The organism is Edaphobacter aggregans DSM 19364 (genome assembly GCF_000745965.1).
In the GTDB taxonomy this organism is placed as follows: domain Bacteria; phylum Acidobacteriota; class Terriglobia; order Terriglobales; family Acidobacteriaceae; genus Edaphobacter; species Edaphobacter aggregans.
In genome coordinates this window covers 170,639-227,773 of the sequence record NZ_JQKI01000001.1, presented here as the reverse complement: position 1 = coordinate 227,773, position 57,135 = coordinate 170,639, and the positions used below count along the sequence as shown (strand labels likewise).

Sequence of the window (57,135 nt, the reverse complement as noted above, 5' to 3'; positions counted from 1 at the left end):
AAGCTGGCGCCGCCGCTGGAGATTCCGATCCTGAACCAGCATGAGACGAGCGCGTGCACCGGGTTTGCGCTGGCCAGCGTGATCTTTCATCTGCAGTACAAGGCGAAGCGCGAGCAGATGGAGCAGGTCTCGCCGTACATGCTGTACTCGATGGCTCGGCGGTATGACGAGTTTCCGGGCGACCCGTCGGCGGATACGGGATCGAGCCTGCGCGGCGCGATGAAGGGCTGGTACAAGTACGGCGCGTGCGCGGCACGGCTGTGGGAGACGGAGACGATGCCGCCTCCGAATCCCGACCCCGAGCAGGACTGGTGGCAGGATGCGGTGAAGCGGCCGGTGGGTGCGTACTACCGGGTGGATACGCGCTCGGTGACGGACATGCAGGTGGCGCTGAACGAGATTGGCGCGCTGTATGCGAGCGCGGTGTCCCACTCGGGCTGGATGGAGGGCGTGGACGCGAAGGCGAAGGGAGAGTACTGGGTTATTCCGGCGAACAAACCTGGTCCATCGGACGGCGCGCACGCGTTCGCGATTGTGGGGTACACGAGCGAGGGGTTCATCATCCACAACTCGTGGGACACGAACTGGGGCACAGGCGGCCGCGCGATTTTGACGTACGAAGACTGGATCGAGAACGCGATGGACTGTTGGGTGGCGCAGCTTGGCGTGCGTTCGGAGCTGCACAGCGAGATCGCGCGCTCGTCGACGCTGCGCGTGAAGCAGGGACGAGTAAAGCTGGCCAGCGATGAGACGCTGCGCAATCGCGAGCTTGATCCGTTCATCATCGACATGGAGAACAACGGCAGGCTGAGCAACACGGGCGACTTCCGCACGCAGGACGATGACGTGGACGCTCTGCTCGACCAGCACCTGGGCGAGGCGCGGACGCGATGGGGGCTGGGCGATAACGATCCGGTGGACATTGCGATCTACGCGCACGGCGGGCTGACGTCGGAGGACGGCGCGTCGAACACCGCGGCGCAGTGGATTCCGGCGCTCTACAACAAGAAGATCTTTCCCATCTTTCTAATGTGGGAGACGGACCTGTGGTCGACTCTGAAAGACATGTGGCTCGATATTGCCGCGAAGCAGCCGCGCGTGACCGGCGGGGTGCTGGACAAGATCAAGAACCTGTGGAACCAGCGGCTGGAGAAGCTGCTCGCAGTGCCAGGCACGTCGGTGTGGGGGGAGATGAAGCAGAACGCGGACGCGATCTCGGGCGCGCCGGAGTGCGGCGGAATGAAGCTGTATGGGTCGAGCCTGAAGTCGCCGTACTTCAAGGACCCGTCGAAGGTGCGGCTGCACCTGATCGGACACTCGGCGGGAGCGATTGCGCACAGCTACATCATCCGCCGGCTGAACTGGACGTTTGAGACGGTGAACTTCATGGCTCCGGCGGTGCGCGCGGATGTGTTCAGGCAACTCGTGGTGCCGGCGATCCAGAGCGGCAAGGTGAAACAGTACAACCAGTTCGAGCTTTCGGACGATGTGGAGCAAAAGGACCCGACGTGCGAGCCGATTCTGGGGTACAGCCGTTCGCTGCTGTACCTGGTGTCGCAGTCGTTCGAGAAGGGGACGGTGACGCCGATCCTGGGAATGGAGAAGTACTTCAACTCGGAGATCGCGCTGCTGAACCTGCCGAATGTTTCGGTCTTCAAGGCTCCGGGGCCGTACTCGAAGAGCACGACGCACGGCGGATTTGACGACGATCAGACGACGCGGGACAAGATCATCTCGCTGATCTGAGCGAGGAGACAAATAGCTGTGAGCGACGACGCGGAGATTCTTTCGATCGATGGACGCGAGGTGCGGGTGACGCATCCGGAGAAGCTGTACTTCTCGAAGCAGGTGAAGGTGACGAAGCTCGATCTCGTGCGCTACTACCTGAGCGTTGCGCCGGGAGCGTTGCAGGGGATTCGCGAACGGCCGATTGTACTGAAGCGCTTTGTGAACGGTGCGGAGGCGGAGCCGTTTTATCAGAAGCGCGCGCCCAGCGATACGCCGGCGTGGATGCGGACGGTGACGCTCTCGTTTCCTTCAGGACGGACAGCGGAGGAGATCGTGGTGGACGATGCGCCGGGGCTGGCGTGGATTGTGAACCTGGGCTGCATGGAGCTGCATCCGCATCCGGTGCGCACGGCGGACCTCGATCATCCCGATGAGCTGCGCGTGGACCTTGATCCGATTCCCGGCGTTGCGTGGGACGATGTGCGCCGCGTGGCGATGGAGGTGAAGGCGCAGCTGGAAGAGGTGGGGCTGCGCGGCTGGCCGAAGACGAGCGGCTCGCGCGGCATGCACGTGAATGTGCGGATTGAGCCGCGGTGGACGTTCACGGAGGTGCGGCGCGCGGCAATTGCGCTGTCGCGGGCCGTGGAGCGCAGGGTGCCTCAGCTGGCGAGTTCGAAGTGGTGGAAGGAGGAGCGTCACGGCGTCTTTCTGGACTACAACCAGAACGCGAAGGACAGGACGACGTGCTCGGCGTACTCGGTGCGTCCGCTGCCGGATGCGCGGGTCTCGACTCCGCTCGAGTGGGACGAGGTGATGGAGTGCGATCCGGCGGAGTTCACTGTGTTCACCGTGCCGGAGCGGTTTGCGAAGAGGGGCAATCCGCACGCGGAGATGGACGGCGCTGCAGGGTCGCTGGAGGCGCTGCTGGAGCTTGCCGCGCGTGATGAGGCGGCGGGGCTGGGGGATGCTCCGTGGCCACCGCACTTTCGCAAGATGGAGGGTGAGGCTCCGCGTGTTGCGCCTTCGCGCGCGAAGAAGAGTGTGGCGAAGAAGAGCGATGACGGAGAGGCGAAGAGTGATGCGCCGAAGCGTCGGCAGTCGAAGATGCCGCTGATCGTGATTGCGAACTCGACGAAGAAGGACGAGGCGCTTGCAGGGCTGGAGCGATGGAAGGCGCGTCACGCTGAGGCTGCAGCGCTGCTGGCCGTGGACGATGTGCTAGTGGATTCGATGCGCGGCAGCTCGTCGACGTGGACGCGGATTCGCGTGAACCTGCGGCACGTTCCGGAGGAGATGCGGCCCGCGCAGGAGACGCCCGATCCGGACAACGACCCCACGCGGAAGTGGCGTGAGTGGCGCGCTGCGGGTGGTGAGATGCCGGAGCGGCCGAAGCGTTCGCGAAAGAAGAACGAGTCAGCGGCCGGTGGCGAAGATGTCGGTTAGCTCGTGCGGGGGGACGACCTCGAGCTGTGCGTAGGTGCAGTCCTTGGGAGCCTTGTCGGTGCGCCAGCGGCGGAACTGTGCCATGTGGCGGAAACGCGTTCCCTGCATGTGCTCGTAGGCGATCTCGACGACGAGCTCGGGACGTAGCGGTTGCCAGGAGAGGTCCTTGCCCTGGCTCCAGCGCGACTGGCCGCCGGGCATGCGCTGGTTCACGGCGTCGGCACCGGCCTCGGCCCACGATCGCCAAGGATGATTGTCGAGCGCGTTCGTGCGATAGGATTCGAGGAACTTCACCAGCTCGCGGCGCTTCGGCTGCGTGAAACTGGCGCAGACGCCGACGTGCTGCAGCGCACCGGAGGCATCGTAGAGGCCGAGCAGCAGCGAGCCGATGGCCTCGTCCTCGGCGTCCTTGTGCCAGCGGAAGCCGGCGACCACGCAGTCGCAGTCGCGCTCGTGCTTGATCTTGAGCATCGATCGCTTATCGGGCTGATAGGTTCCGGTGATGGGCTTGGCGATGACGCCGTCGAGGCCCGCGCCCTCGAAGCGCTGGAACCAGTCCTTCGCGGTGGCGCGATCGCGCGTTGCGGGCGTGATGTGGATCGGTGGCGCGGCGTCTGCAAGTGCGGATTCGAGTTCGGCGCGGCGCTGCTCGAAGGGTTCGGAGCAGAGGTCGCGATCGTCGAGGGTGAGCAGGTCGAAGAAGACGATCGATGCGGGGATCTGCTGCGCGAGGAGCTTGACGCGTGAGGCCGCGGGATGGATGCGGAGCTGGAGGGCGTCGAAATCGAGTCCGCTGCTCGTTGCGATGACGATCTCGCCGTCGAGTGCGCAGCGTTGCGGGAGCTGGCGGAGAAGGACTTCGACCAGCTCGGGGAAGTAGCGGTTGAGTGATTTCTGGTCACGGCTTTGAATCATGATCTCGTCGCCGTCGCGAAAGACGATGGCGCGGAAGCCGTCCCACTTGGGCTCGAAGATCCACGTGTCGCCTTCAGGAACTTCGTCGACTCGCTTGGCGAGCATCGGCGCAACAGGTGGGCGCACGGGAAGATTCATGCGACCGATGTTATACCCAAGCGCTGACGATGCGGCCTGCGGAGCCGAGGAGCTTCAGGTTGTCGTTGCGGTTGGCGAAGTAGCGCGTGTTGAGCTCGGTGGTGCCGAGGTCTTCGGAGCTGCGGAAGGCGGCGAGCTCGCGGGCCATCTCGGGCGGCGTGAAGAAGAGTTGGAAGGGTTCGCCGGCGAGCTGGACCCGTGAGGCCAGGGAGTCGTAGGCGAGCTGCTCGAAGAACGGGAGCGCGGAGCGGGGCTGGCCGTAGTCCATCACGAGGCCCGAGCCTGTGGGGGAGGAGGCGATGAGCGCGAGCGTGGAGCGGAAGGCTGGCTGCGTGAGGTACGGGACGACGCCGAGCCAGGCGAAGAAGGTCGGCTTCGCGGCGTCGTGGCCTGCGGCGGCGAGTTGTGCGGCGAGTTGCTGGTGCTCGAAGTCAACGGGCACGTAGGTGAGGCTAGTGGGTGTTGCGATGTTGTTGGCGGTGAGGAGGTCACGCTTCCACTGCTGGGTGGCGGGGTGGTCGACCTCGAAGACGTGCAGGTGCGGGTACGGGTTGCGGTGCGCGAAAGTGTCGAGTCCGGCGCCGAGCAGGACGTATTGGGTGACGCCGTCGGCGACTGCGCGGGCGAGGAGGTCTTCGGCGTAGCGGCTGCGCGCGACGAGGAAGGCGCGGAGGGCGACGGAGTGCGGCTTGTGGAGCTTGAACTGCGTGCGCTCGACCTCGGGGAGGTACTCGGGGCCGAGGATGGGGACGGCGATGGGGTCTTCGAGAACGAGCGGTGGTGCGTCGTAGAGCTGGTGTGCGGCGCGGCGCATGGCGACGCGGAGGGCGGTGCGTGAGGGGCTGGCTTCTTCCATGCTTGGTTTAGTTTAGTGCCGGTGTGAAGGCGTCGCTTCACATGGATTTACGTCGCTGCGAGCGAAATGCGGGGGTTCCTCGCTTCGCTCGGAATGACACATCAACATATGTTGCGTGCTGCGGCCGGAATAACAGTTCGTTACATTGATAGCGCGGCCTGGCGCTGCTGGAGGAAGCGGCGCACGGAGGGGTCGCGCTCGAGTCCAATGGCTAGCTCGTAGGCTTCATGCGCCTTTCGGCAGGCGCCGATGCGGGCGAGGAGGTCGGCGCGGGCGGCCCAGAAGGGCTGGTACTGGTTGAGGCGCGCGTCGTCCGTTGGCTTCGGCATTGCGTCGAGCGCGGCGCGGGGGCCTTCGGTCTCGGCGAGGGCGAGGGCGCGGTTGATCTCGACGACGGGCGAGGGGGCGAGGGCTGCGAGGGCGTCGTAGAGCTGGACGACTTGCGGCCAGTTGTGGCGGCCGGTGCGGCAGCGGGTGACGTGGGCGGACTGCAGCGCGGCCTCGAGCTGGTAGCGGCCGATGAGGTTGAGTGTCGCGGCGCGCTTGAGGAGATCTTCGGCTTCTTCGATCATCGCTGTGTTCCAGAGCACGGGGTTCTGTTGCGCGAGCGGAACGTAGTCTCCGGTTTCGGTGCGGCGGGTGGGGCGGCGGGCCTCGGCGTGGAGCATGAGGGCGAGGAGGCCGAGGGGCTCGGGCTCGGAGGGCAGCAGCTCGACGAGGAGGCGGGCGAGGAAGAAGGCCTCCTCGGTGAGGTTGCGGCGGGCGACGTCGGTCCCGGCGGGGTCGGCCCAGCCCTCGGCGAAGGCGGCGTAGGTGGCGTCGAGGACGGTGTCGAGGCGCTCGGCGAGCTCGTCGCGGCCCGGGATCCGGAACGGGATGCCGGCCTGCTGGATCTTGGTCTTGGCGCGGACGAGTCGCTTGGACATCGCCGCCGGGGAGACGAGGAAGGCGGAGGCGATGGTGCGGGCGTCGAGGCCGACGACGACCTGGAGGATGAGCGGGGCGCGAACCTCGGCGTCGATGGCTGGGTGCGCGCAGGCGAACATGAGGGCGAGTCGGCGGTCGGGGATCTCTCGCTCGGCGGACGCGGCTTCGAGTTCGGCTTCGAGCTCCTCGTAGAGGAGTTGCAGTTGCGGGACGGCGGCGTCGGAGGTCTGGCGGCGGCGTGCGGCGTCGATGAGTCGGCGGCGGGCGGCGGTGAGGAGCCAGGCCTCGGGGTTATCAGGGCAGCCGTTGCGGGGCCAGTCGCGGAGCGCGGCGGCGAAGGCGTCGGAGAGGGCGTCCTCGGCGGCAGCGACGTCGCGGGTTCGCGCGGCGAGGAAGGCTACGAGCTTGCCGTAGCTTCGCCGCGCGACCGCGTCGGCTGTAAGTTGTGCCTGCTCTTCGATGATGGCTTCCATTGCTGCCTCGTGCGCTGAGTGAGTGCTCGGACCGCAGATCCTTCGACTTCGGCTGCGCCTCCGCTCAGGATGACACTTCTATTTTTGGTTTGACTCTCTTGGACATCATGATGACTGCGGTTTGTATATGAGGAGTACTTTGCCGTTCTGGAAGGTACGGGTGGAGACGTGGGCGAGTTCGATCTTCTTTGCGAGGCCTTCGAAGAGGGTGCGGCCGGCGCCGAGGGCGACCGGGGTGATGAGGAGCTGGAACTCGTTGACGAGGCCGGCTTCGCCGAGCTGGCGGACGAGGGAGCCGGAGCCGAGGATGACGAGGTCGGGGCCGGGCTGCTGCTTGAGGGTGCGCATCTCGTCGATGGCGTTGTCCTTCACGAGCATGGTGTTGTTCCAGGTCGCCTCGGGGAGCGAGCGGGAGAAGACGACCTTGGTGGCTGCGTTCATGCGCGGGGCCATGACGGGTTCGCGCTCGAGGGCCAGGGGGGAGGGCCACCAGGAGGCCATCATCTGGTAGGTGAAGCGGCCGAAGACGAGGACGCTGTCGCGGCGGGCGTTCTCGTCGGCGAACTGCTTGTACTCGGGGTCCTGCTCGTGGCGGGTCCAGCTGAGGTCTCCGTCCCGGCCGGCGAAGTAACCGTCGGCCGAGACGTGGAGGAAGGCGAGGAGCTTGCGCATCGGTTTTCTCCTGAGTGCGATTTCGTGAATGGCGGAGCGTGAAACCGCAGATCCTTCGACTCCGGCTGCGCCTACGCTCAGGATGACACTATTTTTGTCCAACCAGTCTTGCCTCATGTGAGGGCATGGCTCCGGTCTGGCTGGCTTCCATGGACCAGATGGGGCGGACCTCGACGGTGCCGTGGGAGGCTCCGGGGCAGCGGGCGGCCCAGGCGAGGGCAGAGTCGAGGTCGGGGGCCTCGATGAGGAAGAAGCCTCCGAGCTGCTCCTTGGACTCGACGTAGGGGCCGTCGAGGACCTGGGACTTGCCGTCGGCGACGCGAACGGTGGTCGCGGCGGCGACGGGCTGGAGGCGCTGGCTTGCCTTGTAGGCTCCGGACTTCTTGAGGGCTTCAGTGTAGGCCATGTAGGCGGCGTAGCCCTGGTGCTGTTGTTCGGGGGTCATCTGCTTCCAGCCGTTTTCGTTTGAGTAGAGCAGTAGCAAGTATTCCATCGTGTGTCTCCTGGATCGTCTGTAGTCAGGAATTATCTCCTGCTGGCTTGATGACGGCTGGAGGATGGCGGTTTGGACAGGGGCTCGAAAGATTCTTTGGGTGGTACCCCTCCCCCCCGCACTTATTTGTGCAAAGTCTTCGAAAGAGAGACTTTAGGTTGGTACTTCTGGTTTTGTCTGAGCTAAATGCGAAGGCCCCGTGTGGTCGGGGCCTTGTTTTGATCTCTTTTAATTGTAGAGGGTGGAGGGGAATTAATCGGCCACTTGTGGGGAGAGATAGGCCTTTTGATGTGTGTGATTTACAGGGATTCTGTTCGTTTGAGGGGGTTGACACGTGACTCGGCGGTTCGAGTGGGAGGAAGGCATACCCCAGGGGGCTGAAAGCCCCTTTTATTTGGAGACCTGAGAGAGGGCCAAGCCTGAAGGCTTGGCGTACCCAGAGGCGTTCGCGCTTGCGCGCGAATGTCCCACTCATGCCGCGATGAGACTGCGTCATGAATGGGCACCCGGCAGCCAGACGTCGGCGGAGCAGACGGCGGATGAGAGCGGGTGGACGGCGCTGATGTATGCGGCAGAGCTGACCTACGACGATAAGGAGATCGGGATGCTTTTGGATGCGCAGGCGAACGCGAACCGGGCTTCGCTGCACGGGGATACGGCCCTGATGATGGCGGCGTACAACGGCAGGTTGAGCGAGCGGCTGCTGAAGAGCGGGGCCGATATCAATGCGAGGAATGCAGATGGTGTGACGACGCTGATGCTGCTGGCGCAGCGCACGGAAACGGATGAGTTAAAAGAGGCTATTGAGGCCGGAGCGGATGCCAGGGCAAAAGACCGCGAGGGCAGAACCGCGCTGGATTATCTGCGGGCGGCGTCGTGTGAGAAGGCGATTGTCCCGTTGCCACCGCCGTGGGCGCAGATCGGATATAAGGAACCGCCGCCGTGCCCTTCGAATAGTGAGGAGTACAGGAAGAGTGAGGCGGTGCTGAAGGCGGCGATGACGAGGGCGCAGTAGTCGGTGCTGCCGACACACGCTTCGCGTGTGTCGGGCACCCACTTGGGTGGTCAGCGGGCTTCGTGACCAACGGTTGGTTGTGGCTCAGCGAGCGGTGGGAAATGCGGGGGTTCTTCGCCTTCGGCTCAGAATGACGGACATTGGGGCGACTGCAGGTGGGGCGGCACAGACAGCCAGCTTGGGCGAGCGAAAACTTAGGCAGGTTGCTCGGCTTGCTCTTTCTGGCCGGTGGTCATCCAGACCAGGGCCTGGTGGAGGTATTGCTTCATCTCTTTGCGGGGGACGATGGCGTCGAGGAAGCCGTGTTCGAGGAGGAACTCGGAGCGCTGGAAGCCTTCGGGGAGTTTCTGGCGGATGGTCTGTTCGATGACGCGGGGGCCGGCGAAGCCGATGAGGGCTCCGGGTTCGGCGATGTTGAGGTCGCCGAGCATGGCGAAGCTGGCGGTGACGCCTCCGGTAGTGGGGTCGGTCATGACGGAGAGGTAGGGGATGTCTTCGTCGTCCATGCGGGCGAGGCCGGCGGAGATCTTGGCGAGCTGCATGAGGGAGGCGATGCCCTCCATCATGCGGGCTCCTCCGGAGGCGGAGATGATGATGAGGGGATGGCGGGTCTCGAGGGAGCGGTCGACGGCGCGGGCGATGGTTTCGCCAACGACGGAGCCCATGGAGCCTCCGATGAAGCTGTACTCCATGACGGAGAGGACGACAGGCATGGGACCGATGTTGCCGAGGGCGTTGACGATGGCGTCGTTGAGGCCGGTCTTGTCCTGGGCCTCGGTGAGGCGGCGCTTGTAGGGCTTGAGGTCGGTGAACTCGAGGGGGTCGGTGGAGCGGAGATCGAGGTCGACGAGTTCGTAGCCGGGATTGAGGAGGCTTGTGATGCGCTCGCGGGCTCCGATGCGGAAGTGGTAGCCGCACTTGGGGCAGACGCGGAGGTTGGTCTCGAGGTCGGCCTTGAAGATGACCTGGCGGCAGGTGGGGCAGCGGACCCAGAGGCCTTCGGTACGAACGGTACGCTCGGCGTCGTTGACGATCTCGTTGTCTTCGCGTTTGAACCAGCTCATGCCTTGTACGTGCCCTTCCGGTGTGACTGGACTATTGTAGCCGGTTGGTCCAGGTTTGCTGGGGGGGCGAAGCGGCTGTTGATGTTGGGTTGTTTCGCAGGGCAGGAACGTGTTCGAGCTTCGCTCGAATGACCCACTCATGCCGCAATAAGGCCGCGTCATGAGTGGGGCGCCCGGCACCCGGCCAGCAACTAAGCACCAACCACTAACCACTAACCACTGTCTTAGCTGGTGATGATGCCCAGGGAGACGATAGTTGCGCCGATGGCGAAGATGTCTTCGGCGAGGGTGACGTGCCAGGAGGTGAGTCCGGGGTGGCGGATGGCCTCCTGGTGGAGGAGGTGGGTGCAGAGCGCGCCGACGATGGCTCCGAGGACGCCGAGGATGACGCCTTCGACTCCGGAGGCGTTGAGGGCGGAGGCGACGATGGCTCCGGCGAGGCCTGCGAAGAACAAGCGGGTGATGAGGACGGCGGGATGGGTGAGGCGGGGGATCCAGGAGCGCCAGTCGGCGGCGTACTCGAGGAGGGCGAGGAGGGTGAAGGCGATGGCGACGGGGAGGCGGGCGCACCACCAGGCCCAGGAGCCAGCGAGGGGTAGCTGGCCGGCAAAGGCGAACCAGCACATGGCGGCCATGGCGGTCATGGCGCGCATGCCGGCGATGAAGCCGAGCAGGGGGATGGCCATGAGCCAGGTGAGTACTTCATCGAGCATCGCCGAATCCTCGTGAACACGTTACAACGGCCGGGAGGATGGGGAAGTGCTCCGGACGTGGAATAACCGACAAGGAGATGGACGCGGGGGCGGGGTTGGAAGTCTCGCCTGGGGGTGTGGGGCGGGACCCGGCAAACACTTTCTTGAGGCGATGAATAGGTCCTGGGTAGCTGCGCGTTGCAGCAACCGCAGATCCTTCGACTGCGTATGACGCGTCCAAGGACGCGTCATACTTCGCTCAGGATGACACTTTTTTAGGGAGGTTCAGAGGTATTGTGCACACCGGTCAGGCGACAGGCTGGGGGTGGCGGAGCCAGTTGTAGAGGGGGAAGTGGTCGGCCAGCTCGGTGACCTCGGCGCGGATGCGGCGTAGGGCGGCGGGTTCGTTGCGCTGGTCGAGGGCGCGGGCGATCCAGGTGGCGATCTGGCGCATCTCGGGTTCTTTCATGCCGCGGGTGGTGAGGGCGGGAGTTCCGACGCGGATGCCGGAGGGCTTCATGGGCGGGTTGGTGTCGTAGGGGATGGCGTTCTTGTTGACGGTGATGCCGGCCTCGCCGAGGGCGTTTTCCGCCTCGGAGCCGAGGATTCCCTTCTGGAAGACGTCGACGAGCATGAGGTGGGTGTCGGTGCCTCCGGAGATGATGCGGAAGCCCTGGGCGGCGAGGGCCTCGGCGAGGGCCTTCGCGTTGGAGACGACCTGGTGGGCGTAGGTCGAGAAGGCGGGGTCGAGGGCTTCCTTGAAAGCTACGGCCTTGGCGGCGACGATGTGCATGAGGGGGCCGCCCTGCTGGCCGGGGAAGACGGAGCGGTCGATGGCGGCGGCGTGTTCCTGGGTGCAGAGGATGAGGCCGGCGCGGGGGCCGCGGAGGGTCTTGTGGGTGGTGGTGGTGGTGACGTGCGCGTGCGGGACGGGCGAGGGGTGGGCTCCTCCGGCGACGAGGCCGGCGAAGTGGGCCATGTCGATCATCAGGAAGGCGCCGGCCTTGTCGGCGATCTGGCGCATGCGGGGGAAGTCGATCTGGCGGGGGTAGGCGGAGCCTCCTCCGATGATCATTTTGGGCTTCTCGCGCAGGGCGATGGTCTCGAGCTCGTCGTAGTCGATGGTCTCGGTGTCCTTGCGGACCTGGTAGCCGACGATGCGGTAGAGCTTGCCGGAGAAGTTGAGCTTGTGGCCGTGAGTGAGGTGGCCGCCGTGGGCGAGGTCGAGGCCGAGGACGGTCTCGCCGGGAGCGACGAGGGCCATGTAGGCGGCGGCGTTGGCCTGGGAGCCGGAGTGAGGCTGCACGTTGGCGTGCTCGGCGTTGAAGAGCTTTTTGACGCGGTCGCGGGCGATGTTCTCGACGACGTCGGCGAACTCGCAGCCGCCGTAGTAGCGCTTGCCGGGGTAGCCTTCGGCGTACTTGTTGGTGAAGACGGTTCCGGCGGCCTCGAGCACGGCGCGAGAGACGAAGTTCTCCGAGGCGATCATCTCGAGACCTTCGTGCTGGCGGAGGACCTCGTTTTCGATCTGGGCGGCGATCTCGGGGTCAGCGACGGCGAGGGGGGCGGTTGAGTCGATGGGCATGTGGGTATTTTATGCCCGAGGTGGCGGTGGGGGCTTAGGTGGAATGGCCCATGGGGAGTTGCAGGTTGCAGGTTGTCAGTTGGGGAGGCGGTTCGAGCTTCGCTCGAATGAACCCACATCTCAAAAGCGAGATGTGGGGCACCCAGGCTTGCTGATGGCTCAGGCCATGCGCTGGAACGGCCGCGGGGCCTGTGGCTTGATGCGGGTGGCGTGGATGAAGCCCTTCTCGGCGGGCCGGAGGGCGTCCTTGGGCCTGGCGGGACCGGCCCATGAGTCGGCCTCGATGAACGCTGCGGTCTCACGGTCGTAGCCCATGCGCTCGAGGAGAGGACGTTCGTCGTCGCTGTCGCGCGTGTCGGCCTGCTCCGGCCCGGCGGTCTGGTGCGCGGTCTGGGGGGCGGTCTTGGGGGCGGGCTCCTTTGCGACCTTCCCTGCCTGCTGACCGGCCTTGAGGGATGCGGTGAAGTTGTCCATCATGCGCTGGACGCACTTCTGTCCGCAGAGGTGCCTGACGTTCTTGCCGGATTTTTTTGGCGACTCCCAGCCGCGCAGTCTTATCTCTCCTCCGAGTTCGTCGGCTACAAACCAGAAGCTGGTGGACTCCACCCTCTCTGCACCGCACATATCGCAATTGATCGCCTGCCGGATCATCCCTGTCTCCCCTTTGATTGCTTCAGAACTGCCCAGTGCTTTCATCGGCAGCGATGCGGACAGGATGAGCGGCGATTTTGGAGAGCTTCTGCCGGGTCAGAAGGCGCTGACGCCTTCTTCGGTGACGAGCTGGTCGACGTGGATGTTCATGACTTCGCCGAGGCGACGGAAGTCTTCGATCCACTGTTCGGTCCAGTAGGTTTTGTCGGAGCGGCGGAGGAGGTCATTCCAGATGTTCTGGGCCTGCCAGAGGTTGATCTCGAAGGGGAGTTGGATGAGGGTCTCGGCGATGATGACGGCGTTGGTGAGTGCGATGGAGGCGGAGTCGTCGCCGGAGACGGCGGCTTCGAGCTGAACCATGGCTCGCTTCATGCGCTGGCCGGCGAGGTAGTTGAACTGCTGCGCGTCGAGGGTGATGTGTTCGGAGCCGGCGCGCTGGATGAGGCTGAGGACCGGCTCGGCGTCGAAGGGGTCGGCCTCGATGGCGCGGCGGAGCGAGGAGTTGATGGCGTAGTTGGCGGCGACCGCGAGTGCGGGGGGCGGGGGCATGCCGGTGTCGGTGAGGAAGTCGAGCAGCGAGGCGTGGTCCTCGTAGATCTTGCGGAGGGAGTCCTCCATCTCGTTGAGGGTGCGGGTGAGGATGGTCTGGAGGATGCGGTGCTGCTCGTCGGCGAAGAGGGAGAGGAGGGAGTAGCCCATGCTGCCGAAGAGGTGATCGATGAGCCGGATGACCTCGGGGAGGTTGGCGCGGCGCATGGCGATGGCGACGTCGGTGGAGAACTTCTCGAAGGTTTCGACCTGCTCGGGGTCGGAGGAGTCGTAGCGGCGGACGGCGGCGGATAGGTTCTGGTCGCCGAGGTGGAGGACGGCGAAGCAGATCTCTTCGGACTCTTCGGTGATGCGGGACTCGATGCAGGCTCGGCCGAGTGCGACGCGTCCGCGGCCTGAGGTGAAGACCTGGTGGGAGAGGCGGCGGACGTTGTAGCAGAAGAGCTCGCCCTGCTCGGGATAGGAGCGGAAGATAGAGCTGATGGCGTAGTGGGCGCCGACCTGCTCGAGTTCGATCTTCATGGGGGTGACGTAACGGCGGTAGGCCTCGGCTCCGTTGCTGATCTCGGGGATGTTGCTCTGTGCGGCGGCGAGGGTTCTGAGGAAGTCGGCCTCGAGCGCGGCGCCGAGGCTTCCGAAGAGGCGGCCGGCGAGCTGGAGGACGCGGGCGGCGTAGGCGATGACCTGGACGGTCTCGATTCCGGAGACCTCATCGAAGAACCAGCCGCAGGAGGTGTACATGAGCTGGGCGTGGCGCTGGAGCTCCATGAGCTCGAGTGCGGTGACGCGCTCGGAGGCAGAGAGGACGTGGGTGGCGTGCTGGGCGAAGAAGGCGTCGGTGCTGGGGCGCGAGCGATCGAGGATGACGCGGATGTAGGCGTCGCGCGCGGCCCAGAGATCCTTGAAGATGGACTGGGAGAGCTTCTCGGCGAGGGGGGCGATGGCGTCGCGGAGGGTATCGAGGGCCTGGCGGAGGGGAGCTCGCCACTGCTGCTCCCAGCCGGGGTGGCCGCCGGAGTTGCAGCCGCAGTTGGAGCGCCAGCGCTCGACGCCGTGGGCGCAGCTCCAGGAGGTGTCTTCGACGATCTCGGCCTCCCAGCGCGGGGGAAAGCGGGAGAGGAAGGCGGCGTAGTTGGTGACCTTGAGGTGCTGTTTGTCCTCGAGCCAGTGCATGGTGTAGGAGAGAGCCATCTCGCCGTGGCGGTGGTGGTGGCCGTAGCTCTCGCCGTCGGTGGCGACGTGGGAGAGCCATGCGGGCTCGGAGTTCGGTTCGAGGGGGAAACCGGAGAGGAGGCGGCGGCCGAACTCTTCACCGCTGTTGAGCAGGCCTTCGAAGGCGATGGCCCGGGAGTTGGGGCCGTTGTAGAAGAAGACGGCGATGGAGCGGCCCTGGTCGAGGCGGACGAGGTAGGGGTGGGTGGTGTCGACGGAGGCGTCGGGGGTGTCGGTCCACGCTCCAGAGGCAGAAACGGGTCCAGAGCCAGGAGCGGGAGCGCTCGGGGCTATGGATGTCTCCGGGGCGGGAGCAAGGTCGCCGGGGTTCTGGGGGATGGGGCGAACGCGGGCGCACTGGTGAGGGGCGAGGATGGTGAACTTGATGCCCTCCTGGGCCATGAGGTCAAGGACCCAGCGGGAGGCGGCGGTCTCGGCGAGCCACATGCCTTCGGGCTTGCGGCCGAAGCGGTGCTCGAAGTCGGCGATGCCCCAGCGGATCTGGGTGCGTGCGTCGCGCTCGTTGGCGAGCGGCATGATGATGTGGTTGTAGTTCTGGGCGATGGCGGAGCCGTGGCCGGCGTGACGCAGGCGGCTGGAGCGGTCGGCGTCGAGGATCATGCGGTAGGTGCGGGGGGCGAAGTCGGAGAGCCAGGAGAGCAGGGTGGCGCCGAAGTTGAAGCTCATCCGGGCGTAGTTGTTCATGATGCGGATGATCTTGTTCTCGCGGTCGGTGATGCGTGAGGCGCCGTTGGGCGCGTAACACTCGGCGGTGATGCGGTCGTTCCAGTCGTGATAGGGGGCGGCGGAGTCCTGGACCTCGACGGTCTCGAGCCAGGGATTCTCGCGTGGGGGCTGGTAGAAGTGGCCGTGGACGCAGACGAAGCGCTCGGGCTGGGCGGCTGGAGGAGTGGGCGGGGCGACTGCGGTCTTTGGCGATGTCCGGGTCTTGGCCATGTCTCTGGGTTAGAGGGTAACGCGGGTGCCGGGGTTGGTGCCGCAACGTTCGTGGCATGGCCGTGAAGAAATGGGGATGAAAGGGAGGTTACGGAAAGCTGATGAGGTCGTCGATGCGCTCGTTGTCGATCAGGAGACTTCCAGGCTGCTTTGACTCAAGCAAGGGAGTTTAAGCCGTTTCGTGTTCCGGATGGGTCTTTCGTCTCTGAGGACGTGTTCGATTCCCCGGAGCACCATTGTCTTGATGGTGGTTCCCTGAGAGCTCGCTCTACGCTTCAGCAGGCGATGGGTTGTCCGGGAGTTCGATGGTGATCTTCATGAGTGCAAGTTATTCCAGAGAGTATCGAACCGCAGATCCCGTTCGGCTCCGCTCAGGGCAGGCTCTTCGACACCGTTTGACGCGAAGAACGCGTCAAACTCCGCTCAGGATGACACATCTTGCAGTGACACGTCTTCCGAAGGCTCAGGATGACACATCTTCCAGAAGACGGGCTTCCAAGAGTCAGTTGCCGCCGGGCAAGACCATCTTGCCGTTGGCGAGGTCGCAGGCTCGCCAGAGGTACCAGCTGGCGACGGAGCGCCAGGGGGACCATTTGTTGCCGCGTTTGTGCATGACGTCGGGGGTGGGGAGGTCGGCGGGGGTGACCTTGTCGGTTGGCTTGAGTTTGCCGAAGGTGAGGGCGAAGCCTTTGCGGACGCCGTAGTCGGCTACGGGAAAGACGTCGGGGCGGGCGAGGCGGAAGATGAGGAGCATCTCGACGGTCCAGCGGCCGATGCCGCGGACCTGGGTGAGGTGATCGATGATGTCGTCGTCGGACATGCGGCGGATTTGAGTGAGAGTGGGGACGGTGCCGTCGAGGGTCTTGGCGGCGAGGTCGCGGAGCGCGAGGGCCTTGTTGTGGGAGAGGCCGGCGGCGCGGAGCTGCTCGTTGGGGCAGTCGAGGAGCTGCTGGGCGGAGAAGTGGGCGGTGTTGTTGGTGGGGGTGCCGGCGGGGGCGAAGCTCTCGAGGAGGCGGCGGTGGATGGTGGCGGCGGCCTTGCCGTGAAGCTGCTGGTAGACGATGGACTCGACGAGGGCCTCGAAGGGGGACTGGGTGCTGGCGATCCGGAGGGTGAAGGGGCCTGCGCGGGAGATGAGCTTGCCTAGTTTGGGGTCGGCGGCGGAGAGGTGGGCGAGGGCGGCGGGGATGTCGTAGCGCGGGGGGCGGGGTGTGGCGATGGTGCGCGGCATGGTGTTGACGGTATCAGACCGGCGGAGGGTGGTGCGCGCTCAAAAGCGAGTCAGCGAGTCAGCGAGTCAGCGAGTCAGCGGGTCAGCGAGGCGGCAAGGCTGGGAGGCGGTGGAGGCGGCGAGGCGGGAGGCGCGGGATCCCGTAACCGCTGATAGTAGCAACCAGTAACTAATAGCTAGCAACCTAGTAACTAATAAATTGCAACTAACAACTAGCAACAGTCTCGCGATCTCGGAGTGAAAATCGGACTGAAACGGTTCGGTTTACAAGGGTGATACCTGTCGAGCGGGGTACATGTTGTGGTGCGCCGAGCCGTATGCGGGTGGACGCACGAGATGTTGTGCACGCCTGATTCAGGAGGCACGTCCGAGCGTTTCGATAATCGGATGGAGAGATGAAATTTTACGATGCGAGTATCGGTCATCGGGTTGGTAACCTCTTTTTCCACTGCTATACTCGGTCTTTCGAGAAAGAAGAAAAATCGGGCGCGGTGTAAAGCTGTCGCCTGAGCCGATTGTGGAAACTGATCGGCAACGAGCAGCCAGGAATTACAACCCCTTGAACCCCCTTCTCGGCCTGAGGACAGGCGAAGTGGAGAGGAAGCAGGAAAGCACTCATGGCGCAAGTTTTTGACCGCAGTTCGAACGCGCTGGCTCGTATGAGCCTGGTTTTGACAGGCCTGATCGTCATCGCGCTCGGCGTTGCTCTGAACCAGCTGCAGCGATCCCCGTGGGTTACCAAGCAGGGCCAGCGGCCGGACCAGCCGGTTCCGTTCAGCCACAAGCACCACGTCGAGGGCCTGGGCCTGCAGTGCCAGTACTGCCACACGCAGGTGGAGAAGGCGGCGTACGCGGGCATTCCTCCGACGAAGACGTGCATCAACTGCCACGCGCAGATCTGGACCAACGCCGAGTATCTGGAGCCGGTGCGGCAGAGTTGGGCGACGGGCGCCTCGATCCAGTGGATTCGCGTGCACGATCTTCCGGACTTCGTTTATTTCAGCCACGACATTCACGTGAACAAGGGCATCGGCTGCGCGAGCTGTCACGGCCGCGTGGACGAGATGCCTCTGATGTACCAGCAGAACACGCTGCAGATGGAGTGGTGCCTGAACTGCCACCGCAATCCTGCGGTGAACCTGCGGCCGACGAGCGAGATCTACAACATGGCGTGGCAGGGCCCGTCGACGGACAAGCCGGTGTGGTGCGCGACGACCGGAGCTGCGGGACCGACGGCCGGCGCGGTGAGCTGCACGACGGTCGATCCTAGCGGCAAGGGGCCTGAGATGGCCGCGCTGCAGGCGCCGGGAGCGGCCTCGGGCACGGTGAGCGATGCTCCGGCGGCTAGCGGCGTGGTGATCCCGGCGAGCTACCAGAAGTTCACCGGCCAGATGGAGCTGGGCAAATACCTGACGGCGCAGTACCACATTCGTACGCCGAACGAGCTTTCGAGCTGCGAGACGTGCCACCGATGAAGACGACAGGAATAGGAACCGAAGAGACGATGGCTGAGACAAAGTCACAGACAGAGACCGGAGCCCAGGTGGTCACGGAGATTAAGCCGGCTGCGCCTGCAAAGATGACGCTGGCTGAGGTGCGGGCGAAGCTCGACGGCAAGACGGGCAAGCGCTTCTGGAAGAACCTGGACGAGCTGGCGGAGACGCCGGCGTTCCACGAGTTGATGCGCGAGGAGTTTCCGCGGCAGGCGGGCGCGGGCGAGTGGGTCGATGCAGTGTCGCGGCGCGGCTTCATGAAGGTGATGGGAGCGTCGTTTGCGCTGGCCGGACTGGCCGGATGCACCAAGCAGCCCGACGAGCCGATCTACCCGTACGTGAAGCAGCCCGAGGACCTGATCCTGGGCAAGCCGATGTACTTTGCGACGGCGTTTCCCTTCCCGACGGGCGCGATTCCGGTGCTGATCAAGTCGGACTCATTCCGGCCGATCAAGGTGGACGGCAACCCCGAACACCCGATGTCGAAGGGCAAGACGGACGCGTTTACGCAGGCGACGCTGCTGGACCTGTACGATCCGGACCGCTCGCAGCATCCGCGGTTCCGCGGACAGAATGCAAGCTTCGGCGAGTTTCAGAAGGCGCTGCAGACTGCACTGAACAAGAGCGGCAACGGCCAGGGGATCTACTTCCTGAGCGAGACAATCACCTCGCCGACGCTGGCGGCGCAGTGGAAGCAGGTGCAGACAAAGTTCCCGCAGGCGAAGCTGGTCCAGTGGGAGCCGGTGAATCAGGACTCCTCGCGGGCGGCCTCGAAGGCTGCGTTTGGCAGCTACGCGGACGCGCAGTACAGGCTGGAGGATGCTGACGTCATCCTCTCGCTGGACGCTGACTTCCTCGGCGGCATCGCGCATCCGGGCTTCCTTCCGCTGGCCGCGGCTTATGCCGAGCGGCATCGCTACGAAGAGCACAAGACGATGAACCGGCTGTACGCGGTCGAGTCGATGCCCACGGTGACCGGGCTTCGCGCCGAGCACAGGCTGGCGCTGAAGCCGAGCATGATCGCGGCCTTTGCCGACGCTCTGGTGCTGGGCACGGCGCCGCAGGGCCTGAACGCGGAACAGACGAAGTTCTTCAACACGCTGCTGGCGGATCTGAGGAAGAGCCCGGGCAAGGCGGTGGTGATCCCCGGCGAGCAGGCTCCTCCGTCGGTTCACGCGGCGGCGTATGCGGTCAACACGCTGATCGGCGCAGTGGGCAAGACGGTGGTCTACACCGAGACGGTGAACCCTCTGCCGAGCGAGCAGCTGGCGGAGTTCAAGTCGCTGGTGGCAGACATGAACGCCGGCAAGGTGCAGTGGCTGGTGATGCTGGGGGTCAACCCGATCTACTCGGCGCCGGCGGACCTGAACTTCGCGGAGGCGTTCAACAAGGTTCCGAATACGGCGCACCTGGGGACGCATCTGGACGAGACGGGTGCGATCTCGACCTGGCACGTGAACAAGGCGCACTATCTTGAGAGCTGGTCGGACGCGCGCGCGTACGACGGCACGATCTCGATCATCCAGCCGATGATCGACCCGATGTACGGCGGCAAGAGCGCGCACGACGTCTTCCAGACGCTGCTCGCGGACCCTGCGGTCTCGGCGTATGACGCTGTGGTTGCGAACGCGAAGACTTACATCTCGGGCGACTTCGCGAAGGGCTGGCGCAAGGCGCTGCACGACGGCTGGGTTGCGGGCACGGCGTTTGCGCCGAAGGCAGGGGTTCCGGCGCGGGTGACGGCGTTCCCGGCGGTTGCGGCGTCGGGCTCGGGCTACGAGCTGGCGTTCCGGCCCGATCCGTCGCTCTACGACGGGCGGTTTGCGAACGTTGGCTGGTTGCAGGAGCTGCCGAAGCAGGTGACGAACCTGAGCTGGGATAACGCTGCTCTGGTGAGCATGGCGACGATGGCGGACCTGAAGGCCGAGGAGACCGACCTGATCGAGCTGGAGCTGGGCGGCCGCAAGGTGACGACTCCGATCCTGATGGCTCCGGGTCATCCGGACGGCGTGATTACGGTTCATCTTGGCCTGGGGCGCAGCGCGGAGGCGGGCCGCGTCGGCGCGGGCGTCGGCTTCAACGCGTACAAGCTGCGCACGTCGGCGGCTCCCCTGGTTGCGAGCGGAGCGACGGCGAAGACGATCAGTGGAAGCTACTACAACCTGTGCGTCACCAAGGTGCACAGCACGGAGCACCGCGGAAGCTTCGCGCAGCACGACCTGGAGCGTCCGCAGTACGACACGCAGGGCACGTTCTCGCTGGCCGGACACGAGGCGATGGAGCGGTCGATCATCCGCTACGCCACGGTGGAGGAGGCGGAGAAGAATCCGAAGTTCGCCGAAGAGGGCGCCAGCGGCACGCTGGTGAATAAGGTCGGGTACGGTCCGCAGGGCGAGAACCCTGCACATGGCAATCCTGGCTGGCAGTCGCAGAAAGAGGTCAACCTCAGCATGTTCCCGGATGCCTGGGACTACAAGAAGACCGATCCGTCTTCCTTGAAGATCCAGAACGCATGGGGCATGGCGATCGACCTGAACAGCTGCATCGGGTGCAATGCCTGCGTGGTGAGCTGCTATGCGGAGAACAACATTCCGGTGGTGGGCCGCGAGCAGGTAAAGATCGGCCGCAACATGCAGTGGCTGCGCATCGATACGTACTTCGAGGGCGACCTGCATGCTCCGAAGGCGCACTTCCAGCCGATGGCCTGCCAGCACTGCGAGAACGCGGGCTGCGAGCAGGTGTGCCCGGTGGGCGCGACGGTCCACTCGCCCGAGGGCTTGAATCTGATGGTTTACAACCGGTGTGTGGGCACAAGGTACTGCTCGAACAACTGCCCGTACAAGGTTCGCCGGTTCAACTTCCTACTGTACTCGGAGTACGACAAGGAAAGCCTCAAGTTCATGAACAACCCAGACGTCACTGTCCGTTCGCGCGGTGTGATGGAGAAGTGCACGTACTGCGTGCAGCGCATCGAGGCGGCCAAGATTACGGCCGATAAGGAGAACCGCGAGATTCGCGATGGCGAGATCGTGACGGCGTGCCAGCAGGCGTGCCCGACCGACGCCATCGTCTTCGGCAACATCAACGATACCCACAGCAGGGTTGCCAAGCGCAAGGCCGCCGAGCGTGATTACCCGGTGCTTGGCGATCTGAACTATCGTCCACGCACAACCTACACGGCTGGCGTCATCAACCCGAATCCGGAGCTGGCATAATGGCGACCAAAGTTCCTATCAACGACCCGATGATCGACCCGCGGACCGGCGAGTTCGCGGTGATCGCGCCGGGCCACACCTTCAAGTCGGTGACGCAGAAGCTCGCCGGCATGGTGCTGACGTCGAACACCCCGCTGGGATGGTTCTTCGGCATGATCGTGGCAGGCGGCGTCGCTTCGCTGGTCATCGTCGCGCTGACCTGGCTGTTCCTGAAGGGCGTCGGCATCTGGGGCGTGACGATGCCTGGGGCCTGGGGCTTCGCGATCATCAACTTCGTGTGGTGGATCGGTATCGGCCACGCGGGAACGCTGATCTCGGCCATCCTCTTGCTGTTCAAGCAGACGTGGCGTAACTCGATCAACCGCTTCGCCGAGGCGATGACGATCTTCGCCGTGGTCTGCGCCGGCATGTTCCCGCTGATCCACGTGGGCCGTCCGTGGGTGAGCTACTGGCTGTTTCCGTATCCGAACACGATGAACGTCTGGCCGCAGTGGCGCTCGCCTCTGGCCTGGGACGTCTTCGCGGTCTCGACGTACGCGACGATCTCGATCGTCTTCTGGTACATCGGCATGATTCCGGACTTCGGCACGCTGCGCGACCGCGCACAGCTTCCGCTGGCCAAGTACTTCTACGGCTTTCTGTCGCTGGGCTGGAGAGGATCGACGCGGCACTGGATCCGCTATGAGACGGCCTCGCTGCTTCTGGCCGGGCTTTCAACGCCGCTGGTGCTCTCGGTGCACACGGTCATCAGCTTCGACTTCGCGGTGGCGGCTCTGGCGGGATGGCACACGACGATCTTCCCGCCTTACTTCGTCGCCGGCGCCGTGTACTCGGGATTCGCGATGGTGCTGACTCTGGCGATTCCGATCCGCAAGTTCTACCACGTGGAAGACCTGGTGACGCTGCGCCACCTGGACAACATGGCGAAGGTGATGTTGGCGACGGGCTCGATCGTGGCCTACGGGTACGGCATGGAGGTCTTCATGAGCTGGTACTCGGCCAGCCACTGGGAGTTCTTCATGATGTGGAACCGCATGTTCGGGCCGATGTGGTGGGCCTACTGGATGCTGATCCTGACGAATATAGCGATTCCGCTGACCACGCTGTGGTCGCGCAAGCTGAGGGTCAGCGCAGGCTACCTGTTTCTGCTGTCGTTCATTGTGAACATCGGTATGTGGTTTGAGCGCTTCGTCATCGTCGTCACCTCGCTCTATCGCGAGTATCTGCCGTCGAGCTGGGGAACGTACAAGGCGACGAAGTGGGACTACATGACCTTCATCGGAACGTGGGGACTGTTCACCTTCCTGTTCCTTCTGTTCGTGCGCTTCCTTCCGATGATTCCGATGTCGGAGATCCGGATGATGCTGCCGCAGACCAAGATCACCCGCAGGGGAGCGACCGCTGATACGGTCAGCGAGGAGATGACCTAATGCCGCGCAGAGAAGGAATCTACGGGCTGCTGGCGGAGTTCAACACTCCCAGCGAGCTGGTGTTTGCTACCGAAGAGGCGCGGCGCGCCGGCTACCGCCGCATGGAGTGCTACACGCCGTATCCAGTGGAGGAGGCGGCCGAGGCGCTGCACTTCCACAAGAACCGCGTTCCGCTGTTGTGCCTGCTGGGCGGGCTGATGGGCGTGACGACGGCCTTCGGGATGGAGACGTGGATCTCGGTGTGGGCGTACCCGCTGAACATCGCCGGGCGTCCGCTGTTCAGCTGGCCGGCGTTCATCATCCCGGCGTACGAGTGGACGATTCTGTTCGCCGGCCTGTCGGCGGGGTTCGGGATGATCGCGCTGAACGGGTTGCCGCAGCTCTATCATCCGCTGTTCAACGCGCCGAACTTCCGCAACGGCGCGACGACGGACAAGTTCTTCCTGTGCCTGGAGGCGACGGACCCGAAGTTCTCGCCGACCGAGACGAGGGCGTTCCTTGAGCGGTTTCACGCGGTCTCCGTGGTGGAGGTGGACCATTAATACGCAACGCACACACGCGAGACTGGCGACCGTGGCCGCGGCGACGATCGCTCTTGCAGCGACGATCGGCTGCCGGCAGGACATGCAGGACCAGCCGAAGTTCTTCCCGCAGCGCGGGACGACGTTTTACACCGACGGCCGCTCGGTGCGTCCGCAGGCGGCCAACACTGTGGCGCGGAATCAGCTGCACGTGGACACCTACTACACGACCGGGCTGGTGGACGGCAAAGAGGGCGATGGTCTTCCCTTCCCGGTCTCGGCGCAGGTTCTGGAGCGCGGCCAGGAGCGGTACAACGTCTACTGCACGCCATGCCACTCGCGCACGGGCAACGGCGAAGGCATGATCGTGCAGCGCGGCTACACGAAGGCCGGCAACCTGCACACGGCGCGGCTGGAGTCGGCCCCGCTTGGACATTTCTTCCACGTCATCACAAACGGCTATGGCGCGATGCCGGACTACGCCTCGCAGGTTTCGCCGGCGGACCGCTGGGCGATCGTGGCCTACATCCGCGCGCTGCAGTTGAGCCAGCATGCGACCCAGGCCGATGTTCCGGCCGGAGCGCGGGTGGAGCCGCTTGAGAGCATCGCCGAGCGCGAGGGCATGCCGGCCTCGTTTGCCAAGGAGTGGAAGCTGCCTCCGACGGCGGTGACGGGAACGACCGATGGCGGCCTGATGATTCTTCCGACGCCCGGGTCGGCCGCGCCGCCCAACACGCCGGCGGCGGCAAAACCGGCGACCAAGCCGGCCCCTCAAAACCCTGGAGCAGCACCACAGCAGCAGTAACCTCGGAAGCTTCCGAATGAAGGCTTGAAACGCATGTCACCCGGATACGAACAACACGGACACGAACATCACGGAGAAGCTGGACAACACGACCACTACGCGCCGCGTCCGCTCCCTCGATCGCTCGCAGCGCCCGCGGAGGCTATCTCGGCCTGGCGGACGCGCCTGCTGATGGTCGCCGCTGCGGCCGTCATCGTCTCGCTGGTCTTCCTCTTTGTTCCCGGCGGCCGCGGCCATCTGCTGCGCGCCTACCTTATGGGATACATGGTCTGCTTCGGCTTCGCCGGCGGCGGTCTGTGCATGCTGATGCTGCAGTATGTCTCGGGCGGCAAGTGGGGCCTGCTGCTGCGCCGGCCTCTGGAGGCGATGAGCCGCACGCTGCCGCTGGTCGCGCTGCTGCTGGTCCCGATCCTCTTCTTCATGAAGCACCTGTACCAGTGGGCGGCCTTCCCGAACGCGAAGGAGACGGCCGAGGCCTACGCCCGCGGACTGATGACGCAGGAGCAGATGCTGACCGCCAACTCCAAGCACGCCATGCTGAACCCGACGGCCGCTGTGGTCCTGTCGGCGATCATCTTCCTGGTCTTTCTGACCATTATGGCGCTGCTGAACAAGTGGTCGCTCGAGCGCGATCAGGACCCCGAGGCGGGAACGCAGGAGAGCTACGATCGCTGGCGCATCAAGTTCGAGAACCTCTCCGGCATCGGCATTTTGATCTACGTGATCCTGATGACCGCCGGCGCGATCCTCTGGATCAAGTCGCTGGACGTGACCTGGTACTCGTCGATCTACGGCCTGCAGTTCCTGGTGGGTCAGGGCTATCAGGTGCTCGCGCTGAGCATTCTGAGCGTGATTCTGCTGTCGCGCTTCGAGCCGATGAAGACGCTGCTGCGCACGACCGAACAGCACGACCTGGGCAAGTTCGCCTTCGCGTTCACGATGCTGAACATCTACCTGTGCTTTGCGGAGTTCCTGATCATCTGGTCGGGCAACGTTCCGGACGAGATTCCCTGGTACCTGGCGCGCATTCAGGGCGGCTGGTGGGTGATCTGCTCGCTGGACTTCATCTGCCACTGGCTGATCCCATTCGTCCTGCTGCTGTCGCGCGACCTGAAGCGGAACAAGACCAAGATGGTCTGGCTGGCGGGATGGATGATCTTCGCGCGCTGCCTGGATATGTTCTGGCTGATCGAGCCGAACTTCAAGGACGCGGCCGGCAACCTGCACCTCACCAACAATCTCGGAATCCTTGCGTACATCACGGTTCCCGTCGCTGTGCTTTCGGTGTGGGGAGCGTACTACCTGACCGAGTTGATGAAGCGTCCGCTGATGAACGTGAACGATCCACATCTGGAAGAGATCCTGGAGCCCGAACATGCCCACTAACGACCACGATCTGAATCCTCACGCCAAGCACGATCCGCACGCGCACACGCCGGACGCGCCGGGCTATGAGACCACGGACGTCAACATCAACGGCATCGTCGTCTTCCTCTCTGGCCTGGTCGGATTTCTGCTGATCTTCTTCGTCTTCTGCTGGGTGATGGGCAAGGCGATCAACGGAGCCTATGCCAAGATGGACGGCCCTGCGGACAAGTGGCACCAGGAGGAGAAGGGCGGCACGAACCTGACCAACCTGACGAGCAATCCGGAGTTCCAGCAGCGCAAGCTCCAGCAGCTGACCGAGGCCTTCCCGGAGCCGAGGGTCGATCTGGACGACGGCAACCAGCAGATCGCGGACATTCACGCCCGCGAGGACCTGCTGCTGGAGCACTACTCGAGCATTCCCGGCGGGAGCAACATCCGCATTCCGATCGGGCGGGCGATGGAGCTGATTGCACAGCGTGGACTTCCGGTCCACTCCGCTCCCGCGGGCGAGGTGAAGATGGCGGGCGACGTCGAGCCGCAGATCCAGACGCCGCTGACCAACGGATTCGCACGCACGTCCTATGAGCAGAGCGTGATTGAAGCTCGCGAGCAGAAGATGAACTTCGGCCGCGCCGAGGCCGCGGCACACGCGGAGCTTACCCCCGCAAAATAGCGGCCGGATTTAAAATAGATGCGCGACAAATAGAAGCAGGACGAATAAAAGCAGGACGAGCACACAGCGGCGATGAAGGCGATGAGCGAGAGACGGACAGGACGGGGATGGTGGCGGGCGGCGGCAGTCGCGCTCGGCTGCGCCCTCGTGTGCGCTCCGCTCACGGCGCAGGTCGCGAGCTACGGGGATAAGCAGACCGGCGAGAACTCGGGCGACCAGCTTCCGACGGTTCTAAAGAGGGTCGCGGTCGAGCAGCACCTGAACCAGCCGCTTCCGCTGGACGCGCAGTTTGTAGACGATACGGGCAAGACGGTTCGGCTGGGCGATTATTTCGGCAAGCACCCGGCGATTGTGACGCTGGTGTACTACAACTGCCCGATGCTGTGCTCGGAGGAGATGGACGGCCTGACGGCTGCGCTCACGATGGTGAAGCTGACGCCGGGCAAGGACTTCGAGATTGTTGTTATCTCGATCGACCCGGCGGAGACGCCGCAGCAGGCGGCCGAGAAGAAGGCCTTCTACCTGAAGCGCTACGGCAAGCCGGAGACGGCTGCGGGCTGGCACTTTCTGACCGGGCAGAAGCCGGCGATCGACGCGGTGACCAACGCGGTCGGCTTTGGTTATGTGCGGGTTCCGGGGCCGGACGGCAGGCTGACGCAGTTCGCGCACGCCAGCTCGATTGAGATTGCGACGACGGACGGCAAGCTGGCGCAGTACTACCTTGGCGTGGAGTACTCGCCGAAGGACATTCTGCTGGGCCTGATTGAGGCTTCGGACAACAAGATTGGCTCGCCTGTAGCGAACATCCTCACCTACTGCTACCACTACGATCCCAAGGTGAACAAGCACTCGCTGGTGGTCGCGCGCATTGTGCAGCTGGGAGGCATGGTGACGATGGCGGCTCTGGGAGGCTTCATGTTCCTGATGTTCCGCAAGGACGCGAAGCTGGGCCGCCACCACGATTTGACGAAGAAAGAGAATGGATAAAGGGTAACGATGCATATCAGTCCCGTACTGTGGCAATTTCTGATGAAGTGGCTGACGAACTCGGCGCTGTTTCCTGTCGAGGCGTCCACGATCGCGCCGTATGCCGACGCGCTTTACTTCTTCCTTTTGCTGATCACCGTTGTCGGACTCACGCTGGTGGGCATCCTTGTCTTCGGCTTCGCCATTCGCTACCGCAAGGAGCGCAACCCGGTCGCCACGCAGATCGAGGGCTCGACGCTGCTCGAGGCCACCTGGACGATTATTCCGCTCGCTCTGTTCCTCATCTGCTTCGTGTGGGGCGCGCTGCTCTACTTCCGCATCTACACTCCTCCGCCGAACTCGATGAACATCTATGTGGTGGGCAAGCAGTGGATGTGGAAGGCCGAGCATCCGGGCGGACAGCATGAGATCAATGCTTTGCACGTTCCCACGGGCCAGCCGATTCAGCTGACGATGATCTCGCAGGACGTCTTCCACAGCTTCTCGATTCCGGACTTCCGGGTGAAGCGCGAGGTGATTCCGGGCCGCTACTCGACGGTGTGGTTTCAGGCAACCACGCCGGGCACGTACCATATCTTCTGCACGCAGTACTGCGGCACGAAGCACTCGGGCATGATCGGCGAGGTGACGGTGCTGACGCCTGAGGACTACAAGAAGTGGACGGAGGGCTCGACCAGCGGCATGTCGCTGGCGCAGAACGGCGAGCGGCTGTTTGCGAGCATGGGCTGCAACGCGTGCCACTCGGGCGAGGCGGCGGCGCGTGGGCCGAGCCTTGCGGGCGTCTACGGCTCGAAGCTGACGCTGGCGAACGGATCGCAGGTGCTGGTGAACGAGGCGTATCTGCGCGACGCGATCCTGAATCCTTCGCAGCACCTTACGGCGGGCTATGCGCCGATCATGCCCACCTACCAGGGGCAGATCAGTGAAGAGGGGCTGATCGATCTGGTGGAGTACCTGAAGTCCCTCAAGACCAACTATCGTGTTCAGCAGACGCTGACGACATCGGAGTCGAACAACCAGGCGGCTCCCGCAACCCCAGAGGTGGTCAAGCCATGAGCGCAACCAGTTCAACGATCGTCAATCTGCCCGACCAGAAGACGGCCACGATTCCGAAGAAGAACTATATCAACGCCGAGGACGGCCTGCTGAGCTGGCTGACCACGGGCGACCACAAGCGGATCGCGATGCTGTACCTGATCTCGATTACGTTATTCTTCTTCATCGGAGGCATCTTCGCCGGCCTGATCCGTCTGGAGCTGCTGACGCCGCAGCCTGACCTGGTAGCCTCGGACACGTACAACAAGCTCTTCTCGATGCACGGCATCGTGATGGTCTTTCTGTTCCTGGTGCCTTCGGTTCCGGCGACGCTCGGAAACTTCCTGATCCCGATCATGATCGGGGCCAAGGACCTGGCGTTTCCGAAGATCAACCTGCTGAGCTGGTACCTCTACTGGTTCGGCGGGATCTTTATCCTCGCGGCCATGATCCTCGGCGGAGTCGACACGGGATGGACCTTCACCACGCCGCTCTCGACGCACTACGTGAACACGCACGTGGTCACGGCGGGCCTGGGAGTCTTCATCATCGGCTTCTCGTCGATCTTCACCGGACTGAACTTTATCGTCACGATCCACCGCATGCGTGCGCCGGGAATGACCTGGTTCCGCATGCCGCTGTTTGTGTGGTCGAACTACGCTGCTTCGATCCTGATGGTGCTGGGCACGCCGGTATTGGCGATCACGCTGGTCCTGGTGGTGCTTGAGCGCACGATTCACATCGGCGTCTTCGACCCGACGTTGGGCGGCGATCCGCTGCTCTTCCAGCACCTGTTCTGGTTCTACTCGCACCCGGCCGTGTACATCATGATTCTTCCGGGCATGGGTGTGATCTCCGAGGTGATGTCGACGTTCAGCCGCAAGCGCGTCTTCGGCTACACGGCGGTTGCGTTCTCGTCGGTGGCGATTGCGCTGTTCGGGTTCTTCGTCTGGGCGCACCACATGTTCATCATGGGCGTCTCGAACTACTCGGCGCTGGTCTTCTCGCTGCTGACGATGCTGGTTGCGGTGCCCTCGGCGATCAAGGTCTTCAACTGGGCGTTCACGATGCAGAAGGGTTCGATCACCTTTGAGACCCCGATGCTCTACGCGCTGGCCTTCATCGGCCTGTTTACGATTGGCGGCCTGACGGGCGTCTTCCTGGGCTCGCTGGGTATGGACATTCACCTCACCGAGACGTACTTCATCGTCGCGCACTTCCACTATGTGATGGTGGGGGGCATGTTGATGGCGTTCCTCGGCGGCGTCCACTTCTGGTGGCCGAAGATGGTGGGCCGGATGTATCCGGAGTCGCTGTCGAAGCTCTCGGCGGTGACGAGCTTCATCGGATTCAACCTGACCTTTATGCCGCAGTTCATCCTGGGCTATCTGGGCATGCCGCGCCGGTATCACTCGTACCCAGCGGAGTTCCAGGTGCTCAACGTGCTTTCGACCGCGGGTGCCACGGTGCTTGGCGTTGGCTTCCTGCTGCCGCTGATCTACCTGGCGTGGTCGCTGAAGTACGGCGAGATCGCGGGCAACAATCCCTGGCAGGCGACCGGCCTTGAGTGGCAGATTCAGTCTCCGCCGCTCACTGAGAACTTTCTTGAGACGCCGGTTGTGGACCACGAGGCCTACGACTACGAGTGGCTCGCCAACAAGACGGAACAAGAGGTGACGACCGTTGGATAACACGATCGTAGCGACGACACAGGAAACGCACGTGGAAGAGCATCCTCACGTCTCTCTGCCGCAACACCGCCATCACTTCGAGACGGCGGAGCAGCAGCGCGAGGCCGGAACCTTCGGGATGTGGCTCTTCCTGCTGACCGAAATCATGTTCTTCGGCGGGCTGTTCTTCGCCTACCTGCTGTATCGCAACTGGTACAACCCGGCCTTCGTGGCCGCGTCGAATCAGCTCTCGATTCCGCTGGGCACGGCGAACACGGCGGTGCTGATTGCTTCTGGCTTCTTCATGGCGCTCGCCGTGTGGGCCGCCGAGGTTCGCAAGAAGAGCCTGCTGGTGCTGATGTTGATTCTCACCACGCTTTTCGGCCTCGCCTTTCTTGGCGTGAAGTACTTCGAGTACAAGGAGAAGTGGGAGAAGCACCACATTCCCGGCACGAGCTTCGACATCTCGGAGTTCGTCAATCCTCCGCTGAACCCGAAGACCGGCAAACCGATGGAAGAGCCGCTGGCTCCGGACATGGCGCAGAAGACGCAGGTCTTCTTCTCGCTCTACTTCGCGATGACGGGAATGCACGCGCTGCACATGATCATCGGCATCGGGCTGCTGTTCTGGCTGATCCCGCGGGCGCAGCGGGGCGACTTCAGTGCAGGATACGTGGCGCCGATAGAAAATTTCGCATTGTACTGGCACTTCGTCGATATTGTGTGGATCTTCCTGTTCCCGCTGCTGTACCTCATCAACCGGCACCCCGTGTAGCCGCAGAAGGAGAAGAGTATGTCTCAGTACCACGACCCGGCCAACGTGACCAACCCGGAGCACGCGGAACACCACATCGTCACGCCGAGGACGTACATCATCGTCTTCGCCACGCTGCTTGCCTTTACTGCCATCACCGTGGCCGCGGCGTTCGTCAATCTCGGCATCTTCAACCCCATCGTCGCGCTGGCCATTGCCTGTACCAAGGCGGTGATCGTCATCCTGTTCTTCATGCACGTCTTCTTCCAGTCCAAGCTGATCAAGATGACGGTTGCGGCGGGCTTCTTCACCTTCCTGATCCTGATCACGATGACGCTGAGCGATTACATCAGCCGCGCGTGGGGTCTCTGGTAGGCGCACGGCTCAACGCAAAGTTTGTTTCAAACGATAATGCGGCCCTCGGGGCCGCATCTTTTTTCTGACAGGTGCTAGGTACAGGGTGCTAGGTACAAGCTGATTGACCGATCGTTCTACCTTGTACCGTGTACCTTCTACCCTTGTACCTTGCACTAGTACGGGTTGGGCTGGTTGCTGAGGATCTCTTTGCCTCCGTTCTGCATCAGCAGGTAGGTCTTGCCGGGGAGTTTGGGGAGCGGCTGGCTTACGTCCTGCCAGAGGAAGACGCGCTCGACTCCGCTCCACTTCAGGCTGAGTGAGGTTGGGTCCTCGAAGATCGGCGGGGCGTCGGGGAAGAAGCTGCCGTACCAGAGGTTGGAGCTGCGGCCCTCGAGGATGTGGATGTCGTTGCGGTGGAGGTAGAAGCCGAGCGTGCTGCCGGCCTCGTACTCGCCGTGGATGACGATGATGTCGGCCGGCTTGAGCTCGGGAGCGATGGCGTCGGCGAGCTGCTTCGAGGTAAGTACGGGCGAGAAGATCTGCAGGCCGAGGTGCGCGGCGAGAAGGAAGCCGAAGGCCGCGGCGGTGAGCCACAGGTTTGCGGCGTGCGGGCGGTAGTCGCGGCGCTGGAGCCATGCGGGGAGCGTGCCGCCGAAGAGCGCGATGGCCGTGATGATCAGGGGGCGGCGGAAGGCTCCCATGGCCTGCGCGTTGAGGTCGAGGAAGTGGCCGAAGGAGAGCGCGTATTCGCCGGGGTTCTGCTGCAGCAGTGTGGCGAGATCGGTGTTCGGGCCGGGCGGTTGGGAGTGCAGCACGAAGAAGAGCGAGGCGAGGGCGGCGAGCGTCCCCAGGGCCAGCAGCACGGTTGCGATGCGTAGTCCTGCGGTGGCGAGCGGGTTGGGCACGGTGAAGGACTCGGCTTCGGTGGCCTCGCAGGTGAGCCAGGCGGCGATGAGCAGGATGAGCGCGGGGAGTGCGGGGAGAACGTAGTACTCCTGCCGCGTGGAGAGGGAGAAGAAGAGGAGCGGCAGCGCGGCCCAGATTCCGAGGAGGAGCAGCGTGCGGTCTTCGGGCGAGAGAGAGATGGGCTGATGCTCGGGGTTGATGCGGGTCTGCAGCCAGCTCCAGCGGGCGAAGAGAGGAGAGGCTGCGAGTGCGGCGCGCGCTCGAACCTGTGCGACGGCGTGGAAGAGGAAGGCGCTCCAGGGCATCAACCAGACGAGGATGAGCGACCAGAAGAGGGCGAGCGGGACGGTGTCGTAGTCGCGTGGGACGCGGAGGTTGAGGTAGCGGAGCAGGTGCTCGTTGACGAAGTAGAACCAGGTCCAGCCGTGGACGTTGCCGTCGGTTGGCTGCGGGACGATCCAGTGTCCGTGGGTGAAGGCGATGCTGCCGGGATTGCCCTGCGTGGGATTGGCGAGGGCGATAAGTATGTGCCAGGGCGCGGCGATGGCGAGGAAGACTGCGGTGCTGGTGAACGGATGGCAGTGCAGGATGCGCGCGATGGCTCCGCGCCAGCCGCGAGTGAGGATGAGGTGCGCGGCGACGATGCCGATGGGAAAGACGAGGCCGATGAGGCCCTTGGTGAGGACTCCGAGGGCGCAGCACGCGGCGAAGCCGAAGCAGGGCAGGCGCCGCGGTGGATTATTGGTTGGAGAAGCAGATCCCTCCGCTGCGGCGGCGAAGTGCGCCGCCTTCGGTCGGGATGACACTATCTTGGTTTGGGGCGACGGATTTTGTGCGTGTTCTGGTTGCTGCTCGGTGAGCCAGAAGCAGTAGATGGCAAGGGTGAGCCAGACGCAGACCATCGCGTCGGGGATGGTGATGCGGGTGAAGATGAAGATTCCGAAGCTGGAGAGAGTGATGAGTCCGGCGTAGAGGCCAGCTCGTGTGCCGGCGTCGTGTTGCTCGGTGCCTGACTCTTCGCGGCTGAGGTTGCGGAAGGCTCTTCGGGCGAAGGCCTCCATCGTGAGGGCGAGGGCGAGGACGGTTAGCGCGAGGGGCAGGCGCGCGGCGGCGGTGCCGACGCCGAAGGCCTTCATGCTCGCGGCCATCGACCAGTAGAGGAGCGGGGCTTTTTCGAGGTAGCGGATTCCGTTGGCGTAGAGCGTGGTCCAGTCGTCGCGGAGGAGCATCTCGCGGGCGACCTCGGAGTGGACGGAGTCGGCGTCGTCGAGCAGCGGTGGCGCGAGGAGCGTGAAGCTGGCGTAGAAGAAGAGCCAGAGAAGCGTCAGTGTGAGGCGAGTGCGTCTTAGCGGTGTGAGTTCGACGGGCACGTCCACAGTGTATGGGTTGTTTGTTTCTCCATTGGGTTGTTGTGGTGGTTCGGGCGGTGGTGAAATGCGGGGGTTCTTCGCCCATTCGACTTCGCTCAGGGCAGGCTCTTCGGCTCAGAATGACGATTCAAAAAGGATCGGTCCGAATGTCGTAGACTCAGGCTGGGTTCTGATGCGTGATCTTGTTCAACTTTCTTCGACTCCGGGGCCTCCGGCAGAGCTGATCTTCGGTGACTGGTATCCGGCGCTGCGCTCCGGGGAGCTGCGCGTGGGGAAGATGACGATGGCGCTGCTGCTCGGCGTTCCGCTGGTGCTGGGGCGGAAGCGCGATGGGCGTTTGTTTGCGATGAGGGACCTTTGTCCGCATCGCGGGATTCCGCTTTCGGCGGGGTGGTTCGACGGCGAGAACGTGCAGTGCAAGTATCACGGCTGGAAGTTCGAGCCCTGTTCGGGGCAGTGTCAGGAGATTCCTTCGCTGACCTCGCATGACTCGCTGGAGCCGGGGAAGATCTATGCGGGCGCATATCCGTGCGAGGAGCGCGACGGATATGCGTGGGTTTATCTTCCGGAGGTGGGAACGGGCAGGGCTTCTTATTTATCTGGCGCAGGTTCATCTGGCGCAGGCGCTGGCGAGCTGCCTCCGGTTCCGGAGCTTCCGAAGTTCTCGGAGCGGTTTCGTTCGGCGCATCTTGTGGCTGATCTTCCGTGCAATGTGGATCACGGGATCATCGGTCTGATGGATCCGGCGCACGGGCCGTTTGTTCACCAGGCTTGGTGGTGGCGAAGCCGCGCGAGCATCCATGAGAAGGCGAAGCACTTTGAGCCGATTCCGCAGGGCTTCAGGATGTCTTCTCATGCTCCGAGTGCGAACTCGGCTCCTTATAAGCTGCTGGGTGTTTATGGCGAGCCGATTACGACGACGATCGACTTTGTTCTGCCGAACCGGCGGTATGAGACGATTCGCGCGGGGGCAAAGTGGTTTGCTAGTTTGACGACTGTTACACCGGTGACTCCTTCGACCTGCAGGATCGATGTGCTGGCGGCTTGGAATGTGTTTTACAACGTTCCGTTTGTGACTACGATTGCGAGGTTCTTTGGGGCGAAGTTCGTCGGGCAGGACCAGCAGACGATGATCGAGCAGGCTGCAGGGCTGAGGTTTCATCCCGGGCTGATGCTGATCGACGATGCGGACAAGCCGGCGAAGTGGTACTTCGCGCTGAAGCAGGCTCGGCTGAAGGGGACGGGTGAGCATCCTCTGGCCGGGCCGGTTACGCTGCACTGGCGGAGCTAGGGCCCCCTCCCCCCCCATGTTGCGGTAAGTCTTTATGAATCATGATTATGAGCGATTTCCACAGCGTAAACTCTTGATTCTTTGTGGGTTATGGGTCAAAATCTTGATTCTTTTGGGGTTAGGGGAGGGCTTCGGGTTTTCCGAAGCTCTTTTGTTTTCAGCTTTGATTTAAGTGTATCGAAGTGCCGATAATAAATCGGCACTTTTCGGCACTTTGCCTGATGAAATAACGCTTTTGTTTCTAGGTTCTTACAAGGCTTATTGCGAATTTGGGGCTTGACAGATTTCAGTGGGGGATCGGGCAGTAGGCATACCCCAGGGGCTGAAGTCCCTATTTCTTGTTGGCTAAAAGAGAGGGCCAAGGCTGAAAGCCCTGGCGTACCTAGAAGCGGTTCGCGTTCTGCGCGAATGAACCCACTCATGTCGCGATGAGACCGCGCCATGAATGGGGCACCTGGCAACCGGGTGGTTAAGTTTTCCTGAGGGGTGTCGGCGCGACGGTCGAAAAGCGGGGGTTCTTCGCCCATTCGACGTTGCTCAGGGCAGGCTTCGGCTCAGAATGACGGCAGGGGTGAGCAGGCGACATACGTTGTGGGGATACCGTGATCGAATCTTTCTTTGTTCGGAAGCGGACGGTAGTTTTCGGCGGTGGACAGTCCGAGCGTGCGGGATGTGGGGGTGCTGTTGATGGGGCAGGGGTTCGGTGGGTGATCCGTTGGCGAATGGATTGCGTATTGGTCTGGTACGCGATGGAGGTGCTCCTTGCCGGCCCTGATACAGAATCTTCGGTTTGCACTTCGGCAGTTGCGGAAGAGTCCTGGGTTTGCTTTGACGGCGGCGGTGATCATGGCGCTGGGGATTGGGGCGAATACGGCGATCTTCAGCGTGGTTCATGCGGTTCTGCTGGAACCTCTGCCGTTTCGGGACGTGGATCGCGTGGTGCAGGTGTGGCACACGCCTCCGCAGAAGAGCTTTCCGGGGATGACGCGGTTTGCGGTTTCGGCGGCGAACTTTCTGGACTGGCAGAGGCAGAACCATGTGTTTGAGGGGATGACGCTATTTTCAGGCGGGCGGTTCGATGTGACGGGAGCGGGCAAGCCGGAGGCGGTGCGCGCGAGCAGGGTGAGTCCGGAGTTCTTTTCAGTGCTTGGGGTGGAGCCGCTGTATGGGCGGGTGCTGTTGCAGGATGAGAGCAACGCCGGCAAGGTGCGCGAGGTGGTGCTGAGCTATCGGTACTGGAAGATGCACTATGGTGGCGATCCGGGAGTGGTGGGAAAGACGATCCGGCTGGATGGCGAGCCTTACACGATTGTGGGGGTGATGGGGCCGGCGATGACGAAGCCGGGGTTTGCGGAGATGTGGGTTCCGGAGGTGCTGACTCCGGAGGAGAAGGCGGTGCGGGGGGAGCACCACTTTATGGTGGTGGGTAGGCTGAAGCCGGGGGTGACGCTGGAGGAGGCGCAGGCGGAGATGAACACGATCTCGCGGCGGCTGGAGGAGGCTTATCCGGAGGATGACAAGGGGTGGGGCGCGTTGGTGAATCCGATACGCGAGGAGACGGTGGGGGAGATTCGTCCGGCTCTGCTGATGATGCTGGGAGCGGTGGCGTTTGTGCTGCTGATTGCGTGCGCGAATGTGGCGAACCTGGTGCTGGCGCGGACGTATGCGCGCAGGAAGGAGATTGCGATTCGCGCGGCGATGGGGGCGACGCGGGGGCGCATCGTTGGGCAGTTGCTGGCGGAGACGGTGGTGCTCGCGCTTTGCGGAGGCGCGCTGGGATTGATTGCGGCGCACTTCGGGATTCAGATGCTGTTGAAGTTCTTTGCGGATAAGCTGCCGCGGATGGGCGAGATCGGGCTGAGCGCTCCGGTACTGTGGTTTGCGCTTGCGCTGTCGGTGCTGACGGGCGTGCTTGCGGGACTGATTCCGGCGCTACGGATGAGCCGTGGCAACGTGAACGACGCGCTGAAGCAGGGGATGGGGAGGACGGATGCGGACTCGGGTGGCGGGAGGACGAGGTCGGCGCTTGTGGTGGTGGAGGTGGCGCTGTCGCTGGTGCTGCTGACGGGGGCGGGGCTGATGATTCGGAGTCTCTGGAATCTGCAGAGGATCGATCCGGGGTTTGATGCCCAGAATGTGCTGACGATGAATGTGCAGGTGAATCGGAGGCAGTTCGGGAGCGCGACGGAGGAGGCGCAGTTCTTCGCGCAGGTGATGGATCGGGTGAGGGCGCTGCCGGGGGTTTCGTCGGTGGGCGCGGTGGATGATCTGCCGCTGATGGGAGGATCGAACCAGCCGGTGGCGGTGGAGGGACGGCCGGTGGTGGCGATGTCGGAGCAGCCGGAGGTTTCGGTGCGGGTGACGACGGCGGGGTACTTCAAGACGATGCGGATTCCGGTGCTGGAGGGAAGGGATATCAGCGAGGATGACAGGGCGGAGTCGGCGCCGGTTGTGGTGATTAGCGAGTCGATGGCGAAGCAGTTCTGGCCGGAGGGAGGTGCGGTGGGGCATCACCTGAAGCTGTCGTTTTATCCGGAGAAGGAGCGGACGATTGTGGGGGTGGTGGGGGATGTGAAGCAGACGGGTCTGGACAGCTCGGCGGGGATCGCGACGCTGTACTGGCCGCTGGGGCAGGTGGGAGGGGCGCCGAAGGGAGAGTGGATCGCGCGGTCGCTGACACTGGTGGTGCGGACGACGGTTCCTCCGGGGACGCTGGCGACGGCGGTGACGGACGCGGTGCACCAGGTGAATGGGGATATTCCGGTGGACGATGTGATGACGCTCGAGGAGTTTGTGGGGGAGACGCTGACGCAGCACAGCTTCAACATGCAGCTGTTGGCGATCTTCGGTGGACTGGCGCTGGTGCTTTGCATGGTGGGGATCTATAGCGTGCTGGCGTATTCGGTGCGGAGGGGGATGAAGGAGATCGGGCTGCGGATGGCGTTTGGAGCGACGAGGCGCGACGTGCTGCAGGTGGTGGTGGCGCAGGGAATGAAGCCTACGGCGCTGGGGATCGCGGCGGGCTTTGTGGCGGCGATGGCGCTGGGCCGCGTGGTGACGAGCATGGTGTATGGGGTGAGCTCGCGGGATATGTCGACGCTGGTGTCGGTGATGGCGCTGATGGTGGTGGTGTCGCTGGCGGCGAGTCTGATTCCGGCGGTGCGGGCGACAAGGGTGAGTCCGCTGGCGGTGCTGCGGGAGGAGTGAGGGGAGCCGCGGGGAGAGTTACTGCGTGGGGGCGGGTCGGTCGGGGAAGTAGCGCTTGAGGCGGAGGAAGGGCTGCTCGTAGAAGCGGTAGCTGAGCCACGCGAGAGGAAGGGTGACGGCGAGGTTCGAGAGCGGAAGCGCGAGGTGCAGCAGGACTCTGGAGTGAATGTGGGTGAGCAGGAAGGATTGATACGCCATGAAGGTCATCTGGTGAATGACGTAGATGCCGTAGCTGTACTTTCCCAGCCAGCGGAGGGGTGAGATGCTCATGAGCTTCGCGGTCGAGCCTGCGCGCAGGCAGAGTGCGATGAGCGATGTTCCGGCGACGGCGAGGAGGCTGTAGCCGATGGTGTTGACGGCGAAGTTGTCTCCCCAGAAGAAGGAGCCGGTCTTCCAGGCGAGGAGCGCGCAGGCGAGGATGGCGAGCCAGAAGAGAGGAGCGGCGGCGCGAAGGATGGCTGCGCGGCGGGGTCCGCGGATGGCGAGGGCGAGGGCCGCACCGGCGAGGAGAGAGTCGGCGCGGCAGAGGGTGGTCTTGTAGGTCGCCTGGATGGAGCCGCCGTGGGTGAGCAGAAGCGTGCGCAGGACGGGAGCAATCAGGACGACGGCGAGCGCGATCCAGAGGAGCTTGCGGCGGTCGCGGATGCAGAAGACGACGAGGGGCCAGACGAGATAGAACTGCTCCTCGACGGCGAGAGACCACAGGTGACCGGTGAGGCTCTTGATGATGCCGGAGTCGGGAGCGTTCCACCAGAGGGACGTGTTCTGGAGGTAGACGGGAAGAAGGTAGAACTGGCGGCCCTGGCGCCAGTCGGGACGGACGAGGAGAAAGAGGACGAGAAGCACGCCGTAGTAGAGCGGGAAGATACGCAGGGCGCGGCGGATGTAGAAGTTTCGGAAGTAGTGCTGGCTGGCGAGTGTGTCGAAGAGGATTCCGGTGATGAGGAATCCGGAGAGCGCGAAGAAGAGATCGACGCCGATCCATCCTGTGTCACGGAGCTTGAGGATGACGCCGATCAGCGGGGAGCCGCTGGGCGCATGGTTGGATGAGAGGAGATGGAAGAGGAAGACCAGCAGAATGGCGAGGCCGCGAACGCCGTCGAGTGCGCGGATGTGCTTCAGGCTCTCAGTGGGAGCTGCCGTCGTCGTGGAACGTCCGGTAGCTGCAGCGACGGAGGTACTGGCCATTTACGAACGAGCCTTTCCTTAGGCAGGGTTCCTGGATGGATGGTAGTGGGAGAGAGGCAGGCTCGAGGGCTTCTTGTTGTTTGTTCTTATTTGGCGATCGGGTAATGGGAGGGCTGGGAATGACGAGACCGCGCGTGGTGCGCGCGGTCTCTGGAGCAAAGGGAGAGTGTGTTAGCGGGCTGCGGCGGGCTCGGAGAGCTCGGCGAGGCGCTTGGCGAGGATCTTTTCGAGATCCTCGAGCGCCTTGGAGAAGCCCTCGATGCCTTCCTTCAGCTTGTCGTGTGCCATGCGGTCGGCGGCGTGCATCTTGTCGAAGGTCGCCTTGTCCATGGGGATCTTCTCGATGCTCATAGACTTTGCCTTTTCGGGGTCGAGCTTGCGCTCGAGGGTTCCGCTCTTGGCCTGAAGCTCGCCGAGGAGCTTGGGGGCGATGGTGAGCAGGTCGGAGCCTGCGAGCTCCTCGATCTCACCGATGTTGCGGAAGCTGGCTCCCATGACCTGGGTCTTGTAGCCAAATTTCTTGTAGTAGTTGTAAATCGTGGTGACGGACTTGACGCCGGGGTCATCGGCTCCAACGTAGTCCTTGCCGGTGTCCTTCTTGTACCAGTCGAGGATGCGGCCGACGAATGGGGAGATCAGAGTGACCTTCGCTTCGGCGCAGGCGATGGCCTGGTGCAGGCCGAAGAGGAGGGTCAGGTTGCAGTGGATGCCTTCCTTTTCGAGCTGCTCGGCGGCCTTGATGCCCTCCCAGGTGGAGGCGATCTTGATGAGGATGCGCTCGCGGGAGATGCCGGCGCTCTCGTATTGCCCGATGATGTCGTGCGCGGCGGCGATGGTCTTCTCGGTGTCGTAGGAGAGGCGTGCGTCGACCTCGGTGGAGACGCGGCCGGGGACGATCTCGAGGATCTTCTTGCCGAAGGCTACAGCGAGGGTCTTGAAGGCCTGTTTGGCGACCTCTTCGTCGGAGGCGGCGGGGCCTTCGTCCTTGCGGGCCTGGGTGAGGACTCCGTCCACGATGGGCTGGTACTCGGGCATGCCGGCGGCGGCCTGGATGAGGGACGGATTGGTGGTGGAGTCCGTCGGCTTGTACTGCTTGATGGAGTTGATATCTCCGGTGTCGGCCACGACGGTGGTCATGCTACGGAGTTGTTCGAGAATTGTCGCCATTTTTCGCTCCCTTCGCTGCTTATTTGATTTTACCAAGGGTGTGGGCGTTGCGCTTTGAGAGGCAGTTGTTAGTGGTTGGTGGTTAGTTGAAAAGACCGTGAATGGTTGGAGATGACGTTTTGGGTTGGGCTTCGCGGCGGGAGAGAGGCATACCCCAGGAGGGGCTTTACAAGTGACTCTTTGCAGTAGTGGAATCCAAGCGTCGACCGGGCCCGGACAGATGTTGCAAAAGAGGAGAAACTAAATGAGAAACTCAAGGGCGGTTTCCGGAATAGACTTGCTGTCAGTGTTCGCGCTGGCGGTCATGCTTTTTCTAACATCGGGGCTGAATGCTCAAGAGGGCAACTCGGAATCGCGGGCGGGCCGGCTTGAGGGGATGTGGCGCGTACAGCTCACGGTTCGCGACTGTCAGACGGGCGCAGCGCAGAGGACCTTCCCGGCGCTATTTGCCTTCGCCAAAGGGGGGATTCTGACCTTTACGACCGCAGGCCAGCCGCCGGCGGTAGCCACTCCCGGCTATGGAGTCTGGGCGCATACGGGCGGCCATAATTACAGTGCGGTCACGGAGGTCTTCATCTTTAACCCTGCCGGAGTCTGGATACAGACACACAGACTCACGCGGGCAATTGAGCTGGATAAGGATGCCGACGAGTTCACCGATACAACCAAGCTTGAAATACTCGATACCAGCGGCAACTTGATTGCGACGGGGTGCGCCACAAGTGTTGGGCGGCGCTTCGAAACGACGGGGTAGATGGATCGGCGGAAGTGACAACCTAAGGTGATGAAGTGGAACTGGCCTGTGGTCTGGCGGCGTTCCAGGCCTATGGGCATGGTGGGATTCTTAGCGCGTACGGGAGGAGAGCGGTTCGCGCTTCGCGCGAATGTCCCCTTCATGCCGGCGATGAAGCTGCGTCATGAATGGGGCATCCGGCCGTGATTTATGGTGCGCAAGGCGAAATACTGAGATTCTTCGCCTGCGGCTCAGAATGACGACGCGGGAGGAATGACTCGGTGAGGAGAGATTACTCGGGGGCGAAGGTGTTGCGGAGGATGCCCAGGTTGGTGATCTCGACTTCTACGGTGTCGCCGGGTTGGACGGGGCCTACTCCGGAGGGGGTTCCGGTGGGGATGATGTCGCCGGGTTCGAGTGTGATGGATGCGGTGATGTAGCGGAGGAGAAAGTCGAGGGGGAAGATGAGGTCGGCGGTGGAGCCTTGCTGTTTAACCTGGCCGTTGAGGCGGGTGGTGACGGTGACGGGGTCGCCGTCTAGCGGGTCGATCTCGTCGGAGACGATGGGGCCTACGGGGCAGAAGGTGTCCCAGCCTTTGCCGCGGGTCCACTGGCCGTCGGACTTCTGAATGTCGCGGGCGGTGACGTCGTTGACGATGGTGTAGCCGCGGATGTAGTCGAGGGGGTCTTCGGCGGGGCTGAGCTTTGTGCAGCGCTTGCCGATGACGATGGCGAGTTCGCCCTCGTAGTCGACGCGCTTGGAGAGGGCGGGCATCTTGATGACTCCGCCGGGCGCAAGGAGGGAGGATGGGGGCTTGAGGAAGAGGAGAGGCTCGGCGGGGACCTCGTTGCCTAGCTCGGCGGCGTGCTCTTTGTAGTTGCGGCCGATGCAGAGGATCTTGGAGGGCGTGACGGGTGGGAGGAGTTGGAGGGAGGCGAGGGGCGCGGGGGTGAAGGGTTCGGGGGAGTTGAGGATGGCGAGTTGGGCGGCGAGGTCTTCGACGGGGGGCTCCATGAGTGCGGTGGCCCAGAGGGTGCCGTTGCGCTCTTCGACGAGGGCATAGCGGGGTGAGCCGGAGAGGGTGAGGAGTCTGCAGTACTTCATGGTGGTGATCAGTCCTTTGAAGTGTACTTGCGTTTGCGATGGTTGGTTGCGGCGGGTCTTAACCGCAGATCCTTCGACTCCGCTGCGCTGCGCTCAGGATGACACAATCGCGAGTGGGTTGCGGTGAAGTTTTGCCAGGGCGAGCCGCTCGGGTTGGATGACGGTTTCTTAGGGGTTTTGGATGGGGCGTGCGGTCTCGGTGACCTCGGCGGAGGGTGCGGATTCGTTGCGGGTGTTGTCGACGGCGGTGACGCGGTAGGTGTAGGGGATTCCGGGGGTGACGGCGGTGTCGGAGAAGGCGGGGCCGAGGGTGGGATGCTGGGTCAGGCGTTGGAAGGTGCCTGATTCGGTGCGGCGGTAGACGTGGTAGCCGGCGAGGTCGGGGTCGGTGGTGGGCTGCCAGGAGAGGTCGATGGTGGGGGCAGCGCCGGTGTTGGAGGGGATGGCGGCGAGGCCCGTGGGGGTGAGGGGCGGGAAGGTGTCGGAGAGGTTGACGGTGATGGGGGAGGAGGGTTCGGAGCGGAGTTCGTAGAGGCGGCCGTCGAGGGTGACGGTGCGGAGGCGCGTGGCGCGGTAGGTGTAGGTCTGGCTGCGGAGGGCGGTGCGGTCGAGGGTTCCGCCGGGATCAGTGGGGCGGGGTGCTTCGTCGCCGGTGCGGAGGTGGATCTCGGTGGGCTCGGCGGAGGGAGCCAGAGGTGAAGAGGATTTTTCAGGCTGGGGTTTGGAGGGGGACGAGAGGGTGCGGTCGAGTTCGACGAGCGAAGGTGCGGCGAGAGGCTGCCACTCGAGGAGGATGCCATTGCGGGTGGCGATGGAGTGAAGGCCGGCGACGGGAGGTGGTGCTGCGCCGGCGGCGGCGAGTGCGGGTTTGGAGAGGCCGGCGGAGCGGTGTTCGGGGTTGACGATGCGGATGCGGTAGGCGATGGGCGCGGCGGGATCGGAGGTGAGTGGGGCGGGGAGCGGGTCGGCGGCGGTGGAGGGGCCGGGGGTGACGGCGAGGCGGAGGACGATGGGGCAGGCTTTGTCGGAGGGCTGTTTGGTGGAGTCGGTGGCGGGGTTGGGCTCGCGGCAGATCTCGGCGGTGAGGGGCGAGGGGATGGCGGTGCCGTCGGTGGTGCGGGAGGGCGTGGTCCAGTGGAGGAGGACGCTGGGGCCGACGCGCTGTGCGGTGAGGTCGGTGGGGATATGGACGAGGTGGAGGGATGGGGGGCGCGGGGGGCCGGGGCTGGCGCAGGCGGTGAGGAGGAGGGTGAGGGTGAGGAGACATTCTGCGAACCCATGTCTCAGAATCGAGACCCGTTCGACTTCGCTCAGGGCAGGCTCGGGCACCCGGTTGTTCGGCGAAGCGATGGTTTGAGGCGGTTTGGGCAGTGCAGATGCAGGTCCCTTCGGCAAGCTCAGGGCAGGCTCTTCGACTTCGCGCTGCGGCCCTTCGACAGGCCCAGGATGACAGACTACTGGTGAGTTGGGCATCTTGCTCTTGTCTTCAGCCTAGCATTGTGTGGGGAGGGTTTGCGCTTCGCGTGAATGTCCCAATCATGCGATGGGACGCGCGCTGTAAATTGGAGAGTATGGCTGATGTTGATGTGCGGGATGCATCGCCGGAGGATGCTGCGGCGATTGCGGCAATCTACCGGCCTTATGTGCTGACGAGTGCGGCTACGATGGAGGTGGAGCCTCCGGACGAGGCGGAGATGGCGCGGCGGTTGAGCGATGTTCGCGGGCGCGGGCTGCCCTATGTGGTGGCGGAGATGGCGGGTGAGGTGATCGGGTACGGGTATGCTGCGCCGTTTCGTCCGCGAGCGGGGTATTGCTACACGGTGGAGGACTCGATCTATCTGCGCGGGGATGCGGCGGGCCGGGGCGTGGGACGGCGGCTGCTGGAGGCGGTGATTGCAGGGAGCCGCGAGGCGGGGTCGAGGCAGATGGTGGCGGTGATCGGCGGGGGAAATTCTGCGTCGATGGCGATGCATCGCGCGATGGGGTTTGCGGAGGTTGGTGTGCTGCGCGAGGCGGGGTGGAAGTTCGACCGGGCGCAGGACATCACACTTATGCAGCTGGCGCTACTCTGATGCAGCTGGCGCTACTCTGATGCAATTGAAACTGTAAGTGAAGGAAGACTTTGCGCTCGGGGGGCGTTCTGGGGCACAATGCCAGCGTTACAAGTTCTGGTAAGCAAGGTCTGGTGAAAGGACGTGTGCAATGGCCTTCCCGGTTCTTCTGCTTTGCTTTTTGATTGGCTTGGTGGCGGGGCTGCGATCGATGATGGCCCCGGCGATCGTTTGCGCGGCGGCGTATCTGCAGTGGGTTCACCTGGAGGGGACGCCGCTGGCGTTCATGACGAACCGGGTGACGCTGTGGATCTTTACGTTTCTGGCGATCTCGGAGCTGATTGCGGACAAGCTTCCACAGACTCCGAACCGGACGTCGGCGGTGGGGCTGGTGGCGCGCGCGGTGATGGGAGGGCTTGCGGGCGCGGCGCTGGCGGCGAGTGGCGGCCAGGCGCTGCTGGCCGGAGCTCTGCTGGGCGCGGCGGGCGGCGTGGCGGGAGCGTTTGCGGGATTCGAGATTCGCAAGGGTCTGGTGACGCAGATGAACCTGCCGGACTTTGTGGTGGCGGTGGTGGAGGATCTGCTGACGATCTCGGGCGGGCTGTTTGTGGTGTCGCGGATGTAGAGGCAGTGGTTAGTTGTTAGTGATTAGTGATTAGTTGCACATACTAATCACTAATCACTGTCTTACTCGCTGCGGAGGGCGTCGACGGGGTCGAGGCGTGCGGCTCGGAGTGCGGGGAGGAAGCTGGCGAGAGCGGCTACGGCGGCGAGAGAGGCCAGGGCGAAGGCGAGGGTGGCGGGGTCCCAGGACTTGAGGCCGAAGAGGATGGAGCTGGCGCTGCGGGCGGCGACGAGGGAGATGAGTGCTCCGACGAAGGAGCCGAGGAGGAGCATGCGTCCGGCCTCGCGCATGACGAGGGCGATGATGCGGGCGCGGGTGGAGCCGAGGGCGATGCGGATGCCGAGCTCGTTGCGGCGGCGGGTGACGAGGTAGGAGACGACTCCGTAGAGCCCGACCATGACGAGGACAGCGGCGAGGATACCGAAGAATCCGGAGAGGGTGGCGAGGAGACGCTCGCGGAGGAGATTGTCGCGGATGGACTGTTGCAGTTCGAAGGAGGAGGTTCGGGTCTCAGGGTGCGCGGCGGAGATGGCGCGCTTGATGTCTTCGGCTGCGACAGCGGGGGGAAGCGAGGATGCTATGACCATGCCGGCGAACGGACTTTCGGCTTCGAGAGGGTACTGCATGGCGGGGACGAAGGCGATGGGCTCGGGGTTACCGCGGAGGTCGTTGTACTTGGTGTCGGGGATGACGCCGACGATTTCAAGGAGGGTTGAGGGATAGCGTGGCTCGGCCTTGGTGCGGACGGTCTTGCCGAGGGGATTTTGTCCATTGAGGTAGTTGCGGACGAAGGTCTGGTTGACGATGGCGACGCGCGGGGAGGATTGGGTGTCGTTGTCGCTGAAGCCGCGTCCGGAGAGGACGGGGATCTGCATGGTCTCGAAGTAGGAGGGGCTGACCCAGGTGAAGCGGCTGGAGCCTTCGATGGGGCCGACATCGACGCCGTGGGTCCAGCTTCCGCCGGCCAGGGGGATCATGCTTGTTGTGGCTGCGTTGGTGACGCCGGGTACAGCGCGCACCTCGGCGAGGAGTTGGCGCTTGAAGTCCTCGATGCGTGCGGGGTCGATTTTGGAATCGTGAAAGTTGATGTAAGCGACGGTGATTCCCTCTTCGCGCATGCCGGGATCGACGGTCATGAGGTTGCGGAAGGTGCGCACGAAGAGCAGCGCGGTAACGAGCAGCACCGTGGAGATGGCGACCTGAACGACAACCATGATGCGCTGGATGGAGAAGCGCTCGCGGCGAGCGCTGGCGTGGCCGTCGCCGCTCTTAAGGGCATGGATGGGATCGGACCTGGAGGTGCGGAAGGCGGGGAGGGTTCCGAAGACGGCGCAGGTGAGGATGGCGACGGCGGCGGCGAAGAGGAGGACACGCCAGTCGGTGTGGACGGTGAGTACGGGCGGATTATTTCCAACGGAGAGCGCGCGGATGAGCAGGAGGCTGAAGAGCTGCGCGAGGCCGATGCCGAGGAGGGCACCGGTGACGGCGAGGAGTGAGGATTCGATGAGGAGCTGGCGGAGGAGGCGGGCGCGTGTGGCTCCGAGGGCCATGCGGACGGCGACCTCGCGCTGGCGTGCACTGGCGCGGGCGAGCATCAAGTTGGCGAGGTTGGCGCAGGCGATGAGAAGGACGAGGCCGGTGATGCCGAGAAGGATCCAGAGGGAGGAGTCGTAGGCGTCGCGCAGATTGCTGACGCCTGTGGCAGCGGAGTAGGCGCCGAGTTTGAAGTTTCGGAACAGCTCGGTGGTTTTGGTGCTGTAGCCCTGTGGTAGCGCGGCTTCAAAGAAGCCTTTGCTGGCGGAGGTGAACCACTGTGTGGCGCGGTCGGGTGTCCAGCCTGGGGCGAGGCGGCCCATAACGCCGACGTCGAAGTGCTCGCGCTGCACGTTGGGCGGGATGCAGAGGGGGGTGAGGAAGTCGAAGCTCTCGCCGACCGCGAGACCGAAGAAGCGCGGAGGCGTGACCCCGACGATGTGGTATTGCACTCCGTCAAGGACGACGGACTCGGCCGCTGTGATGGGGCGACCGCCCATCTGCGACTGCCACCAGGAGTAGCTGACGACGGCGTTGGTAGTCATACAGACGGAGGTGACGTCTTCGGGGCCGAGGAGTCGGCCGGCGAAGGGAACGACGCCGAGGACGTTGAAGAAGTCGCTGGAGACATTGAGGGCGCGGACGGGTCGGACGTCGTTGGCGGTGAGGCCGGTCTGCATGTTCTGGAAGACGGAGCTCCAGGCGAAGACTCCGGAGAGCGGCACGTGGTTGCGCTCGACCTCCTGCCAGAGGGGGCGAGTGAGCGAGGAGTAGCGATTGTCGGAGATGCCAAGGCCTTTGTTGCCGCCGATGATGTGGATGTCGACCAGTTCTTCGGGGTGTGCGATGGGAAGGCTGCGCAGGCGGACCTCGTTGAGGAGCTGGAAGATGGCAGTGTTGGCTCCGATGCCGAGCGCGAGCGTGGTGATGGCGACGATCGCGAAGATGGGAGCGTTGACGTATCCGCGGACGGCGTAGCGAATGTCGCGCCATATTGAGTCGAGGCCGATGGCAACGTCGACGTGCTGGACGCGCTCGCGTGTGGCGGTGGGGTTGCCGAAGCGAAGGCGGGCGTCGCGTGCGGCGGCTGCGGGCGACATGCCGGCGGCGACGTTATCCTCGACGCGCATGGCGAGGTGGGCTTGCAGTTCTTCGTCGATCTCGCGGTCGATGGAGGAGCGGCGGAGGAGTGCGGCGATGCGGCGGAGGAGATTCATTGGTTCACCTCAGGCGAACTTCATGACGGCTTGAACACCCTTGACGGTCTGCTCCCATGCGCGCTCGGCGAGGGCGAGCTGCCTGCGTCCGGCGGCGGTGAGGGAATAGAACTTGGCGCGGCGGTTGGTCTCGGTGAGCGCCCACTGCGAGCGGACCCACTGGTTCTGCTCCATGCGGTGAAGTGCGGGGTAGAGGGAGCCTTCCTCGACGCGGAGCAGCTCGCCGGAGACGCGCTCGATGTGGAGGACGATGCCGTAGCCGTGGAGGGAGGAGTTGTGGGCGAGGGTCTTGAGGATGAGGAGCTCGAGCGTGCCCTGGAGATCGTTTTTAGCCATCGCGTTCTATGCCTCGAAGTCTAGGGGTGAGGATGAACCGACGGATGCCTAGATGTCAAGGGGTATGTGACGAGTGGTTTGGAATGTAGACTGGCGTGCCAGGTCAGCGCAACGGCGAGAAGGGCAGCGGGCGCAGGATGGTGTTGCTGATGTTGGCGACGATCTGCGCGTCCTTGAGCTCGGGTGGGGCGCTTAGCTTCTTCCATTCGGGGTCGGAGCCGAAGGTCTGCCAGTGTTTTTCGCGCTCGGCGAGGGAGTCGAAGGAGAGCATGTAGGTGATGTTGGGCTGGCGCGGGCCGATGACGGATTCGCCGATGAAGACGGGGCCCATGCCGAGGCGCTCGAAGATGCCGATCTCGCCGGAGCTGAACATCGCGGCCTTCTTCTGGCGCGCGGGCCAGGACTGCGACTGGTAGGTGCGGAGCTCGAAGATGCGCGGCGGGCGTGTGGTTACGTCGGTGGGAATGACGGGCACGGGGATGACGGCGAGGCTTTGCACCAGGCTGCTCTCAACCGTGACGAAGGGGAGGCCGGGGCCGGCGCTTAATGTTTGCAGAGCTTTTTGGTGCCCTTCGTCGGCTTCGAGGGCGGTGAGGGCCTGCTGCATGGCGGCGAGCGAGGCGTACTGGGTGATGGTGGTGATGGCGGGGCCGTCGGGGCCGATGAGGTTGGAGAGGGCGGCGAAGGGCTTGGCAATATTTCCGCTTAGGGCTCCTGCGCGGGTGAGCGCGGGGAAGCGGCCGGTCTCGAGATAGTCGGAGACGCGCTTGAGCTGGGCCTCGTCGCTGTTGTGCAGGCGGAAGGTGGCGAGCTCGAGGAAGGTGCGTGGGGTGTCGGCTGCGGCCTGGGCTTGGGTGGTGAGGAGAGTGGTCATTGCGGCTGCGCCGGTGATGAGTTGACGTCGGTTCATTTGGTTACAGTAAATGAGGTGCAGAATCGCACGTCAGACAGAAAGATGTAGCACGGCTTAGATCAGAATGATACGTTGGGTTCTATGCTGCGTAAGAGAAGCATCTTCTTTGTCTGGGCATTTTTTGCCGTTTTTCTTGCCTTGGTATTTCCTCTGAGTGGGCAAACGACCCTTGAGGTGGAACAGGGCCTCAAAATACCTAACTCCAAGACGCCTTGGGCTGTCGATGTTTACAACAATCAATTTGAGTTGGTTCCGATACACCACTCGACGGTGAGTTTGAACAAGCATACGGGCGCAAATGCGGCTGGCTCCCTCGCCGGTTCGTTTTTCTATAAACCAAAGTTGACGGCAGAACTCGATGGCTTGAACTCGCGGAACCAACTGCACACAGACAAGCCTGTCATCTACTTTCTCTTCGATGCAGACCAGGACAAGGATGGTAGCGGAAAGAGCAGCGACACTTGGGATTTCGTCATCGCTCGGGCCGAGCAGGCGAAAGATAAGCGAGTAGTAGACCGACTGGCATTTAACACGCTTACGGGCCATGCAAAACGAGGCCAGAGTTTTGTCGATATCGAGATTACCCAGCTACCGAATAGCTGGTATCGAATCCAACCGAAAAATCCGATACCTGAAGGTGAATATGTTCTGCTGCCCGTGCCAAAGGCGAACGGTTCGTATTCAACAGTTGTTTGGGACTTCGCTATCAATGCGAAGGCTCCGAACGCTACGGATGCGATCGTCAAGTAGATCGTCACAAAACGCCGGTTGCTTCGCAGGTAGCTTCGCCTTACTATCGCCTCAATGGATTTCCCTGGCAACAATTCGAAGATGAAGTCGAAGGTTGATCCGAACGCTCGGTCGAAAGAGGATGCGGAGCGGCTGGTCTCGGCGGGGCGCGTGGATGATGATGCGGCGTTTGAGCTGAAGCTGCGGCCTACGCGGCTGAACGAGTTCATCGGGCAGACGAAGGTGAAGGAGCTGCTGGCGATTGCGCTGGAGGCGGCGAAGTCGCGTGGCGAGGCGCTGGATCATGTGCTGCTGTTCGGACCTCCGGGGCTGGGGAAGACGACGCTGGCGACGATTATTGCGAACGAGCTGGGCGTAGGGTTTCAGCAGACGAGCGGGCCGGCGCTGCAGATTCAGGGTGACCTGACGGCGATCCTGACGAATGTGCGGGAGAGGCAGGTGCTGTTTCTGGATGAGATTCATCGGCTGCAGCCGGTGCTCGAGGAGAAGCTGTACACGGCGCTCGAGGACTACAAGCTGGACATCATGATCGGGCAGGGGCCGGCGGCGCGGACGCACGTGATGGACATCAAGCCGTTCACGTTTGTGGCGGCGACGACGCGGCCGGGGTTGCTGTCGAGCCCGCTGCGGTCGCGGTTCGGGATTCTGCTACGGCTGGAGTTTTACACGGATGATGAGCTGCGGTTTGTGGTGGAGCGCTCGGCGGATGTGCTGGGGGTTCCGATCGACCACGATGGTGCGGCGGAGATTGCGATGCGCTCGCGCGGGACACCGAGGATTGCGAACCGGCTGCTGCGGCGCGTGCGGGACTACGCGCAGGTGCGGGCGGCGGGCAAGATCGACCGCGAGACGGCGTGCAAGGCGCTGGAGATGCTGGAGGTCGATGCGCATGGCTTCGATGAGCTGGACCGGCGGCTGTTGCGCACGATCATCGAGAAGTATGACGGTGGGCCGGTGGGGCTGAACACGCTGGCGGCGGCTCTGGCGGAGGAGCAGGATGCTCTGGAAGAGGTGTATGAGCCGTTTCTGATTCAGATTGGGTTTCTGGATCGGACTCCGCGGGGTCGGGTGGCTACTCGGCTGGCTTATGAGCACCTGGGGATTGAGATGCCGCGGAAGTTGAGTTTGTTCTGATGACTTCTCATCCTGTTAGCGAAGAGTTAAAGCGATGTTTTGTTGGGTCGACGTGCCTGTCGGTTGAATGGCTCGAGAATATCTGGAAATTCGAGTTTGAGAGATCAACCGTGTGTGTTGAGAGCTGCTGGCGGATTGTAACCTCTAATGCAATAGCCATTGCCAGTGGAGATGACAAGCAGTATTTCGGGCATCCACAGCCAGTCGATGCCGCCGCACAAGCGCTAAAGCTGTTGAGTAAGCCTGTAGTCACTCTGGGCGTGGATGTCTTGACTGCTGATCTTCAAATTGAGTTTGAAGAAAATGTCAGGCTGGAAGTTTGGAATGGCTCTTCGGGTTACGAGCCTTGGAACTGTTCGACCAAAAGCGGACTTCAGATCTATGCGCTTGGTGGTGGAAAGCTAAGCATTTATCGCGATTTAGCCTCTTAATCTGGAGCTGTTTCGGCGACGCAATCTTCAAGGTGTACCAAACCGCCGTGTGCAACCTCGCAGCTGACCATTTTCACGGCCATTTCTTTCTCTTCGGCTTCTGTTATCGTTTAGACGTTTTCCGGGCTCCGCGGTCGTTCTAGTCAGCAATTGACCTGAGGAGAGCTCCCAATGAGATCGATACTCGTTGGACTCGTTACAGCGGCGACGCTCTTCGGCTCCGTGGCTATCGTTGCGCAGGAGAGCGAGCAACATACCCATTGGGCATACAGCGGCAAGGATGGCCCGAAGAAGTGGGGAACGCTTGATCCTGCTTATTCCGAGTGCAAGCTGGGGCACCATCAGGCACCGATCGACATCCGCCATACAGAGAAGGCCGACCTGCCGCCGATCCGGTTTGACTACAAGCCTTCGCCGCTCTCAGTCGTCGATAACGGCCACACGGTTGTGGTGAACTATGCGCCGGGGAGCTTTATCACCGTCGGCGATCACCGGTACCAGCTGACGCAGTTCCATTTTCACCATCCGAGCGAGGAGCATATCAATGGGAAGGGCTTCGACATGGTGATCCATCTGGTTCACTCGGATGGGAGCGGAAACCTGGCAGTCGTGGCTGTTTTGCTGAAGCCGGGGAAGGTCAACCCAGCGCTGCAGGCTGTGTGGGATCATGTGCCGAAGGAGAAGGATAGGGTGGCGGAGGTCGAAGGTGTGTCGGTGAACGCGGCTGATCTCCTGCCGGCCGATCACGGCTACTATACGTTTACCGGGTCGCTGACGACGCCTCCCTGCACGGAACCGGTGACGTGTTTGTCCTGAAGACGCCGGAGGATATTTCAAGCGGAGAGGTTGAGGTGTTCGCGAAGCTCTACCCACACGATTCGCGGGCTGTGCAAAAGCTGGAGGGGCGCGTCGTTCGCGAATCGAAGTGATTTGGCGCAGCGCGGTCGCACGAAAGTTAAGCTTGTTTTAGACCTTCCTATTTGAAGGTGTCGCAGTTCACGCTCGGAAAATTGCATAACTCCGAAGGGACAGTCAGCTTCCATTGTGTCTTTGTTTCTATTCCGGCGCGAACCAGTATTGTTTGAACCTTTGATTCGAAGCCAACGGAAGTAACTAGAACGTCATACGCCCCTGCTGGGAGATTGAGAACGAAGTTTCCGTTTGCGTCTGAGTGAGTGGCAAGTTCTATCTTTTCTTCCGCGGGCATGTTGCGTCGAACATAGATGTTCGCTTTGCCGATGACTGCACCCTCTGGATCAACAACATGTCCACTGACCTTGGCTGATTTCGCGGTTGATTGGGCGATCAGATGGACGCAAAGTGTGAGACAGAGAATTAGGCCAGCCATTTTTCGCCAGAGAATCATCCAGTCCTCCGTTTTTGCGACAAATCTACCTCTTTGCACCGCGAAGTGCCACCGCGATCTTCCCACCCGCACTCTTGAGCTCAGCTTCTGAAGCCGCGCGATCAAGCCCGAGCTTCTGCATGGCGATGGCGACCTTCACGCTGCCGGCTTCGGTGAGGAGTTTTGCGGCGGTGGGGCGGTCGACTCCTGTGGCTTCGGCGATGATGCGGTGGGCTCGGTCGACTAGTTTTTCGTTGGTGGGTTGTACGTTGACCATCAGGTTGCCGTAGACGGCTCCGGTGCGGATCATGACTCCCGTGGAGAGCATGTTGAGGACGAGCTTGGTGGCGGTGCCGGCCTTGAGGCGCGTGGAGCCGGTGACGACCTCGGGGCCGGTGACGGGGGCGATGGCGATGTCGGCGATGCGGGCCATCTCGGAGCCTTCGACGCAGGTGAGGGAGATGACGAGCGCGCCGAGTTTCTTTACGGTCTCCATGGCTCCGATGACATAGGGGGTGCGGCCGCTGGCCGCGATTCCGACGATGGTGTCGGGGGTGTTGTTCGCGCCGAAGCCTGCGGCGAGGAGGTCGGCTGCGCCCTGCTCGGGGGAGTCTTCGGATTTTTCGCTGGACTTGCGGAGGGCGGAGTCTCCGCCGGCGATGAGGCCCTGGACGAGCGTGGGCGGGACGGCGAAGGTGGGCGGGCACTCGGAGGCGTCGAGCACGCCGAGGCGGCCGCTGGTTCCGGCTCCGATGTAGAAGAGGCGTCCGCCACGTTCGAAGCGCGCGGCGATCTCGTCGATGGCACGGGCGATCTGGGGCAGCTGCGTGGCTACGACGCGGGGGACGCTCTGGTCCTCTTCGTTGATGAGCTTGAGCATCTCGAGCGTGGGGAGCTGGTCGATGTTCGTGGTGCGGGGGTTGCGGGCTTCGGTGGTGAGGGTGGCGAGATTAAGGTCGTTCATCATTGACCATGATAGGCGTTTGTAGGCGGGGAGGATCGTGGCTGCGTCTTCGGCTTCGCGCCGGCCTAGAAAAGTCTGGATCTTGAAAAGGCCCGTTCGTGACGATCAATGCTAAGATGGCCTCCTCTCGTGGGCCAAGGTTTCCGTAGTCACATGGTTTAGCGTCACTCCGACCAGGTTGATAGGTATGGCCACTCTCGATGTAAGTCAAAGCGAAGCTCCTGAGCAGCGGCCCGAATGCTGGCACCTGGTCTTTGTGTCGCGTCACACAAATCGCTTTTTGAAGGAGTCTTCCATGAAGAGATCGGTACTCATGATCGTGTTGTTACTTTGTCCTTCGCTAGTTTGCCTGGGACAGAAGCTAGTGAAGATAACGATTACCTACGCTACAACAACCGACGATAAGGAATGGAAATCACAGGTGCGAAATAGCATCGTCTGTAGCGGCAAGGAGATAGCGGTCCTTGATTGCTGCAATCAAAATGAGCAGACGGACCATTGGACCGATCACTCGAAGACAACGCGAGACATTTCGAACCCTCAGCCGCTGGAAAAGGGAAGTTTGCACGGTTGCACCTTCAACTTTGGAATGGTCCCGAATGGCCGTGACAGGTGGCACGTCATTCCCAGTATGCAGGCTTTTTACGATGACGGGACGAGTGACCACTGGAGCTGGGATGAACTCTATCTCTCGAATAACAAGACCAGAGCTCTCCACATGAAATGATCGTCTAGAGACGCCAGACCGAAGATGCAGATGTGACTCGATTCACGTTTTGCGTCTTTGGATGCCCCCGCGTTTAGGTGCGTTGTTTGAATCCCCGAAATCAGGCTCTTGCGAGGCTGGGCACGGGTGATTATGTAATTGCCGCTTCCTTTTGCCTGATGGAGAGGATAGCCATGACGAGGCATGCGGCGATGAGCAGCTCGACGATGACGGGTGGATAGAAGAAGTACCTGAGCGAGTTAACTGCGAGCGCCATGTAACCGATGACGAATAGGACGAGCAGATCGCGGAGGTCGGCTTTGGTGTCGCGGACGAGGTTGCCGAGAAGCCAGAAGACGACGGCCTCGAGGGTGAGGAAGATGGTCACGGCGAGTCCCATGCCGTGGTAGAAGGCCCACATGCTGCGGATGTGGCCCATGACGGGGAAGGTGTTGGCCCGCATGGCGTCGACGGCGATCTGTTGCGGGCCGGGGGCGGGTGTGCCGTAGACTCCGCCGATGGTGTGGAGGATAGCGTGGATGAGCGTGAGGATAGCGGCGGCGCGGAGCCAGGGTGTGGGTCTCATGCGGTGTGACCTCGCAGCGGTAAGGACGTGAGCCGAATTCTACCTGCTGCGGGTTCGTTCGCTGATTCTTCGTGTCAGTGCGCGGATTCGCCGGCGGGCGGCGAGGATGATCTCGGTGTGGCGGGGGAGCTTGCCGGGCTGACGCTCGAGGAACTTCTGTAGAACTATTTCTGCGCCCTTCTGCCAAGTTGCTTCATCTACTCCTGAGACTGTTTTTTGGCCAACGCATGAAGCGAACAATTGGTGCACTGTATTTTTGTCTGTTGGCAATTCATGCTTCAGGCCAACAGCAACTTATCTCTGATCCGGAGCCTCGCACGGCAGCCATCATCGGCGTCGTGACGGACACAGATGGCGCCATCATTCCCGGTGCTACCGTAACGGTCGAGGGCTCCACGCAGCCTGACCGTCACGTCGAGACCGGCGGCGACGGATCGTTTGTACTCGATCATCTCTCTCCGGCCGTTCCCTATCATGTTAGTGTTCACGCCAAAGGTTTTCTTGACTGGACCTCGCCGACGGTGACGCTGCATCCGGGGGAGCAGTTCGATCTCTCCGACATCAAGCTCGCGGTTGGCCTGGTCGAGACCACCGTCTCTGCGATCTCAGTCGAACAGCTTGCCATCGAGCAGGTGAAAGACGCCGAGAAGCAGCGCGTGATGGGCATCATCCCCAACTTCTACGTCGTCTACGATCAGCGCTTCGCTGCGCTGTCGACGAAGCTCAAGTTTGAGCTCGCGCTCCGCGCCTCGACCGATGTCGCTACCATCGCGGGCGTGGGACTGCTGGCCGGCATCAACCAGGCGGCGGACAGCACGCCGGGCTATCAGCAGGGCGCCAAGGGCTACGGGCAGCGCTTCGGCGCGGCTTATGCCGACGGCGTGTCGGGCATCCTGATCGGCGGCGCCATCCTTCCATCACTCCTGCACCAGGACCCGCGTTACTTCTACCAGGGCACTGGCACGAAGAAGTCGCGCGCCCTTCACGCCATCTCCGCGCCATTCATGGCGAAGTCCGACAAGGGCAAGTGGGAGTTCAACTATTCGAGCATCGGCGGCGACCTGGCCTCAGGCGCGTTGTCCAACGCCTATTACCCTCAGAAGGATCGCGGCCCGGGACTCGTCTTCGGCGGCGCGGCGATCGCGACCGGTGGCAGGATCGCCAATGCGCTGGCGCAGGAGTTCATCCTTCCCAAGCTGACCAGCCACAGCGCATCCAACGCCCACCCCAAGGACTAGTCCCTTCGAAGATCGTCGCGACGTGCGCTCGCAGACTATGGCAGGATGACGACGGGGCCCTCGGCGGTCTCGTGCTTGACGGCCTGGAGGGCGTCGTTGGCGTGGTCGAGGGGGAAGGTGCGGACGCGGGGGTGGATCCCGATCTCGGCTGCCACGGATAGGAAGTCGCGGGCGTCCTGGCGGGTCATGTTGGCGACGGAGCGGATCTGGCGCTCGCCCCAGAGGAGCTTGTCGTAGTCGAAGGCGGGCATCTGGTCGAGGTGGATGGCGTTGACGGCGACGATGCCTCCCTTGCGCAGGCTGGAGAGCGCGGAGACGACGACTGCGCCTGAGGGAGCGAAGGTGACGGCGCGGTCGAGCTGGACGGGAGGCTTCGCGTGCTCGTCGCCGACCCACTTGGCGCCGAGCGCTTCGGCTTGGACGCGGTGCTGCTCGCCGCGGGTGGAGACGTAGACCTCGCAGTTCCAGTGGCGGAGGACGGCGATGACGAGCGAGGCCGAGGCTCCGAAGCCGAAGAGGCCTACGCGCTCGCCGGGCTGTGTGCCGGCGACGCGGACGCTGCGGAAGCCGATCATTCCGGCGCAGAGCAGCGGGGCGATGTCGGCGTCGGAGAGTGTGGACGGCAGCGGGTGGACGAAGTCGGCGCGGGCAGTTGTGTACTCGGCGTAGCCTCCGTCGATGGAGTAGCCGGTGAAGACGATGTTGTCGCAGAGATTTTCTTCGGTGCGCTTGCAGAAGGGGCAGGTTCCGTCGGTGCCGCCGACCCAGGAGACTCCTACGCGTGTTCCTTGCGGTAGTTCGGGGGTGGCGCCTTCGATGACCTCGCCTACGATCTGGTGGCCGAGGATGAGAGGCGAGCGGAGGGTGGGGAGGTCGCGCTCGAAGATGTGCAGGTCGGTGCGGCAGACTCCGCAGGCGAGGATGCGGAGGAGCACGTGGCCGGGGGTGAGCGCGGGCGGTGGGACGTCTTCGATGGAGAGCATCTTCGCCGAGGCTCGAAGGAGGGCGGCTTTCATCAGTGGCTCCTGCCTTCGATGGTACCCACCTCCGTATCTGAATTCAGTCCGTCAACCCAGTTGGCGACGGATGTGAGCCAAGCGATATCAAAATCAGCGATCGATTTTGTGCCAATTGGATCGAACTCATGAGCAGCCTTCGCTCCGTTCTCGCCGTAATATCCATATATGAGTGCGCTGTATGCCGCACACCGCAGATCGGCACTACCGTTCTCGTTGTTGACTAGTCGAAGCAATGCTCTCATTGCAGCAGGGTTTTGATGGGACTTCAGTATCAGTCCGGAACAGCGGGCAGCGAAGGCCCGATTATCCAAGTCTGGATCAGTTTCAGCAGACTGGATGATTTGGTCCAGATAGTTGCTCATGCGTCCCCAGCACCCAAGAAACCAGATTGCCTGATACCGCACCACATGA

General features: G+C 63.0%; 49 protein-coding genes (2 of these 49 only partly in view). 25 read left to right on the top strand and 24 right to left on the bottom strand.

Annotation, left to right across the window (positions count from 1 at the left end):
- Positions 1–1,746 carry the 3' portion of a C1 family peptidase gene (locus tag Q363_RS01020; protein ID WP_035347132.1) on the top strand. Its footprint begins 198 nt before the window's first position, so the window shows 1,746 of its 1,944 coding nt (coding positions 199–1,944); its start codon lies beyond the left edge, outside the window; the stop codon is at positions 1,744–1,746.
- An 18-nt stretch (positions 1,747–1,764) separates the two neighbouring features.
- A complete protein-coding gene (gene ligD, locus Q363_RS01015) occupies positions 1,765–3,171 on the top strand; it encodes a non-homologous end-joining DNA ligase (protein WP_245631965.1) in 1,407 nt (468 codons plus the stop codon).
- On the opposite strand, the gene Q363_RS01010 is transcribed toward ligD, so the two are convergent.
- The 5 genes from Q363_RS01010 to Q363_RS00990 form a co-directional block, all read right to left on the bottom strand.
- Positions 3,142–4,212: an ATP-dependent DNA ligase gene (locus Q363_RS01010; protein WP_245631964.1), complete on the bottom strand. Its 1,071-nt coding sequence runs from the start codon at positions 4,210–4,212 to the stop codon at positions 3,142–3,144. The two genes, ligD and Q363_RS01010, sit on opposite strands and share 30 nt — an antisense overlap.
- 22 nt (positions 4,213–4,234) lie before the next feature.
- Entirely contained in the window at positions 4,235–5,080 is an 846-nt protein-coding gene (locus Q363_RS01005) for a class I SAM-dependent methyltransferase (protein WP_035347128.1), read from the bottom strand.
- Between the two features lie 140 nt (positions 5,081–5,220).
- On the bottom strand, positions 5,221–6,480 hold the full coding sequence (locus Q363_RS01000) for an RNA polymerase sigma factor (protein WP_035347126.1): 1,260 nt from the start codon (positions 6,478–6,480) through the stop codon (positions 5,221–5,223).
- A gap of 105 nt (positions 6,481–6,585) precedes the next feature.
- A complete protein-coding gene (locus tag Q363_RS00995; protein WP_035347124.1) occupies positions 6,586–7,152 on the bottom strand; it encodes a dihydrofolate reductase family protein in 567 nt (188 codons plus the stop codon).
- 88 nt (positions 7,153–7,240) lie between these two features.
- Positions 7,241–7,645: a YciI family protein gene (locus Q363_RS00990; RefSeq protein WP_035347121.1), complete on the bottom strand. Its 405-nt coding sequence runs from the start codon at positions 7,643–7,645 to the stop codon at positions 7,241–7,243.
- Between the two features lie 481 nt (positions 7,646–8,126).
- On the opposite strand from Q363_RS00990, the gene Q363_RS00985 reads away from it, so the two are divergent.
- The gene (locus Q363_RS00985; protein ID WP_157466448.1) at positions 8,127–8,660 is read left to right on the top strand and encodes an ankyrin repeat domain-containing protein; all 534 of its coding nucleotides are present in this window, start codon (positions 8,127–8,129) and stop codon (positions 8,658–8,660) included.
- A 194-nt stretch (positions 8,661–8,854) separates the two neighbouring features.
- On the opposite strand, the gene accD is transcribed toward Q363_RS00985, so the two are convergent.
- The 6 genes from accD to Q363_RS00955 all read right to left on the bottom strand — a co-directional run bounded on the left by accD (position 8,855) and on the right by Q363_RS00955 (position 16,601).
- Complete coding sequence (gene accD, locus Q363_RS00980) at positions 8,855–9,724, bottom strand: acetyl-CoA carboxylase, carboxyltransferase subunit beta (RefSeq protein ID WP_051978160.1); 870 nt, start codon at positions 9,722–9,724, stop codon at positions 8,855–8,857.
- A gap of 224 nt (positions 9,725–9,948) precedes the next feature.
- Entirely contained in the window at positions 9,949–10,437 is a 489-nt protein-coding gene (locus tag Q363_RS00975) for a DUF4126 family protein (protein WP_051978159.1), read from the bottom strand.
- Between the two features lie 286 nt (positions 10,438–10,723).
- A complete protein-coding gene (gene glyA / locus Q363_RS00970; protein WP_035347118.1) occupies positions 10,724–12,001 on the bottom strand; it encodes a serine hydroxymethyltransferase in 1,278 nt (425 codons plus the stop codon).
- Positions 12,002–12,160: 159 nt separating this feature from the next.
- On the bottom strand, positions 12,161–12,652 hold the full coding sequence (locus Q363_RS00965; RefSeq protein ID WP_035347116.1) for a hypothetical protein: 492 nt from the start codon (positions 12,650–12,652) through the stop codon (positions 12,161–12,163).
- A 96-nt stretch (positions 12,653–12,748) separates the two neighbouring features.
- Positions 12,749–15,370, bottom strand: coding sequence for a DUF3536 domain-containing protein (locus Q363_RS00960; RefSeq protein WP_035347114.1), 2,622 nt, complete (start codon positions 15,368–15,370; stop codon positions 12,749–12,751).
- A 502-nt stretch (positions 15,371–15,872) separates the two neighbouring features.
- On the bottom strand, positions 15,873–16,601 hold the full coding sequence (locus Q363_RS00955) for a DNA-3-methyladenine glycosylase family protein (RefSeq protein ID WP_035347111.1): 729 nt from the start codon (positions 16,599–16,601) through the stop codon (positions 15,873–15,875).
- A gap of 617 nt (positions 16,602–17,218) precedes the next feature.
- Here Q363_RS00955 and Q363_RS00950 point away from each other — a divergent pair.
- The 12 genes from Q363_RS00950 to Q363_RS00895 all read left to right on the top strand — a co-directional run bounded on the left by Q363_RS00950 (position 17,219) and on the right by Q363_RS00895 (position 30,927).
- Positions 17,219–18,076: a cytochrome c3 family protein gene (locus Q363_RS00950; protein WP_035347109.1), complete on the top strand. Its 858-nt coding sequence runs from the start codon at positions 17,219–17,221 to the stop codon at positions 18,074–18,076.
- A complete protein-coding gene (locus tag Q363_RS00945; protein ID WP_035347107.1) occupies positions 18,073–21,309 on the top strand; it encodes a TAT-variant-translocated molybdopterin oxidoreductase in 3,237 nt (1,078 codons plus the stop codon). Before Q363_RS00950 ends, Q363_RS00945 begins: the two co-directional genes overlap by 4 nt.
- Positions 21,309–22,739, top strand: a complete 1,431-nt coding sequence (gene nrfD, locus Q363_RS00940) for an NrfD/PsrC family molybdoenzyme membrane anchor subunit (RefSeq protein ID WP_051978156.1) — start codon at positions 21,309–21,311, stop codon at positions 22,737–22,739. Before Q363_RS00945 ends, nrfD begins: the two co-directional genes overlap by 1 nt.
- On the top strand, positions 22,739–23,281 hold the full coding sequence (locus tag Q363_RS00935; protein WP_035347105.1) for a DUF3341 domain-containing protein: 543 nt from the start codon (positions 22,739–22,741) through the stop codon (positions 23,279–23,281). Before nrfD ends, Q363_RS00935 begins: the two co-directional genes overlap by 1 nt.
- A complete protein-coding gene (locus Q363_RS00930; protein WP_245631963.1) occupies positions 23,238–24,065 on the top strand; it encodes a c-type cytochrome in 828 nt (275 codons plus the stop codon). Before Q363_RS00935 ends, Q363_RS00930 begins: the two co-directional genes overlap by 44 nt.
- Positions 24,066–24,236: 171 nt before the next feature.
- Positions 24,237–25,451: a hypothetical protein gene (locus Q363_RS00925; protein ID WP_245631962.1), complete on the top strand. Its 1,215-nt coding sequence runs from the start codon at positions 24,237–24,239 to the stop codon at positions 25,449–25,451.
- Positions 25,441–26,106, top strand: coding sequence for a hypothetical protein (locus Q363_RS00920; RefSeq protein ID WP_035347101.1), 666 nt, complete (start codon positions 25,441–25,443; stop codon positions 26,104–26,106). Before Q363_RS00925 ends, Q363_RS00920 begins: the two co-directional genes overlap by 11 nt.
- Positions 26,107–26,187: 81 nt before the next feature.
- Positions 26,188–27,093, top strand: coding sequence for an SCO family protein (locus Q363_RS00915; protein WP_157466447.1), 906 nt, complete (start codon positions 26,188–26,190; stop codon positions 27,091–27,093).
- A 9-nt stretch (positions 27,094–27,102) separates the two neighbouring features.
- Entirely contained in the window at positions 27,103–28,149 is a 1,047-nt protein-coding gene (gene coxB / locus Q363_RS00910; protein WP_051978151.1) for a cytochrome c oxidase subunit II, read from the top strand.
- A complete protein-coding gene (locus tag Q363_RS00905) occupies positions 28,146–29,819 on the top strand; it encodes a cytochrome c oxidase subunit I (protein ID WP_035347097.1) in 1,674 nt (557 codons plus the stop codon). The genes coxB and Q363_RS00905 overlap by 4 nt, the downstream gene beginning before the upstream one ends.
- Positions 29,812–30,573, top strand: a complete 762-nt coding sequence (locus tag Q363_RS00900) for a cytochrome c oxidase subunit 3 family protein (RefSeq protein WP_035347095.1) — start codon at positions 29,812–29,814, stop codon at positions 30,571–30,573. Before Q363_RS00905 ends, Q363_RS00900 begins: the two co-directional genes overlap by 8 nt.
- Positions 30,574–30,591: 18 nt before the next feature.
- Positions 30,592–30,927 (top strand): cytochrome C oxidase subunit IV family protein, encoded by a 336-nt coding sequence (locus tag Q363_RS00895; protein WP_051978149.1) that lies wholly within the window; start codon positions 30,592–30,594, stop codon positions 30,925–30,927.
- 155 nt (positions 30,928–31,082) lie between these two features.
- On the opposite strand, the gene Q363_RS00890 is transcribed toward Q363_RS00895, so the two are convergent.
- Positions 31,083–33,191 (bottom strand): ArnT family glycosyltransferase, encoded by a 2,109-nt coding sequence (locus Q363_RS00890; RefSeq protein ID WP_035347093.1) that lies wholly within the window; start codon positions 33,189–33,191, stop codon positions 31,083–31,085.
- 166 nt (positions 33,192–33,357) lie between these two features.
- On the opposite strand from Q363_RS00890, the gene Q363_RS00885 reads away from it, so the two are divergent.
- Both Q363_RS00885 and Q363_RS00880 read left to right on the top strand, forming a co-directional pair.
- The gene (locus Q363_RS00885; RefSeq protein ID WP_051978147.1) at positions 33,358–34,476 is read left to right on the top strand and encodes a Rieske 2Fe-2S domain-containing protein; all 1,119 of its coding nucleotides are present in this window, start codon (positions 33,358–33,360) and stop codon (positions 34,474–34,476) included.
- A 762-nt stretch (positions 34,477–35,238) separates the two neighbouring features.
- Complete coding sequence (locus Q363_RS00880) at positions 35,239–37,683, top strand: ABC transporter permease (RefSeq protein WP_035347091.1); 2,445 nt, start codon at positions 35,239–35,241, stop codon at positions 37,681–37,683.
- 18 nt (positions 37,684–37,701) lie between these two features.
- Here Q363_RS00880 and Q363_RS00875 read toward each other — a convergent pair whose 3' ends face one another.
- Positions 37,702–38,871, bottom strand: coding sequence for an acyltransferase family protein (locus Q363_RS00875; protein WP_051978146.1), 1,170 nt, complete (start codon positions 38,869–38,871; stop codon positions 37,702–37,704).
- A 171-nt stretch (positions 38,872–39,042) separates the two neighbouring features.
- The gene (locus Q363_RS00870) at positions 39,043–40,038 is read right to left on the bottom strand and encodes a transaldolase (RefSeq protein WP_035347089.1); all 996 of its coding nucleotides are present in this window, start codon (positions 40,036–40,038) and stop codon (positions 39,043–39,045) included.
- Between the two features lie 244 nt (positions 40,039–40,282).
- On the opposite strand from Q363_RS00870, the gene Q363_RS00865 reads away from it, so the two are divergent.
- On the top strand, positions 40,283–40,792 hold the full coding sequence (locus Q363_RS00865) for a hypothetical protein (RefSeq protein WP_035347088.1): 510 nt from the start codon (positions 40,283–40,285) through the stop codon (positions 40,790–40,792).
- Between the two features lie 271 nt (positions 40,793–41,063).
- Here Q363_RS00865 and Q363_RS00860 read toward each other — a convergent pair whose 3' ends face one another.
- A complete protein-coding gene (locus tag Q363_RS00860; protein WP_035347087.1) occupies positions 41,064–41,876 on the bottom strand; it encodes a fumarylacetoacetate hydrolase family protein in 813 nt (270 codons plus the stop codon).
- A 168-nt stretch (positions 41,877–42,044) separates the two neighbouring features.
- Positions 42,045–43,349, bottom strand: a complete 1,305-nt coding sequence (locus Q363_RS00855; RefSeq protein ID WP_035347085.1) for a fibronectin type III domain-containing protein — start codon at positions 43,347–43,349, stop codon at positions 42,045–42,047.
- Positions 43,350–43,447: 98 nt separating this feature from the next.
- On the opposite strand from Q363_RS00855, the gene Q363_RS00850 reads away from it, so the two are divergent.
- Both Q363_RS00850 and Q363_RS00845 read left to right on the top strand, forming a co-directional pair.
- Positions 43,448–43,948 (top strand): GNAT family N-acetyltransferase, encoded by a 501-nt coding sequence (locus tag Q363_RS00850; RefSeq protein ID WP_035347083.1) that lies wholly within the window; start codon positions 43,448–43,450, stop codon positions 43,946–43,948.
- Between the two features lie 130 nt (positions 43,949–44,078).
- Complete coding sequence (locus tag Q363_RS00845; RefSeq protein WP_035347081.1) at positions 44,079–44,552, top strand: DUF4126 family protein; 474 nt, start codon at positions 44,079–44,081, stop codon at positions 44,550–44,552.
- Positions 44,553–44,614: 62 nt separating this feature from the next.
- Here Q363_RS00845 and Q363_RS00840 read toward each other — a convergent pair whose 3' ends face one another.
- The 3 genes from Q363_RS00840 to Q363_RS42610 form a co-directional block, all read right to left on the bottom strand.
- Positions 44,615–47,302 (bottom strand): ABC transporter permease, encoded by a 2,688-nt coding sequence (locus Q363_RS00840; protein WP_051978145.1) that lies wholly within the window; start codon positions 47,300–47,302, stop codon positions 44,615–44,617.
- A gap of 9 nt (positions 47,303–47,311) precedes the next feature.
- Complete coding sequence (locus Q363_RS00835) at positions 47,312–47,638, bottom strand: PadR family transcriptional regulator (RefSeq protein WP_035347079.1); 327 nt, start codon at positions 47,636–47,638, stop codon at positions 47,312–47,314.
- Positions 47,639–47,741: 103 nt separating this feature from the next.
- Positions 47,742–48,548 carry an NIPSNAP family protein gene (locus Q363_RS42610; RefSeq protein WP_035347077.1) on the bottom strand — a complete coding sequence of 269 codons (807 nt, stop codon included), beginning with the start codon at positions 48,546–48,548 and terminating at the stop codon, positions 47,742–47,744.
- A gap of 84 nt (positions 48,549–48,632) precedes the next feature.
- Here Q363_RS42610 and Q363_RS00825 point away from each other — a divergent pair, with 84 nt between their 5' ends.
- The 4 genes from Q363_RS00825 (at position 48,633) to Q363_RS00810 (ending at position 51,682) form a co-directional block, all read left to right on the top strand.
- Positions 48,633–49,301 carry a hypothetical protein gene (locus Q363_RS00825; protein ID WP_035347075.1) on the top strand — a complete coding sequence of 223 codons (669 nt, stop codon included), beginning with the start codon at positions 48,633–48,635 and terminating at the stop codon, positions 49,299–49,301.
- Positions 49,302–49,382: 81 nt separating this feature from the next.
- Positions 49,383–50,435: a Holliday junction branch migration DNA helicase RuvB gene (gene ruvB, locus Q363_RS00820; protein ID WP_051978266.1), complete on the top strand. Its 1,053-nt coding sequence runs from the start codon at positions 49,383–49,385 to the stop codon at positions 50,433–50,435.
- On the top strand, positions 50,435–50,866 hold the full coding sequence (locus Q363_RS00815; RefSeq protein ID WP_035347071.1) for a hypothetical protein: 432 nt from the start codon (positions 50,435–50,437) through the stop codon (positions 50,864–50,866). Before ruvB ends, Q363_RS00815 begins: the two co-directional genes overlap by 1 nt.
- 171 nt (positions 50,867–51,037) lie before the next feature.
- A complete protein-coding gene (locus Q363_RS00810; RefSeq protein WP_051978143.1) occupies positions 51,038–51,682 on the top strand; it encodes a carbonic anhydrase in 645 nt (214 codons plus the stop codon).
- A 160-nt stretch (positions 51,683–51,842) separates the two neighbouring features.
- Here Q363_RS00810 and Q363_RS00805 read toward each other — a convergent pair whose 3' ends face one another.
- From Q363_RS00805 to Q363_RS00790, 3 genes are all read right to left on the bottom strand, one after another.
- Positions 51,843–52,232 carry a carboxypeptidase-like regulatory domain-containing protein gene (locus Q363_RS00805; protein ID WP_035347069.1) on the bottom strand — a complete coding sequence of 130 codons (390 nt, stop codon included), beginning with the start codon at positions 52,230–52,232 and terminating at the stop codon, positions 51,843–51,845.
- A 25-nt stretch (positions 52,233–52,257) separates the two neighbouring features.
- Positions 52,258–53,178 carry an N-acetylmuramic acid 6-phosphate etherase gene (murQ, locus tag Q363_RS00800; protein ID WP_211256096.1) on the bottom strand — a complete coding sequence of 307 codons (921 nt, stop codon included), beginning with the start codon at positions 53,176–53,178 and terminating at the stop codon, positions 52,258–52,260.
- Positions 53,179–54,032: 854 nt separating this feature from the next.
- Positions 54,033–54,467, bottom strand: a complete 435-nt coding sequence (locus Q363_RS00790; protein ID WP_035347066.1) for an LIC_13387 family protein — start codon at positions 54,465–54,467, stop codon at positions 54,033–54,035.
- A gap of 227 nt (positions 54,468–54,694) precedes the next feature.
- Here Q363_RS00790 and Q363_RS00785 point away from each other — a divergent pair, with 227 nt between their 5' ends.
- Positions 54,695–55,705: a carboxypeptidase-like regulatory domain-containing protein gene (locus Q363_RS00785; protein WP_035347065.1), complete on the top strand. Its 1,011-nt coding sequence runs from the start codon at positions 54,695–54,697 to the stop codon at positions 55,703–55,705.
- Between the two features lie 35 nt (positions 55,706–55,740).
- On the opposite strand, the gene Q363_RS00780 is transcribed toward Q363_RS00785, so the two are convergent.
- Together Q363_RS00780 and Q363_RS00775 are read right to left on the bottom strand one after the other, a co-directional pair.
- The gene (locus Q363_RS00780) at positions 55,741–56,721 is read right to left on the bottom strand and encodes a zinc-binding alcohol dehydrogenase family protein (RefSeq protein ID WP_035347063.1); all 981 of its coding nucleotides are present in this window, start codon (positions 56,719–56,721) and stop codon (positions 55,741–55,743) included.
- A protein-coding gene (locus Q363_RS00775) for a HEAT repeat domain-containing protein (RefSeq protein ID WP_035347061.1) crosses the window boundary here: on the bottom strand, positions 56,721–57,135 show its 3' portion. The gene runs 62 nt beyond the window's last position; the window shows 415 of its 477 coding nt (coding positions 63–477); its start codon lies off the right edge, out of view; the stop codon is at positions 56,721–56,723. The genes Q363_RS00780 and Q363_RS00775 overlap by 1 nt, the downstream gene beginning before the upstream one ends.

Coding starts and splice junctions, on each gene's coding strand:
- Q363_RS00875 (WP_051978146.1), bottom strand. CDS start 38,871: ATGGCCAGTACCTCCGTCGCTGCAGCTACCGGACGTTCCACGACGACG.
- Q363_RS00965 (WP_035347116.1), bottom strand. CDS start 12,652: ATGATCCGGCAGGCGATCAATTGCGATATGTGCGGTGCAGAGAGGGTG.
- Q363_RS00855 (WP_035347085.1), bottom strand. CDS start 43,349: ATGCCCAACTCACCAGTAGTCTGTCATCCTGGGCCTGTCGAAGGGCCG.
- Q363_RS00920 (WP_035347101.1), top strand. CDS start 25,441: ATGCCCACTAACGACCACGATCTGAATCCTCACGCCAAGCACGATCCG.
- Q363_RS00995 (WP_035347124.1), bottom strand. CDS start 7,152: ATGCGCAAGCTCCTCGCCTTCCTCCACGTCTCGGCCGACGGTTACTTC.
- murQ (WP_211256096.1), bottom strand. CDS start 53,178: ATGATGAACGACCTTAATCTCGCCACCCTCACCACCGAAGCCCGCAAC.
- Q363_RS00950 (WP_035347109.1), top strand. CDS start 17,219: ATGGCGCAAGTTTTTGACCGCAGTTCGAACGCGCTGGCTCGTATGAGC.
- Q363_RS00895 (WP_051978149.1), top strand. CDS start 30,592: ATGTCTCAGTACCACGACCCGGCCAACGTGACCAACCCGGAGCACGCG.
- Q363_RS01000 (WP_035347126.1), bottom strand. CDS start 6,480: ATGGAAGCCATCATCGAAGAGCAGGCACAACTTACAGCCGACGCGGTC.
- Q363_RS00810 (WP_051978143.1), top strand. CDS start 51,038: ATGAGATCGATACTCGTTGGACTCGTTACAGCGGCGACGCTCTTCGGC.
- Q363_RS00915 (WP_157466447.1), top strand. CDS start 26,188: ATGAGCGAGAGACGGACAGGACGGGGATGGTGGCGGGCGGCGGCAGTC.
- Q363_RS00785 (WP_035347065.1), top strand. CDS start 54,695: ATGAAGCGAACAATTGGTGCACTGTATTTTTGTCTGTTGGCAATTCAT.
- Q363_RS00805 (WP_035347069.1), bottom strand. CDS start 52,232: ATGATTCTCTGGCGAAAAATGGCTGGCCTAATTCTCTGTCTCACACTT.
- Q363_RS00790 (WP_035347066.1), bottom strand. CDS start 54,467: ATGAGACCCACACCCTGGCTCCGCGCCGCCGCTATCCTCACGCTCATC.
- glyA (WP_035347118.1), bottom strand. CDS start 12,001: ATGCCCATCGACTCAACCGCCCCCCTCGCCGTCGCTGACCCCGAGATC.
- Q363_RS00985 (WP_157466448.1), top strand. CDS start 8,127: ATGAGACTGCGTCATGAATGGGCACCCGGCAGCCAGACGTCGGCGGAG.
- Q363_RS42610 (WP_035347077.1), bottom strand. CDS start 48,548: ATGAACCGACGTCAACTCATCACCGGCGCAGCCGCAATGACCACTCTC.
- Q363_RS00960 (WP_035347114.1), bottom strand. CDS start 15,370: ATGGCCAAGACCCGGACATCGCCAAAGACCGCAGTCGCCCCGCCCACT.
- Q363_RS00935 (WP_035347105.1), top strand. CDS start 22,739: ATGCCGCGCAGAGAAGGAATCTACGGGCTGCTGGCGGAGTTCAACACT.
- coxB (WP_051978151.1), top strand. CDS start 27,103: ATGCATATCAGTCCCGTACTGTGGCAATTTCTGATGAAGTGGCTGACG.
- Q363_RS00845 (WP_035347081.1), top strand. CDS start 44,079: ATGGCCTTCCCGGTTCTTCTGCTTTGCTTTTTGATTGGCTTGGTGGCG.
- Q363_RS00925 (WP_245631962.1), top strand. CDS start 24,237: ATGGTCGCCGCTGCGGCCGTCATCGTCTCGCTGGTCTTCCTCTTTGTT.
- Q363_RS01005 (WP_035347128.1), bottom strand. CDS start 5,080: ATGGAAGAAGCCAGCCCCTCACGCACCGCCCTCCGCGTCGCCATGCGC.
- Q363_RS00835 (WP_035347079.1), bottom strand. CDS start 47,638: ATGGCTAAAAACGATCTCCAGGGCACGCTCGAGCTCCTCATCCTCAAG.
- Q363_RS00975 (WP_051978159.1), bottom strand. CDS start 10,437: ATGCTCGATGAAGTACTCACCTGGCTCATGGCCATCCCCCTGCTCGGC.
- Q363_RS00885 (WP_051978147.1), top strand. CDS start 33,358: ATGCGTGATCTTGTTCAACTTTCTTCGACTCCGGGGCCTCCGGCAGAG.
- Q363_RS00945 (WP_035347107.1), top strand. CDS start 18,073: ATGAAGACGACAGGAATAGGAACCGAAGAGACGATGGCTGAGACAAAG.
- Q363_RS00850 (WP_035347083.1), top strand. CDS start 43,448: ATGGCTGATGTTGATGTGCGGGATGCATCGCCGGAGGATGCTGCGGCG.
- ruvB (WP_051978266.1), top strand. CDS start 49,383: ATGAAGTCGAAGGTTGATCCGAACGCTCGGTCGAAAGAGGATGCGGAG.
- Q363_RS00870 (WP_035347089.1), bottom strand. CDS start 40,038: ATGGCGACAATTCTCGAACAACTCCGTAGCATGACCACCGTCGTGGCC.
- Q363_RS00955 (WP_035347111.1), bottom strand. CDS start 16,601: ATGCCGCGCACCATCGCCACACCCCGCCCCCCGCGCTACGACATCCCC.
- accD (WP_051978160.1), bottom strand. CDS start 9,724: ATGAGCTGGTTCAAACGCGAAGACAACGAGATCGTCAACGACGCCGAG.
- Q363_RS00860 (WP_035347087.1), bottom strand. CDS start 41,876: ATGAAGTACTGCAGACTCCTCACCCTCTCCGGCTCACCCCGCTATGCC.
- Q363_RS00825 (WP_035347075.1), top strand. CDS start 48,633: ATGCTGCGTAAGAGAAGCATCTTCTTTGTCTGGGCATTTTTTGCCGTT.
- Q363_RS00990 (WP_035347121.1), bottom strand. CDS start 7,645: ATGGAATACTTGCTACTGCTCTACTCAAACGAAAACGGCTGGAAGCAG.
- Q363_RS00865 (WP_035347088.1), top strand. CDS start 40,283: ATGAGAAACTCAAGGGCGGTTTCCGGAATAGACTTGCTGTCAGTGTTC.
- nrfD (WP_051978156.1), top strand. CDS start 21,309: ATGGCGACCAAAGTTCCTATCAACGACCCGATGATCGACCCGCGGACC.
- Q363_RS00840 (WP_051978145.1), bottom strand. CDS start 47,302: ATGAATCTCCTCCGCCGCATCGCCGCACTCCTCCGCCGCTCCTCCATC.
- Q363_RS00815 (WP_035347071.1), top strand. CDS start 50,435: ATGACTTCTCATCCTGTTAGCGAAGAGTTAAAGCGATGTTTTGTTGGG.
- Q363_RS00780 (WP_035347063.1), bottom strand. CDS start 56,721: ATGAAAGCCGCCCTCCTTCGAGCCTCGGCGAAGATGCTCTCCATCGAA.
- Q363_RS00905 (WP_035347097.1), top strand. CDS start 28,146: ATGAGCGCAACCAGTTCAACGATCGTCAATCTGCCCGACCAGAAGACG.